A 56,365-nucleotide genomic window follows, 5' to 3' on the forward strand; every position below is an offset into this window, starting at 1 on the left:
GCCCACGCCGCCCACGCCGCCCACGCCGCCCGTCCCGCCCACGCCGCCCACGCCGCCCACGCCGCCCATGCCGCCGGCCTGCATCGAGCCTCCCGTGCCGCCGCTGCCGCCCGCGGAGGGCGTGCCCGACGAGGTGGACGTGCTCGTGTCGTCACAGCCGACGATCATGACGATCGCAACGGTGCTGCAAAGGCCGAACAAGACGTGCCGAGATAGAAACGGCTCACGCCTGGTGCGAAATGTCGTCGTATTCATGTGGGCGCGGCAGTTACCCGGCTCGCAGGCGAGCTGTCAACCCACTTACTTGCCGAGCGCTACGCACCCCCTCGGGGCTCCGCGCCTGTCATCCCCCGCTTGCAACGCGTGCAATCCGCTTTTTGCGCGTACCGGACCCCGCCTGCACGCGTTGCAACCCGCTCTCTGCACACGCAAAGACCCGTCTGCACGCGTTGCAACCGGTCTCTGCACACGCAAAGTGCCGTCTGCACGCGTTGCAAGCAGCTCTCTGCACACGCAAAGAGCCGCTTGCAAGCGTTGCAAGCGGCTCCCGGTACACGCAAAGAGCCGCTTGCAAGCGCTGCAAGCGGCTCCCTGTACGCACAAACGCTACTTTCCGAGCGCTTCCGCCCGATTGACGATGCGTGGCGTGATGAAAATCACGAGCTCGCTGCGGCTGTCGCTCGACCTCCGGCGCTGGAAGAGCACGCCGAGGATCGGGATGTCGCCGAGGACGGGGACCTGATCGAGGTTGCGGCCCGTGTTGCGCGTGAAGATGCCGCCGATGACCGCGGTGTGGCCGTCCATGATGAGCAGATCGGTCTCGGCCTCGCGCTTCAGGATCGTGGGATCGCCGCGCGCCGAGGTCTGGTTGAAGTCAGGCTCGTCGCGGTTGATCTTGACGTGCATCGAGACGCTGCCGTCGCTCGTGACGTGCGGCTTGACGAGGAGCTGGAGCTTCGCCTCCTGGAAGGTCGTCTGCACGCCCTGCGCGCTGATCTGCGAGAACGGGATGAGCGTGCCCTGGCTGATGCGCGCCTCGCGGTTGTCGAGCGTGAGGATGCGCGGGCTCGACACGATCCGCAAAAGGCCACTCGCCTCCGCCGCCGAGAGGCGCACGGCGAGGTTGACCGTGTTGTCGATCGAGCCGAGCGTCATGCCGATCGCGCCGCCGAGGCCCGTGCCCGTGGTGGCCGGCAAGTTGACCGCAAAGTTCGGGTTCTGGACGGTGTTCTGGAACGGCGAGAGGCCACCCGTGGGCGTGGCCTGATCACTCGCGCCGCCCGTGATGCCGATCTGCGAGGGGAAGACCAAGCCGGTGGGGTTGCCGGTCGCAGGGCTGACGGTGCCGTCGCCGCCCCACTGGATGCCGACGTCGCGCAGGTAGCGGCTCGTCGCCTCGACGATACGCGCCTCGATGAGGACCTGCGGCGTCTGCGTGTCGAGCGCGCGCACGAGCTCTTCGAGCTGGTCGAGGTTGCCCGCGACGTCACGCGCCACGAGGACGTTGGTGCGATCGTCGACGGCGAGCGAGCCACGCGGCGAGAGCAGATCCTTGCCACGTGCCTGGAGCTCCTTGGCGACGGCGTAGTTCACCGGGATGAGGCGTGTCTCCAGCGGCGCCAGCGCGAGCTCGTTCTTGCGGCGCGCGAGGTCGAGCTCGCGCTCCTTGTTGAGCTCGGCTTGGGGCGCGACGCGGATCATGTTGCCCTGGCGGACCATGCCGAGGCCCTTGGCCTGGAGGACCGTCTCGAGCGCCTGATCCCAAGGGACGTTGCGCATGCGGATGGTGACGGTGCCCTTCACGTCGTCGGACGTGACGATGTTGACGCGGCCGACGTCGGAGACGAGGCGCAGGACGTTGTGGATGTCGGCGTCCTTGAGGTCGAGGTCGATGCGCCGGCCCGTGAAGCGGCGTTGCTGCGCGAGCGTGGTCGGCAAGAAGCCCGCGGCCTCTTCGCCGTCCACCGTGGTCTCGGCCGCGCGCGACGGGCTCGGCGTCGCGGCGACGTCCTCTTCCCGCGCCACCGTGCGCACGCGGCGCGCGGCCCCGCCGTCGGCGCCGACGCCGCTGAGCATCGGGTGCGCGGCGTTGTCCGCGAACGTGAGGACGAGCGTGCTGCCCTCCCGCGCGACGACGCCGACGACGTCGCCCTTGGGCTCGACCTCGACGACGACACGCGACGCATCGCTCTTGCGCCGGTACGTGGAGATCGCGGTGATGGTGCCGCCGAAGGCGCTGACGTCGAGCTTGCGTTCGAGCGCGTCGGGAAGGCGCGCGCCTTCGAGCTCGAGGATCGAACGGCCATTCGCCGAGGTCACGTGCGAGAACTTCACGTTCTCGTTGAGCTCGACCGTGACGCGATCTTTGCCGGGTTGATGGTCGTACCGGACGTTCGTCACCGCCGCGCCGGAGGCGACATGCTCGGCCTTGCGCTCCTCGGTTTTCGGCGTCGCGGACGACGTGACGACGGGCGCAGGCGCGCGCATCGGCGCGGTCGCGTCCGCAGCCGCGAGGTCGACGACGAGGCCGGTGGGCGTGGCGCTGATGCGGTACTCCGCCGTGCGCGCGAGCTGCACGAGGACACGCGTGATCTTCTTGCCGTCGTGATCGAAGGTCTGCGTGAGGATGCCGGAGACGAGCGCGTTGCCTTGCGTGAGGGCCGCGGGCGCGCCCTTGATCTCGGCGCCCGAGACGTCGATCACGAGGCGCTTGCCGCCGCTGTCGACGCGCGCGAAGAAGCGCGGCTCCGCGCTCGTCGTGACGGAGATGCGAGCCTCGCCTTTCCCCGTCGAAGCGAGCTTGACGTCCCGTACCTCGAGCCGCGTGTTCCCGTCGGCGTAGGCCCTTGCGGAGGCGAAGGAGAGGAGCGCCCCGAGGAGCATCGCGGAGCGCGGTTTCGTCAGCATGCGCCCGATGCTACCCAAACCGCGCGAAGGGGGCCTAATTCGTCGCTACCGCCGGCCCTCGTTGCCCGCGTTTTCCTCGGGGAAGAGCGCGACGACCCGCGTGACCGGGGCAATTTCCGGATGTGCCGGGTCCTCGCGAACAAAAACGACGTCCCCGTCGCGGATGCGGTCGACGCGCCAGTTGATGGCCACGTCGATCCCCGCCGGACCACCCGTGCGCACGATCTCGGGCTTGCCCACGAAGTCACCGACCTTGATCACCCACCCCACGTTGGCGGGGTCGATGAAGAGCGCCCGGGGCTGCGAGCGCGTGACGAGGCCCGAGAGCTTGAGCTCGTCGAGCGCGTACCGCTCGATCACCACGGTCCGCTGCACCACGGTGCGGCCCTTGGCCTGCTGCGCGAAGACACTCGCGAAGCCGCGGAACGGGTCGCGGTTCTTCTCGGTCTCGGTGAAGTCAACCTCGCCGAACTCCCGCTGCGGCAGCTCGAGCTGCTCTTTCTTCGCGGCCAACACGCCGCCATCCGTGCCTACGCCGCCGTCGGGCCCGGCGCCGGGCGGCGGCGTCGCGCTCGGTGGGGGCACGTAGAACTCGTCCTCTTCGCAGCCGGCGGCGAGCGCGGTCGGCACGAGCGCGACGAGGAGGAGCGCGAGCTTCGGGCGCGGGCTCTTCATTTCCCGGTCCCCCTTCGCTTCGCGCCGTCCTTGCCGTCGAGCTTGAGCGCGCGGAAGGCGGTGCCGAGGCACTCGACGGTGACCTCCGGCTCGACAGGCTGATCAGGCCTCACCGTGCCGTTCTTCAGCGACAGCTTCATCTGGATGTCTTCCATGTTGATGATGCGGTCGATCTGTCCCACGCCGTGGAAGAACTTTGCGATCTGGTGGTAGCGACCGGTGAGCGTGAGCTTCATCGGCACCTTGGCGAAGAACTCTTGCGGCACCTCGTCGACGGGCGTCCAGCTCGTGAGGTTGACGCCGGCGATGGTGGCGGTCTGCTGGAGCGAGGCGAGGAACGCGGGCGTCTCGGGATCGTCGGGCAGGATCTTCTTCGTCTGCTCGGCGCGCGCTTCGCTGCGGATCTTCTCGTCGCGGTCCTTCTGGTAGGCCTCTTTCACGGCCTCGGCCGCGCGGAGCTCGCCGCGGAGCGTGCCTTCGCGTTGCTTGGCGGCGGCGAGGTCGTTCGAGAGGTCCTCGTAGACGAAGACGAAGAAGAGCGCGCCGACGAGCGTCAAGAAGAGCAAGCCAACGCCGATCTTGCCGGCGAGGGGCAGGCGATCGAGCGACGAGCTTCCCGCCGCGGGGGCTTTGGCGGCCATCAGTACCTCACCTTGAGCTGGAGGGCGAAGCTCACGAGATCGATCTTCGAGACCTGATCGGCGTCCTTCTTCCCGGGCAAGAGCGTGACCTCGTAGAAGTAAGGCGAGAGCTTGAGGCGCTGCGCGAGCTCGTAGACGTCGTTGCCGTCGCGCGCGAGGCCCTCGATGCGCACGGTGCGTTGTCCTTCGAGGTAGGCCGTGAGCCAGAGCCTGCGCGAGTCCCAGGCCGGGTTGAAGACGGCGAGGGGGTTGTCCTTGCGGAGCTGCGCGAGTTTGTCCGGATCGGCCGAGGGCCCTTTGCCGGTCGTCATGATCTGCGCGAGCTCGAGCAAGACCGCGGTGGGCCCGCTGCGGCCCGCCTGGAGCTTCGCGATGGCCTCTTCGCGCGCGCGGAGGACGGTGAGGGCCTTCTTGATCTCGTCGTGGTCGGCGACGATGCGCTTGATGTCGTCGATCTGGCTCTTGAGCTGCGCGTTCGTGCGGTTCTGCGCGTCGAGCTCCTCGCGCTTCGACTGGTAGAAGAGGAAGAGCCCCACGATCTCGAGCAGCACCACGGCGAGCACGACGAGCAGCCAGCGCTGGCTCGGGGCCCCCGTCGCCGCGCCGCGCTTGTGCGGCAGGAGGTTGATCCGGATCACGCGCGCTTCTCCTTGTCTTTGCGCATGGCGAGACCCAGGGCCACGCAGAGCTGCGAGCCGCGGGTGCGGAGCATGTCGGCGTTCACGTCCTTGCCCTCGACGGCCACGCGCTCGAGCGGCTGGAGCATCTCGACCTGCACGCGCGAGCGTCGCGAGATCGCCGCAGGCAGCGCGGGGAGGTTCGAGGTGCCGCCCGTGAGGTAGATCCGGTGCATCTCGGGCTCGCCGCTCGTGGCGAGGAAGAAGTCGAGCGAGCGCTGGATCTCGCCGGCGATCGTGTCGCAGACGGCGTCGACGATCGGCGGCACCTGGGCCGTGGGGCCGAAGGGCTGCGCGACGCTCTGGCACTTGAGCTCTTCGGCCTGTTCGAACGTGACGCCGAGCTGCTTCTGGATCTGCTCGGTGACGTAGTTGCCGGCGTTCGGGATGTCGCGCGTGAAGGAGCTCGCGCCGCGCGAGACGATGTTGATGGAGGTGAGCGAGGCGCCGACGTTGATGATCGCGAACGTCTGATCGGCGGGGATGCCGCGGCCGTACTCGAAGAGGTTCTGGACGGTGAAGGCGTCGATGTCGAGGACGAGGGGTTTGAGCTTGGCTTGGCGCGCGACCTCCAGGTAGTCGCTGACCTCTTCACGCTTCGCGGCGACGAGGAGGAGATCCATCTGCCCTGCTTCGGGGCGGCGGCGCAGGACCTCGTAGTCGACGTGCACGTCCTTGATGTCGAAGGGGATGTGCTGCTCCGCCTCCCACTGGATCTGCTCGTCGAGCTCGGTCTGGGTCATGAGCGGCACCGTGATCTTGCGGATGATCACGGCCTGGCCGCTGATGCTCAGCGCGACCTCGCGTTGCTTGATCTTGGCGTCCGCGAGCGCCCGGCCCACGGCCGCGACGATCGCCGAGGCGTTCATCACGTGGCCGTCGACGATGCTCTGCGGCGGCAGCGGGCAGTAGCCGGCCCGGACCAACGACAGCCCTTTGCGTCCTTCCTTGAGCTGGCACACCTTGATGGCGCTCGAGCCGATGTCGACGCCCACCAGGTTGTTTCCGTCCGCCATCGATCCGTCCTGGTCCTCGTTACTGCGGCGCGCGGAGGCTCCGCCGGCCAAACCCCGGGAGGGGGCTCCGAGCCAGCATCGCACCCCCGCCAATCCACGGCCAAAATAGTGCTTTACGCATCGATCGGTTCCGCGTACCGAAGGTAAGACAGCCTTGGGTGCGTGGCCGTATCGAACCCCCGAGCAACGTTGAATACATCACACATGGACGCGAACGCCTCGAAACCGGCTCGATCTTCGTTCCGGCTCCGCTGCGTGGCCTTGATGGCCGGCGCGGCGGTAGCGCTCCTCTCCGTATACGCCGAGGCAGGGGACGTCGTTCACGTCGTGGCCAAGGGTCAGGTCCTCGTCCAGATCGCCAAGCGGTATCGCACGACGGTGGACGCGATCCGAGCGGCAAATGGGCTCCGTCCCGGGCAGCTGCTCAAGCCGGGGCAGGAGCTCGTGATCCCCGAAAAGGGGAAAGAAGCGGAGGCCGCGAAGAAGGCGGCGGCGCAACGAGCGGCGAAGGACGGCAAGAAGGCAGACGCGAAGGAGAGCGCCGCCGCTGGCAAGGGGAAAAAGAAGGGCGACCCGAAGCCGGCGAAGCCCGAGCCGCTCGTGATGAAGCCGAAGCGGCCGGGGTTCGTGAAGATCGTACGGGGCAGCGAGCGTCTGGAGACGCAGCTCCTCACGAAGCACGGGCGGCTCGTGCCGTCGGCGCTCACGGGGCTCGGCAAGATGATGCGGCACGGGCCTTCGGGCGCGAAGACCGCGATCGATCCTCGCCTCGCCACGCTGCTCGGCATGGTCAGCGATCACTTCGGTGGGCGTACGATCCACATCACGAGTGGGTTCCGGCCCTACTCCCCCACCCAGTACACCAAGCACTCGAACCACAACCTGGGCAGGGCCATCGATTTCAGCATCGAGGGTGTTCCGAACACGATGCTGCGCGATTTCTGTCGGACCTTCCGCAATGCTGGTGTAGGTTACTATCCGAACAGCACATTCGTTCACCTCGACGTCCGGACCACGAAGGCCTTCTGGATCGACTACTCCAGACCCGGTGAGGCCCCCCGCTACGATTCCCCCGTGGCCCAGGCATCGGCAGACGAATCGACGGCGGACGTGGATCAAGCGCCTTCGGGCGCGACCCCTCCCCCCGCCGGGGTAGGAAAAGAAACGCAACCCACCCCCTCCGCGCAGGGAGGTGGGTCCGGGGAACCCCATCCCCCCCCTTCGCAAGTCGTTGATCCTTCAACTGGAAACTCCAGCACGCAGGATCCGACGCCTCGAAACTCGCCGAAGGCGGGTCAGGACTGACCCAGCTTCGGTCGGGAACCTGAGGGATTTTCCTGATAGTCTAAGGGAATTTCCTGGTGCAGAATGCGTGGTGTAGATTCGTTTGCGGTCCTTCTCTGGAGGACGGGACCAGTGTACGTTTGGGACGAGCCGCTCCTTGCCACCTCACAAGGATGTGCCACGAACGTTGCTTACATCACGAGGTCCCTGAACAGATGCAGCAGTCCTACTTCCACCGTCAGGATGTTCAGGAACGAGACGCGACCGTCATCGCCCAGGCGGATCTGAGCGGGTGCACGGCCATGGTGTCGCCCTGCGCCCCGCAAGAGCCCGCCAGCATGGTCGGTCGCCGCTCGCTTCCCGAGGCCCCGATGTCCGATGTGCGGCCTCGACGCGCGCGGACCGTCCCGGAGGGAAGCATGGCACCGGTGTGCCCGCAGACGCTCAAGAGCTACCTGCCGCTCGTGAACCAGATCGTCGCGCAGATCGCGCGGCGGCTGCCGGCGAACGTGCTGCGAGACGATCTGCTCGCCGCAGGTGTCTTCGGGCTGCTCGACTCGCTCCGCAGGAACGGCGGCAACGGGGGCGACACGTTCGAGTGGTACGCGCGCATGCGCATCCGCGGCGCGGTGGTGGACGAGCTGCGCGCGCAGGACTGGCTGAGCCGGCGCCGGCGCGCCGCCGTGACGGCCGCGCGCGAAGGCGAGTCGGGCGCCGCGCGGCCGACGTGCCTCGTGAGCCTGCACGACCTCACGCCGGTCGAGGAGCAGGTGCACCTCGTCGCCGAGGACGAGGACCCGGCGGCAGCCCTGGAGGCCCGCGAGTCGTACCGCGCGTTGTTCCGAGCGATGGAGCAGCTCCCCGAGCGCGAGCGGCAGATCGTCGGGATGCACTACTTCGACGGCGTGAAGCTGAAGGACATCGGCGCGCACCTCGGCGTGAGCGAGCCGCGCGTGTCGCAGCTCCACGCGCGCGCCCTCGGGCGGCTGAAGATCCTCATCCAGCGCGCCGCAGCCTAGCCACGCCCCCTCCCCTTTCCCGCGCGGAAGAGGGGCGACCTAGTTCGCTTTTGGAGGACCCACCAGCGCGGATGCGCGCCCCCGCATGGGACTCTCGAGCACGTAGAGCGTCGTCTGCTCGTACCGGGCTTCGGGCCCCGTATCGCCGCCGGCGCGGTGGACGAAGGCGTTCAAGTGCGCGCCACGATCGAGCGCCACGACGCGCGCGCAACCCACGTCCACGAGGGCCTCGGTCGTGGCCTCGTCGGTGTCGAAGGTCGTCGATGCGAGGAGGACCGCGCCGTCGCCGAGCGCGCACAAGGCCGCGCGCGGGCGCATCGAGCCGACGACACGCGCCTCGGGCAGGGGGCGGCCTTCGTCCGCGGTGAGTGGTAGCTCGCTCGCGTCGGCGTCGGGCGTAGGCGTGAAGGCCTCGCTCTTGTCGATGCGCACGGGGCCGTCACCGACGACGAGCACGCCCGCGCCGGGGCCGAACTTGAGGCCGATGGAGCCGTCGATCGCGAGCCCCCGCGGAGCCTTACGACGGCCCGTGCCGAGGCCTGCGGCGGCGAGGACGTGGGGGCGCTCGGCATCGGAGAGCGCGGCCGGGAAGGTGCCGCCGAAGCGGTGCGAGAGCTCCTTCTCGCCGGCGCGGATGTGGAAGGTGAAGCGCTCGGGGGCAAACCACGCGAGGCGCACCTGCGCGCCGAGCTTGGAGATCGTCGCCGTGTAGATGCCCGGTTGCCAGAGCGGCGTGGGCTGCGTGCCGGGATCCGGCTCCCACGCGACGCCCTCGGGCAGCGGCGCATCCGGGTTCGCCTTGCGCACGACGACGTAGACGAGCTCCGTGGGCGAGCCGGAGAGCGCGCGCTCGGGGAGGAGCGACATGCCGGCCACGTGCGTGCGCGCGCCGATCTCGTCACCCGTTCGCTGGAAGAAGCCGATGCCCGTGGGATCCGGGCTCGTCGCGAGCGGGAGGGCCTCGCGGCAACCGGCGAGCACGAGCGCGCGCGCGAGCAGCTCGGCGGGCAGAGCCTCGCCCCAGCCGTAGATCAGGTGGCCCGCCTCGGTCACGCAGAGCGCGGAGCGATCGGCGAGGACCGCGTCGGCTTCGGAGAGTTTTCCGACGTGGCCGGACGTGACCAGCGGCGCGCCGGTTTGCCGGAGGGAGCGGATCCCCGGCGGTACGTCCGCGCCGAAGGGCCAGGCGCCGATCGAGGGACGGCCGAAGCGATCCACGGCGAGCGTGGAGACGTCGGGACGCGGCGGCAGGAAGGCGCGGCGCTCGACGACGAGGCCGAGCGGAGGCGCGTTTGCCGGCGGCCCCCCCGCGAACACGGCGACGGCCGCGGGCACGTCGGCAGCCGGGATGCGGCCCTCGCCGCGCAGGCCCGTCGGCGTGCGCGGCGCGAGCGTGCCGGGCATGGGGCGCAGTTCGAGACGCCGGCCGTCCATCGCGACGAGGTGCACGACGGCGTGCGGGCGATCGGGATCCGGGCGGACGAGCGTCGTGAAGATCGCGGGCGGCACCTCGGGCTTGCTCATCGGCAAGGGCGCGGGCGCTGGGAGCCACAGGCCCTCGCCGGGCAGGGTCCGCTCGCGCTTCGTGGCCACGCGAGGCGGCGGGAAGCCTTCATCCGAGGGCACTTCGGTGGGCGGCGCGGCGGGCAGCTCGGGCGGCGGCGACGCGGTGCCCTCGCGCAGGTGGATCGCCGTGGTCCGGACGCTCGTGACGATCCGCTTCACGCGGCCGGCGGCGCCCTCGCCGACGGCCTCGCGCGTGGTCTCTTCGAGGAAACGCGACCACGGGGTCACGTCGTGTGGGAGGCGCTGCGCCGACAGCAGGTGCTCGTCGCGCGTGCCGGGGTTCACGGAGGCGTCGGCGAGCGTCACCGCGGCGGGGAGCGCGTTCTCGCCGAGGGCCATGACGAGCATGTCCTCCGTGAGCTCGAAGCGCGCTTCCTTGGGCGGCGCGCCGAAGAGGACCGCGATCTCCCCGATGCCACGCAGCGCGCCCTCGGAGAGCCAGTTCTCCACGGCGGCGCGCAAGCGCTCGCTCCGGGTGCGCGCGGCTTGCGAGGCTGCGTCGCCCGCGAGATCGAGGATCGTGATCCCCTGGACGACGCCGTCCGCGCTGGTGGCGTAGGCGGCCCAGCGACCGTGGGCCGCGAGGTCGTGCTCATGCCCGAGCGGCGTGTTCGTCAGGTTGACGACCCTGCGCACCTCGACCGGCCGACCGCCGCGCGAGATACGTACTTCCGCGCGGTAAAGATCGTTCGTCGGCGCCGCATCCGCGCCGCTCGGTCGCGCCGCCAGGAAGAGCACGCGGCGGCCGATCATGGCGTCGTGCACCAGACCGCCGCGCTCTTCCCACACGAAATCCTCGGGCCGCACGGAGCCGCCCACGGAGGCGCCGAGCATGGCCGCGATGGCCTCGACGCTGCGCGCGGGAGGCGCTGGGCTCGTCGCGACGCGGATCAGGAGCGCGACGAGCGCGATCCCGAGGACGAACGGTCCACGCGAGCGCGCATGCGCCGCGAGGGTATCGAGAAAGGTGCCTCGCGGCGACGTCATGGCTTCCGGGCGGGGAGGTGTTGGGATCGCAGCACGATCAAGCGGCGGTCGTGGGGATGCCGAGGAGCACGCGGGCGCGATCGGGGTCGACGATCTCGCGGCCGAGGCTCCGCGCGTAGGCGGCGGCGCGCGCGACGAGCGGCGCGCTGCCCTCGGAGAGCACGCCCTTCTCCAGGTAGATGTTGTCTTCGAGGCCGACACGCGCGTGGCCACCGAGCTTGATCGCGAGCTCGGTCATCGGCCGCTGGTAACGACCGACCGCGGCGACGGCCCAGCTCGCGCCGGCGGGGATCTGCGAGCGCATGAAGAGCACGACTTCCTCGCTCGGCATGATGGCACCGGGCACGCCGAGGACGAACTGGAAGTGCAGCGGCGCGCCGAGGAGACCCTCCTTCAGCAAGGAAAGCGCCTCGTGGATGTGGCCGACCTCGTAACACTCGAGCTCCGCGATGCTGCCGGCCTCGCGGATGCGGCGCGCGATCGCGCGGATGTCGGGCCGCGTGTTCACGAAGATGTCGTCGCCGAAGTTGATCGTGCCGCAGTTCAGCGTGGCCATCTCGGGCTTGCACGCGAGCGGGCCGAGCCGCTCCTCGACGCTCATGCCGACGGCGCCGCCGGTCGAGGTCTGGATGATGACGTCCGTCTTCTCACGGATGCGGCCGATCGCCTCGCCGAAGAGCTCGGTCGACTGCGAGGCCGTGCCGTCGGCGTTGCGCACGTGCAGGTGGATCACGGCGGCGCCCGCGTCGCGGCAACGAGCGGCCTCGTCGGCGAGCTCCTGCGCGGTGATCGGCAGGTAGGGCGTATGCGCGCGCGTCACCTCGGCGCCCACGATCGCGGCCGTGAGCACGAGCGGCGACTCGGGCGGCGTGACGATCACGTGCGGGGGCGGCGTGATGATCGGGCGGGGCTCGGGCAGCTTGGCCACGAGCTCGGGGCCGGGCGACGAGAGCGCGGGGAGCACGAGGCGCGGACGACGCTGCAGATCCTTCGGCACCACGCACGTGCCGATCGCGCGGCAGACCACGACGGGCTCGGCGAACGCGTCCGCCGCGGAGGGCGAGAGCGCTGGATCGCGCACGTTCGCGACGACCTTGCGTGCTTCGAAGGCCATCGTGCGCGACGTGTTGCCCACCTTCGTGATGACGCCGGTCGCCTCGATGTAGTCGCCAGCACGGACAGGCGCGAGGAACTCGACGGCCTCGTAGGCGCGGAAGAGGCCCTCGTCGCCGTCGAGGCGGATGAGCAGCTCCGTCGCGACATCACCGAAGAGGCCGAGGATCCGGGCCCCATCGACGAGCTCGCCCGCGTAGTGGGCGTCGTGGGCTCCGATACGGACGCGAAGCGTGACGGTCAAACCTAGGCCGATGCTCATGGCGGGAGACTCAACAGTCGACAGTCGGTAGTCAACAGGGGAAACTGCGCGGCGCCTCTCGGGCGTTCGAGACAGTGATGACGTACGTAGACGCGAGCAACCTGCCACACCACGTCGGGATCATCATGGACGGCAACGGCCGCTGGGCCGAATTGCGCGGCGAACCTCGTGAGGCTGGCCACAAGGCCGGCAGCGCGGCGGTGCGCAGGGTGGTCCGGGCGGCGCGGCGGCTCGGGCTGACCGCGCTGACGCTTTATGCGTTCAGCGAGCAGAACTGGGCGCGGCCGATCGGTGAAGTGGACGCGCTGATGGGGCTTTTGCGGGAGTTTCTGGTCACGGAGCGCAACGAGATCCTCGACAACGAGATCCGGCTCGTGGCGATCGGCGACCTCGAGCGGCTGCCGCCGTTCGTGCGGGAGGCGCTCGATCCGCTGCGCGTGGCCTCGGGGGACAACTGCAAGATGACGCTCGCGCTGGCGCTCTCGTATGGCGGGCAGGAGGAGATCGCGCGGGCGGCGCGGGACCTCGCGACCGAGGCGCGTGAGGGCAAACTCGATCCGTCGTCGATCGACACCCGCGCGATCGCCTCGCGCCTGCCGAGCCTCGGCGTCGGCGAGCCGGATCTCATCATCCGCACGGGCGGCGAGCATCGGATCTCGAACTTCCTGCTCTTCGGCGCGGCTTACGCCGAGCTCGCCTTCACCGACGTCCTCTGGCCCGACTTCAAGGAAGAAGACCTCTTCGAGGCGCTCGCCAGCTACCAGCGTCGCGAGAGGCGCTTCGGTCGTGTCCTTTCGCATGCTACGTCTCCGCGCACGGCTTCGCCCCTCGACGGCGGGGCGATGAGGGTTTGACCTTGGCTGCCCGTAGCAATCTCGCGACGCGCCTCCTCTCGGCGCTGGTCGGCATCCCCGCCATCCTTGCGCTGCTCTACCTCGGCCCCCCGTGGGGCTGGGCGCTCTTCCTCGCGGTCGCGCTCCTCGTCGGCGCGATCGAGTTCTTCGGCATGACGCATCCCGAGGACGCCGTATCGCGGTACCTCGGCATCGGCGTCACGCTCGGCGTGATGGCGGTGCTCTGGCTCTTCGGCACCGACGCGCGCGTGCTCGTGACGCTCGTCTTCCTGCTGCCGACGATCGCGCTCTTCATCACGCTCGCGCGGCTCGGCTCGATCGAGACGGCGGCGCTGCGCGCGGCGGCGATGGGGTTTGGCCCGCTCTGGCTCGGGGGTGGGCTCGGCTCGCTCGCGATGCTCCGGCGCGACGGCGGCGATTCTGGACCGGGATTCGTCGTGCTCGCGCTCGCGCTCTCGTGGTTCAGCGACACCGGCGCATATTTCGCGGGCCGGTTCCTGGGCAAACACAAGCTCTATGAGGCGGTCAGCCCCAAGAAGACGATCGAGGGCGCGGTCGGCGGGCTCGTGGCGGCCGTCGTCGGGGCCCTCGCGGGGCACTATCTCTACTTGAAGAGTTTGCCCTTGAACCATGCGATCGTGCTCGGCCTCGTGGCAGGCGCGCTCGGCCAGGCGGGAGATCTCGCGGAGTCGATGATCAAGCGATCGGCCGGGGTCAAGGACTCGGGCGGCATCGTCCCCGGCCATGGCGGCATCCTCGATCGTGTCGATGCGTTGATGGTGACCGGGACGTTTACATACATCTACGTCCTCTTCTTCTGGCCTCGACCTTGATCGATCGAGTGACCACCCAATGACGCGCGCCGTCGCCCGGGCGTGATGTTGCAGCGCACAAATGGCAATTTTTTCGCAAAAGACTCGATGACGCGCGTCATCGGCGAATGACGCGCGGCGCGCGCGCGGGACCGCGAAACAAAAAATGGATTTGGGCTTTGGCACGGACTAGAACGGCCACCCATGGATAACCAACAGACGGTGAGCACAGCCGGGTCCTTGAGCGTGCCGCCCGCCTCTGTCGAGAAGCACCACAAGTACGAGTTCTTCAAGGTCGTACAGGGCTATCTGGACGAGGCCGCCCGCGTCATCGATTTGCCCGAGTACATCCAGACGATCCTCAGCCAGCCGAAGAACGAGATCATCATCAACTTCCCCGTGAAGATGGATGATGGCTCGATCCGGCTCTTCAAAGGCTACCGGGTCCAGCACAATAACCTGCTCGGCCCGTACAAGGGCGGCATTCGTTATCACGAGGGCGTCTCGCTCGACGACGTGAAGGCGCTCGCGGCGATGATGACCTGGAAGTGCGCGCTGATGAACCTGCCGCTCGGCGGCGGCAAGGGCGGCGTCAAGTTCGACCCGAACAAGGTCTCGCGCGACGAACTCCAGCGGATCACGCGTCGGTTCTTCCACGCGCTCGGCTCGAACATCGGCCCGGATACGGACATCCCGGCGCCGGACGTCGGCACGGACGCGAAGGCCATGGCGTGGGCCATGGACACGTACATGAACACCGTCGGCAGCCTCTTCCGCCAGTCGGTCAAGGGCGTCGTGACGGGCAAGCCGGTCGCCGTCGGCGGCACGCTCGGCCGCGAGAAGGCCACGGGCCAGGGCCTCGTCTACACGATCCAGGAGTGGGCCGAGGAGCGCGACTTCCAGCTCGGCGGCGCGACGCTCATCGTGCAGGGCTTCGGCAACGTCGGCTCGTTCACCTCGCTCATCCTGTCGCGGCTCGGCGCCTCGACGATCGCGGTCGGTGATCACTCGGGGTACCTCTACAATCCCGAGGGCTTCAACCCCCACAAGCTCCAGGACTACGTCAAGAAGAACCGCTCGATCGCGGGGTATCCGGGCGGCAGGACCATCAGCCGCGAGGAGTTCTTCAAGATCAAGGCCGACATCTTCATCCCGGCCGCGCTGGAGAACCAGATCGGCATCGACGAGGCGAAGTCGCTCCAGGTGCGGCTCGTGGCCGAGGGCGCGAACGGCCCCTGCTCGCCCGAGGGCGAGCGGATCCTGATCGATCGCGGCATCGACATCCTGCCCGACGTGCTCGCGAACGCCGGCGGCGTGACCGTCAGCTACTACGAGTGGGTGCAGAACAAGCGCTCGGAGCACTGGACGCTCGAAGAGGTCGACGAGCGCCTGGAGAAGGCAATGCAGCGCGCCTACCGCGAGGTCGTCGAGCTCGCGCGGCAGAAGAAGTGCTCGATGCGCGTCGCGGCCTACGCCGTCGCGCTTCAGCGAATCGCCGCGGCCTACGGCGAGCGCGACATCTTCCCCTGATCCAATCCCGATAGGGCTGGCCGTCTTTGCGGCGCGCAGATCTCGATCCGCGCGCCGCTTTTTTTGGGCCGATCGCTCAGGAAACGACGGCCGGCCGCCCCGACACCGAGATCGCCGTGCCTTTCGTCGCGTGCTTGTACTTCACGTACCCGAGCGCGAGGACACGACCCGCCTCGGGCCCCTTCGCCACGCTCGTCACGGCGCCGATCACCTTGCCGGTGGCGTCCGTGATCTCCGCGGACGCGGGCACCTCGGCGTCGCCCTCGATCGAGATCGGCACGAGCTTCTTCTTCACGTGCCCGCGCATTTGCAGCATGAACACGGCCTCCTGCCCGAGGTAGCAGCCCTTCTGGAACGAGACCGCGAGCGGCTCCAGCGAGGCCTCCTGCGGGTAGTTCTCCTCGGAAAAGTCCTTGCCCCAGCGCCCGAGGCCGATCTCCACGCGGAGCGCCTCCCACGCCGCCTCCTCCGCGAGCCGCGCGGGCGCCGATCCTTTGCGCTCCAAGCGTTCGAGCGCGACATCCACCGCAGCCGGCTCGAACGCGAAGAGCGCCCCGCCCTTGCCCGACGAGTCCACGGAGGCCGCGGCGATCGCGCCGTAGGCGCGCGCGAGCGAGGCGAGATCCTTCGCCCCGGGGCCATGGGCGACGGCCCACGCGACCTCCGCGCTCACGTCTTCGAGCTCGACGTCCTCCATGATCACGTAGTGATCGAAGTGCTCGATCAGCGGCGCGATCCGATCCCGCGGCGCGCCCACGAGGAGGCGGTCGTCGTCGATCAGGATCCGCAGCTCCGCGAGGATCTTGCCGGTCTTGGCGACGGCGAACCCATAGGCGCCCTGGCCCGCCTTCAGCGGCGCGAGGTCGCAGGTGATCATGCCGTTCAGCCAGGTTTGCCGGTCCTTGCCGCGGATCGAGAGCGTCCCGAGCTCGGGGGCGCGGAGGAGGAGCGCGCCTTCGGCGAGGGCGCGGCGCAGGGGGTCGATGTCGGTTTCGCTCATGGGGCTCGGAGGAACATGGGGGTTCGGACGGGAGCGGGGCAAGGCCTCGGGGGCTCTCCGGGCTAGAGCGAGCGAGCGGACCCGTCAAGGACCCCGCGACGGGCGAGCACGGGTGTGATGCTCTTGGCGCGAGGAAGGTGCGTGCGCGATGGAGAGACCGTATCCGGATGGCTTTGACTGCGTCTGGCTGGCTACAGATCGTGATGGGCATGTCGGTGCATTTGTTACGGGAGGGACGGGTCCGATCCCCGTGCAGGCGCTCAATACCGACCCTATGCCCGTGGAGGACATCGAGGAGCAAGTTTGGAAATTGCCCCGTGTCTCCGGCGCCCGGCTCTTGATCACAGTCGTGCGACCTGATGACTTTGTCGCATTCGCAGAGCGGGGCCTGTTTGTCTACGATTGGAGCGATGTCCATCGTACTTCACGAGAGTCGATGCATGCGTACGAACTCATAGCGGCTCCCGGCCATCCCATCACGCTCGACGCATTGCCTGGCGAGCTCTTTGCCTCGTTGGGGGACATCGTCCGGCTGGATCGGGTTGCTTTTGCGGATAGCCCGTGGCTCGACGTTCGTGCGCATGCGAGCTGTCGGGATAGGGAATAGCAATCCGGTCTGACGAGGGTGTCGTCGCCCCCACGCGCTCCGCCCTCGAGCGAGCCAGCGAACCCGTCAAGGGCTTGCCGGAGGTCCCCCCGGCCTCCCCGTTTGCGGTATCTTCCACGATCGTCCCGCCCTCTGCGGACACCACCCCTGGCAAAGGAGCTTCCCCATGCGACGCAAACACGCCTTGATCTTCTTCCCCCTCGCGGCCGTTTCCCTGGCCGGCGCGATCGCCGTCGGCTGCGGAGGCGGCGAGTCCCCCGGCACGCCCGGCGGAACGGGGAGCGGCGGCGCGCCCGACGGTGGGAACGCCGGCGGCGGGGGCGAGGGCGGGGACGGGGGGTTTTTCGTTGGCTCCGGTGGCTCTGGCGGCGCGGGGGGCGTGGGCGGCGCGGGGGGCAGCGGGGGTGATTGTGACGGCGGGCCTTGTGGCCCGGTGTGCGGCAATGGGGTCATCGAGCCGGGGGAGGTCTGCGACGACGGCAACGTGGACGCGGGGGACGGCTGCTCGAACGATTGCACCGCGATCGAGAAGGATTACGCGTGCCCGATGCCGGGCATGGCTTGCGTGAGCACGGTCGTCTGCGGCGACGGCAAGGTCACGGGCGCCGAGACGTGCGACGACACGAACGCGGCGCCGGGCGACGGCTGCGACGCGCTTTGCCAGGTCGAGCTCGGCTGGCAATGCCCCTTCATCGGCGCGGCTTGCCAGGCGGCCGCGTGCGGCGACAGCATCATCGCGGGCCAGGAGGAGTGCGAGGACGGCAACGCCGTGGCCGGCGACGGCTGCGACGCGAATTGCCAGCTCGAAATCGGATGGGTTTGCCCGCCTGGCATGCCCTGCAAGGCCACCGTCTGCGGCGACGCCATCGTCGAGGGCAAGGAGCCCTGCGACGACGGCAACAACAACATGGGTGACGGCTGCACGCCGTTCTGCCAGCGCGAGCCCGACTGCACGATGGGCGCGTGCAAGTCGACCTGCGGCGACGGCCTCAAGCTCCCGGGCGACAACGAGCAATGCGAGGACGGCAATAGCGCGGACGGTGATGGCTGCTCCTCGACCTGCCAGATCGAGCCGGGTTTTTCCTGCCAGGACGTCGCGCAAAACGCGGGCAACACGCTGGAGATCCCGATCGTCCTGCGTGACTTCAAGATCGCGCACCCCGATTTCGAGAACTTCAGCGGCAACGACCTCGGGATCGTGCAGTCGATGCTCGGCCCGGACGGCAAGCCCGTCTACGCGGGCAACCCGACGACGCCGACCACCTCGGGCAAGGCGAACTTCGATCAATGGTACCGCGACGTCGCGGGCGTGAATTACACGGTCCTGCAGAAGCTCACGCTGACGCAATTGCCGTCGGGCGCGTACCGGTTCGACGACTCGACGTTCTTCCCGTTGAACGGCATCGCCTTCGGCAACGAGGGGAACGCGAACAACTTCCATTTCACGAGCGAGGTCCGGTACTGGTTCGAGTACAAGGGCAACGAGCAGCTCGATTTCACGGGCGACGACGACGTGTGGGTCTTCGTGAACAAGCGCCTCGCGGTGAACCTCGGCGGCGTGCACGGGGCGCAGACGGGCGGCGTCTTGCTCAACGCGGCGAAGGCGGCGGAGCTCGGCCTCGAGCTCGGCAAGATCTACGAGACCGTCGTGCTCCAGGCCGAGCGGCACACGTCGCAATCGAACTACCGTCTCACGCTCTCCAATTTCGTGAACACGAAATCGACCTGCCAGAGCGTCTGCGGCGACGGCGTCCTCACCCCGAACGAGGCCTGCGACGACGGCACGAACGACGGCAGCTACGGCTCGTGTACCCCCGATTGCAAGAAGGGCCCGTATTGTGGCGACGGCATCTTGCAGCCGGAGGGCAACGAGGAGTGCGATGACGGCGTCAATTTGACCCCGTACGGCAATGGGTGCGCGCCGGGCTGCAAGATGGGCGCGTCCTGCGGCGACGGCCAGATCGACAGCCTCTTCGGCGAGCTCTGTGACGACGGCACGAACGACGGCGGCTACGGCGAATGCGCCGCGGGCTGCACGCTCGGGCCGCGCTGCGGCGACGGCATCGTGCAGGCGGGCTTCGAGTCGTGCGACGACGGCAACAAGACGCCCGGCGACGGCTGCGATCAGAAATGCGTGATGGAATCGCCCAAGTGAAACCCGGCCCGCGGGCGCGGGCAATCGTGGCCGCGATCGTGCCCCACGGAACCGCGCCCGCTCGCATTCGTCGGTGACAGCAGGTCCCCGCCGCTCCCTCCTTCTTGAACCGCCGCGCGGGACCAGGGTACGATGGTGTTCGCGTGAACACCCTCTCACGAGCGGAGTTGCCGGAAGGCGCGATCTTCCACGGTCACTACCAGATCGTGCGTTCCGTCAACGCCGGGGCGATGGGCGCGGTGTACGAGGTCGTCGACCTCAAGACGCGGCGGCGGCGCGCGCTCAAGGTGATGCTGCCGAGCATCATCCAGAACGCCGAGATGCGCGAGCGGTTCAAGCTCGAAGCCACGATCACCGCGGACATCGTGAGCGAGCACCTCGTCGAGACCTTCGACGCCGGCGTGGATCCCGACACGGGCGCGCCGTTCCTCACGATGGAGCTGCTCCAGGGCGACGACCTCGCGACGCTCCTCCAGGAGCGCCGCCGGTTCGCGCCGGCGGAGATCGTGGCGCTGCTCTTTCAGGTCGCGCGCGCGCTCGACAAAACCCACGCGGCGGGCATCGTCCACCGCGATCTCAAGCCCGAGAACCTCTTCGTCACGCACCGCGACGACGGCTCGCCGCGCGTGAAGGTCCTCGATTTCGGGATCGCGAAGATCGTCGCGCAAAGCGAAGCCGCCGACCGACAAACCCGAAACCTCGGCACGCCGCCCTATATGTCGCCCGAGCAGATCACGGGGGACGGGACGATCGGCCCGCGCTCCGACCTGTATGCGCTCGGGCACATCGCGTATGCACTCCTCGTGGGGCAGCCTTACTGGGGGGAGGAGGCGAAGACCTGCGAGACCGTTTATTCGTTCCTGATGACCATGATGCAGGGCGCGAAGGAGCCGCCGACGCAGCGCGCGAAGCGATATGGCGTCACCTTGCCCGAGGCGTTCGACGCGTGGTTTGCCCGGGCCACCGACATCGTGCCCGCGGTGAGGTTCGAGAGCGCATCGGAGCAGATCGCCGCGCTCGCGGCGTCCCTCGGCGTGGCGCTGCCGGCGCCCGCGCCCTCCGAGGTGCTCCGTTCCCCGGCCCTCGTCGCGGCGCCCGGAATCCCGACCGGGCCCGCCTCGGACAAACAGACCTCGAAGGCCCCTTGGATGGCCATCGTGGTCGCATTCGTGGCCTTGCTCCTCGGCGCCTCGCTCGTCGTCCTCGTCGCGCGGCGTCCGGCGCAGGAGGAAACCAAAACCGCGAATGCAGCCCCGGCCGCGAGCGCGAACGTGGCGCCCCCCGAGCGTCCGCCGTCCCCGCAGGCGCCGCTGACGACCCCCGAGGCGGTCACGGCCGCGGTCACGGCCACGGCGTCGGCGCTCCCGACCCCGCCGGCTGCTAGCGCTCCGGCCTCGCCTCGCGGAAAAGCTCCGTCGCACAGCGCTCCGTCCAAGCCAGCCAGCAAGTCATCCCTTTATGATCAGCTCAAGACCCTCTAGCAGCCTGTGGACTTATCGTCGCGAGCGCCCCGAAGCTAGGGCGACGGAGCGAGGAATCCAGAAGGATTTCGAGCGATGTCGACCGACGATTCGGGGCGCGCAGCAGATAAGTCCACAGGCTGCTAGGCATACCCGGCGCGCCGCCTGGCTCGGCCTTTTCGTGGCGGCCGCGTGGCCGGCTTCCGCGGCCGCGGCCGAGACCGCCGTGCCGGATCCCGCGGCGCTGGCGCTCTTCGAGAGCGCGCGGGAGCTCGTGGAGAAGGGCGACTGGGCCGCCGGCTGCGCCAAATTCGAGGCGAGCTTGATGGTGTATGCGGCGCCGAGCACGATGCTCAACCTCGCGAAGTGTTACGAGCACGAGGGCAAGCTCGCCAAGGCGTGGTCGGCCTACAAGCGGTCGCTCGTGCTCAACCAGGAGACGCCGGGCGCCGAGCGGAAAAGCGCGCTCGAGACGATCGCGAAGGAAGGCATCACCCAGATCGAGCCGAAGCTGCCCCGCGTAAAACTCACCGTCGTGAACCCGCCCCCCGGCCTTTACATCACGCGCAATGGCCAGGAGGTGCCCGCGGCCATGCTCGGGAGCGTCATCCCCGTGGATCCGGGCCCGCAGACGATCGCCGTGCAGGCGCCGGGCTTCCGTGCGATCCGAACCTCGTTCACCGCGGCCGAGGGCAGGACGGAGCAGCTCTCCATCAAGCTCGAACCAGAACGCAGCGATGGGGCCTCCCAGGGCGGCGGGCGCATCCCGGTCTGGGCGTGGGTCGCGGCGGGCGGGGGCGTCGCGCTCGGCGTCGCGGCGGCCGGGTTCCGTATCGATCAGGCGCGCGTCGAGGGGAAACAGGAGGCGCTCTGCGAGGGCGACCTGGAGAACGGTTGTCCGCCGCTCTCGCAATACAATCCGGCGGAGGACAATGCTCGCAAGAAGCGGGATTTCGCGCTCTTCGTGGGCCTCGGCGCCGGGGGCGTGGTCGCGCTCGGCGCGGCGGTGACGGGGTTCGTCCTCGGGCAGAAGTCACCCTCGCGGGGAGCTTCGGCAGGCCCCGTGGTCGTCCCGTGGATCGGACCGAACATCGCAGGTGCTGCCATCGGGAGTCGATTTCAATGAAACCTTTCGTCGTTCTGAGCGCGTCGACCCTCTTCCTCGCGGCTTGCCTCACGCCCGACGCCCGTCCGTCGCCCGAGCGCGACGCGGGCGCGGGCGGCATGGGTGGGCAGGGCGGCACGTCGAGCGCGGGCGGCGGCGGAGCCGGCGGAGCCGGCGGGACCGGCGGCGCGGCGAAGGGGGATTACCTCTGGGGGCAGGCGTTCGGGGCGCTCTTTTTGCAGCGCGCCGTGGCGATGGCCCTCGATCCGATGGACGACTCCATCTTCGTCACGGGGAACTACGAGTACGGCTTTTCGTTCACGGGCATGACAGACATCCCGCACGGGGGAGCCACCGACATCTTCCTCGCCAAATTCAAGCCAGAGGACGGCACGTACGTATCGCGGGTGGATTTCCAGGGCGATTATGCTCATCAATACGTGACGGGCATCGCGGTGGGCGCCGACCGACACGTTCACCTGACCGGATATTTCGATGGGGACCTCTTCCCGGGCGCCTACAAGCTCCAGAACGGGGGCCAGAGCGACGTGTTCGTCGCGAAGCTCGACCCCGACGGCATGTTCGCCTGGACCCGGAAATACGGGGACGGCACCACGCAGCCCAAGCTCGGGACCACGATCGCCGTCAATTCGAAGGGCGAGACCATCATCGCCGGGTATTTCGAGGGCTCGCTCGAATTCGTTCCGAACCAGCCGGTGATCGCGACGAACCGGGACATCTTCCTCGCCAAGCTCGACAAGGACGGCACGCCGGTCTGGAGCAAGCGCCTCGGAAATGGAAACCCGGGGGGCGTGCCGAACCACCTCCTCTGCCGTATCGTGGTCGATCACCTGGACAACATCGTCCTGGCGACGGCGTTCTCGGGCTCGATGAGCCTCGGCATGCCGCTGACCGACGTGGGGAGCGTGGGCAACCGCGCCATTCTCCTCGCCAAGCTCGACCCGGAGGGCACGCCGATCTGGCAGCATGTCTTCGGCGCCGCGAACGCCGAGCAACGCAGCCGCGCCCTCGCCATCGATGCCCAGAACAACATCCTGCTCACCGGCGACATGACCGGCACCGTCAACTTCGGCGGCGAGCCGCTCTCGACCCTGGCGAACGACGACGCCGACCTCTTCGTCGCGAAATTCGATCCTGAGGGCAAGCACCTCTGGAGCCTCCGCGCCGGCAGCACGCACACGCAGGAGGGGAGGGCCATCGCCGTCGACGAACACGACAACGTGATCGTCACCGGCAGCTATCAAGGATTCCTCCAGTTCACCGGGGACGACGCGCTCGGCAACAGCGAGCTCGGCGCCGGGAATTACGACCTCTTCGCGCTCAAGCTCGATCCGAACGGCAAATACCTTTGGGCCAAACGATTCGGGAACACCTCCCACCAGATCGCCGAGAGCATGGCCATCGACCGCGAGGGCAACACGATCTTCGCGGGCTTTTTCGACGGGTCGATGAACCTGCCCGATAAGGTCATCACCTCGAAGGGATCCGACGATATCTTCGTCCTGAAGCTCTCGCCGTAGGTCCCCAGACCGCTCCCCACGCCCTCGCTCCCCGCGTCGAGGTCCCCGCGTCGAGGTCCCCCCTCCCCCCACGTCCCTCCCCTCCTCCGGAAACCGATCCCCCGCGGGGGATCACGTTCCGGACCGGGGGGCTGTACGATCGGACACGGGGGATCACTTGCCGGACCGGGGGGATCACTTGCCGGACCGGGGGGATCACTTCTCCGGACCGGGGGATTGTACGATCGGATACGGGGATCAAGTCCCGGGAGGGGGGGATCGACGTCCGGGAGCAGGGGACCCACGGCCGGGCCCTCCTTCCGCCCTCATTCCGGGACATCCACCCCGATCGGATCCCCCTCTCCCACCTTCATCCACACCGCGCTCTGCTCGCCCTCGTAACACACGTCACCTTCGTGCCGGAACTCGAAGGCATAACGCACGAAATGCTTCGTCGCGCCCCGCCGCGCGCGCACCTCGCGGCACGTCGCCAGGATCGGCGCGCCCGGCGGCACGAGCTTGCGGAAGACCACCTGGTAGAGGTGCGTCCCGTATCCAATCCAGCCCGCGGCGTGGCGCATTCCGTGGAGGTAATACGAATGGATGAACCCCAGCATCCCCGAGGCGTGCACCATCGTCGCGCCCGCCACGTGCCGCGGGTGGCGCACCGGGTGCACGCGCTGCGAGGTCGTGAACGGCAGCGGCTTGTCCGTGGGCATCTGGCAGACGACGCGTTTCCCGTCGGGGTCGAGCTCGACGATCGCGTCGAAGAGCAGGACCTCCGGGTCGTAGGGCAGGTCGGCGAGGAACGCGTCGTCGAAGGGCTGAAGGGGCATGCCGCGTGGTAGCAAGGCCCCTCCCCGCGCGTCAACGCGGCTCGCGCCCCGGGCCCTCGGGCCGCATCCGCTCCCGCATCCGCCGCTCGAGCTCGGGGCTCATCGGCTGCGCCCGCCCTGCCGCCGCGGGCACGAGCGACACCCAGTTGCCGAGCAGCGTCGTCGCGGCCTGCGCCTCGTCCGGGGAGAGCTCCCCGTCCTCGTTCGCGTCCGCGGCCGCGAACGCCGCGCGCGCCGGCACCAGCACGGCGGCCTCGAACTCGCGCACGTCGAGCGTGCCGTTCCCGTCCCTGTCGGCCTTCTCGAACGCGGACGTCGCCATCCGCGCGGCGAACGCGGCGGCCCCCTCGTGGAGCTCGCGGCGCGAGATCGTCCCGTCGCCGTCCGCATCCACGGCGCCGAAGAGAGCGTCGACCGCACGCTCGGTCGCCTCGTGCGCCTGCGCGGCCGAGATCGACGCGCCCCAGGTCACCCCGATCCGGGCCTCCAGCGCGTCGATCGACTCGCCGGACATCTGCCCCGTCAGCGCGCCGAGCACCCGCGACAGCGCGGGCATCGACGCCGACGCCTCTCGCGCCTCGTCGGCCGACACCACGCCGTCGCCGTCCGCGTCGGCCCGGAAAAACACGGCGCCGACGAGCATGTTGAGCTGCGCCGTCGCCTCTTGCCGCTCGATCCTCCCATTCTGATCCGCGTCGAGCCCGAAAAAGGCGCGATCGAGGAGGACGCTGCCCTCCTCGCCGGGCCCCTGGGCGCCTGCCACGCTCGCCGCCGTGATCGTCGCGAGCGCGACGATCCCTTGCGTGATCCTCCGTGCTGCCATGGTTCCCTCTCTGGTCGATTCGTCGAATGATTCGACGGGACAAACAGGCGGGGGAGCCGACGCGAGGCGCGCCGCTCCCCCGGGTTCGAACGGAAACACTGCGGAGCCACGGGCCCTTGCCCTATTGCTTCTGTTGCGGATGCTCCTGCTTCGGCTGCGGCGCCGGTTGTTGTTGCTGGGCCGGCCGGATCACGACATCGAGCCGTACCTGATCCCCTTCTTTGTAGTTCTGGAGGGACGCGGGCGGGAAGTTGAACTCGAGCTGGCCTCGCTCGGTCTCCACCTTGAGTTCGCCCTTTTCCTTGTTGATGTCGACGATGCGGCCCGTCATCTGATGGCGCCCGATCCCGGCCTCCGCCATCTTCTGGGCGGCCTGCTGCTTGGCTTGCTCCTTGCGCTGCTGCATCTGCTGATGCTGCGGCTGCTGCGGCTGCTGCGCGGCGCCTTGTTGCGGCTGTTGCTGCGCGCCTTCCTCGGCCATCACGGCGCCGGCGCTCACCACGAGCGCGGCCGCGGCCATCAGACCAAAGAGCTTCTTCATGGCTTTTGTCTCCTCCGACCCATGGATGCTCGGGAAGCCGGGGCATGACGAGCCTGGTTCCCCCCCGAGGTCCTGGTGGGCCTCCGCCCTCACCGCCTCGCAACGGTGGTGCCGTCCGGAACCGAGACGGATCGCGGACGCTCGCTTCTTCTCCGGTATGCCCGTCTGCGCAGACTGGGAACGCTCCTTTCCACCTCCGCCCGTTCGGTGCGCCACCCTAGAGACCGTTTGACGGGCCGGGGTTGTCGGCGTAAGCCCACGACATGTCCGGCGCACCTCGTCGCTGGCCCTCGGCCCTCGCGCTCGTCGCATCGCTGATCGGGCTCGTCTTTGGCGGCCTCTCGACGCTCGATTACTCGAAGCACCTCGACCGCCAGGTCCACGATATCCACTGCTCGTTCGTCCCCGGGCTCGCCGCAGGCGGGGCGGGTGAGAACGCGTGCCGCGCGGCCATGTACAGCCCGTACTCCGCGCTCTTCCGCGACCGGTACTGGGGCGGCATCCCGATCTCGCTCTTCGCCGTCGGGGCCTTCGCGTTCTTCGCGTCCTACGCGCTCTACCTCCTGCTCGCCGGGCCCCGGGCCCCGCGCCGCGCCGCCCAGTTCTTCGGCGCCGTGAGCCTCACGCCCCTGCTCGTCTCGGCGCTGATGTTCGCGATCTCGGCGCTCAAGCTCGGGCAGTACTGCAAGACGTGCGTCGGGATTTACATCTCGTCCGTCCTGCTCGCCGTGAGCGGAATCTTCCTCCTGCTCGACGCGCGGTCGAAGGGCGCGCCCGCTCCGGCGGCGGACAAACCGGAGGGCGCTGCGGAAGGCGCGGGCGCCGGGCGGCCCGTGGGCTCGCTCTGGCTCGTGCCCGGCTGGCTCCTCGCGCTCGGGATCTTCACGATCACGCCGACCTTGATCTACCTGAGCGCGCTGCCGAGCTACGCGTCGTACATCACGGGCTGCGGCAAGCTCGCGAAGCCCACCGAGCCGAACAACGCGCTGCTCCGGCACACGCCGGCCGGCGCGAAGCAGCCGGCGACGCTCTTCGTCGATCCGCTCTGCCCGACGTGCAAGGCGTTCCACAAGCGCCTGGAGGCCGACGGGATCTTCGAGCGCCTCGACACGACGCTCGTGTTGTTCCCGCTCGACAACGAGTGCAACTGGATGCTCGACCGCCCGCTGCACCCAGGCGCCTGCCTGGTCTCGAAGGCCGTGCTCTGCGGGGAGAACCGCGCGGTCGACGTGCTCGAATGGGCCTACGACAACCAGGAGCGGCTGCTCGAAGGCGCGAAGTCGCCGGCGGGGCTCGCCACCGTGCGCTCGGCGATCCGGGAAAAATGGTCGAACCTCGACGCGTGCATCGATTCAAAAGACACGAAGCTTCGGCTCGATCGAATGCTCCGCCACATCGTGAACAACCAGCTGCAGGTCAGCACGCCGCAGCTCTTCCTCGGCGATACGCGGCTCTGTGACGAGGACAGCGACATCGGCCTCGCCTACAGCATCCGCAAGCTCGCGCCGGACTTGAGGTTGCCATGAAATACGCAGGAATCGTCGGAATCGTGGCCGGGTGCACGCTGCTCGCGGGGTCCGCCTTTGCGGTGCACGCGGAGGTGAAGTCCTCGGCGGAGCGGCTGAAGACGGGAATCGCGGAGTCGGTGAAGCCCGCGGTGGCGATCGCGAACGACGCGGAGGCCCCCTATTGCACGCCGAAATTCAAGGAAGTGCTGGCGCGCGTGATTCACGCATGCGGGCTCGAAGGCGGGGCCGCGCGACGCGGCTGCCAGCCGGCCGACGTGAAGACGCTGGCCTCGATCAGCGACGACGATTTCAACGCGCTCTTCACGCCGCTGAAGGATCGCGGGGGCGTCGTGATGTACGACGACGGCTCGGAGAAGCTCGACGACGACGGCAAGAAGATGCTGGAGGAGCTCTGGGTCGAGCGGAAGGGCGCGCGATATTTCTTCATCGTGGCCCGCGCCTCGAAGACGGGCACGCCGGACTTCAACCGGTCGCTCTCGCACAAGCGCGCGAACAGCGCGTTTTTCCACGTCGGCGACAAGTTCAAGGAGCCCGATCTCGACAAGCAGGTGGGCCTGCTCTGGCTCGGCAACGAGTTCGCCCAGCTCGGCAAGGAATACTGCGAATGGAATGTCTCGCGGAAAGGCAAGCCCTGCGCCGCGGAGGCGATCAACCGGAGCGCGTTCGTATCATGGGTCGACTGTCAATTGTGATGGGGGCTCCGGCCAGCCCTGCGGGCCGCCCTCTGCCCCCAAACCCCCGCGCCTTGCTCGCTGCGTGCGTATGCTCGCTGGCCCTCGCGGCTTGCGAAAACGGCGGGACGGTCAAGCCGGAGCCGCCGGTGACAGGCCGCAGCAATGCGGTCACGGCCGGCAGCAACGCAGCCGCGACGACCCCCGCCTCGGCGACGCCCTCCGCGAAGCCGAGCGCCGCGCCCGCCGCGCCCCGCAAGCTCTGCGCCGATACGACGGCGCGCCAGGCGCCCAAGGGCGCCCTGAAGACCGCCGCGGCCCCGGGCGCGACAGCCCTGCCCGCGAGCATTTCGTTCGGCGTGGGCAAATGGGTCTGGGTGAACCTGTGGGCGGCCTGGTGTGGGCCGTGCAAAGAAGAAATGCCCCGGCTCCAGAACTTCCAGAGCCGCCTGCGCAACGCCGGGGTGATGATCGACCTCGCGTTCGTCTCGCTCGACGACGACGAACGGCAGCTCTCGCGGTTCCTCGAAGCCCAACCCGAGGCCGGGGTGCGCGCGTCCTACTGGCTTCCCGAGGGCGGCGGGCGCGACACCTGGATCGGGACCCTCGGGGTCAAGGACGCGGGCAACCTCCCCGTCCACGCCCTCATCGCGCCCAGCGGGCAGCTCGCCTGCCTCATCCAGGGGGCCGTCGAGGAGACGGACTACCAAGCGATCGCCGACATCGTCAGCGCGAAGCGATGACGCGCGGCGCCCTTCGCGGTAGAAGCTAGCCCGCCCATGTCGGAGCCCGAAAAGAACCGCGATCCCTTCCAGCTCTGCGGAATCACCATCGAGGGCAAGTACCGCGTCACCCAGGTGATCGGCGACGGCGGCTTCGGCGTCGTCTACCGCGGCGAGCACATCGGCTTCGGCGAGAGCATCGCGATCAAGTGCTTGAAGCTGCCCGCAGAGCTCGGCGAGAAGCAACGCGCCCAGTTCCTCGAACAGCTCCGCGAAGAAGGGCGGCTGCTCCACCGGCTCTCGCGCGTCACCTCGGGGATCGTGCAGGCGCTCGACGTCGGCGCGTTCGTCACGCAAAACGGCACGTGGGTGCCGTACCTCGTGCTCGAGTGGCTCGAAGGCGAGACGCTCGGCGAGCTCATCAAGAACCAGAGCAGCCGCGGCGGCATGAGCACGGCCGACGCCGTGGCCCTGCTCGAACCCGCGGCGCGCGCGCTCGCCGTGGCGCACGCGCAGAAGATCGCGCACCGCGACGTCAAGCCCGCGAACCTCTTCGTCACGGACGTCGGCGGCAAGCGCACCGTGAAGGTGCTCGACTTCGGCATCGCGAAGGTGCTCACCGAGCACGCGAGCTTCACCGAGGCGCTCGCCGCGACGCGGCAAGGGCCGACCGCGTTCACGCCGCGCTACGGCGCGCCCGAGCAGTTCAACAAGCAGCGCGGCGCGACGGGCCCGTGGACCGACGTGTTCGCCCTGGCGCTGATCTTCGTGGAGCTCGTGAGCGCGCGCAAAGCGCTCGAAGGCGACGATCCGACGGAGCTCTACATCATCGCGGCGGACCCGAGCCTGCGGCCGACGCCACGCGCGCGCGGCGCGAACGTGAGCGAGGCCGTCGAGCGCGTGATCGAGCGCGCGCTCAGCGTGGAGCCGAAGCACCGCTTCCCCGACGCAGGCGCGTTCTGGGACGCGCTCGTCGCCGCCGCGGCCGAGGGCGGGGCCCGCGTCTCGACGGACAAACACGCGGCGTCGATCCCGCCGACGATCCAGGAGTCTGCCGCGGATGGCCTGCTCTCGACGGCCGAGTTCGCCGAGAAGAAGCAGCTCGGCGTGGCCACGGAGCAGAACCGCGCGACGGGGAACCTCCGCGACAGCGCGGCGTTCGGCGTGACCGAGGCGGCGCCGACGATCGCGCAGCCGGGCGCGAGGCCGGCGGGCCCCGTGACGACGCGGGATCGGGATCCGATGGCGGAGACGCCGCTCGGCGAGCGCCTGCCGCAGCCCTCGCAGACGGGGCCGAAGCAGCCGCCCGCGAACGCGACCCCGCTGCCGCAGCCGAAGGACAGCATCGAGAAGACCGGGCTCGAATCGACGGCGACAGCCGAGGGGAAAGGCAAGCCGGTCTGGCCGTGGCTGCTCGGCGCGTTGCTCGTGGGCGGCGGGGCGCTCGGCTACACGCTGCTCACGATGGGCTCGCCCAAGGGCAAACCCCCGCAAAAGCCCGTGGCGAGCGCGACGGCGTCCGTGAAGGGCTCGCCCTCGGGCGGACCCAGCACCACGCTGCCGACGGCCCTCGCGAGCGCCAGCACGAGCGCGAGCGCGTCGGCGATGCCCTCGGCGTCCGCGGCCGCGCCGTTCGTGCCGCCGCGGGACATGGTCCTCGTCGCGCCAGGCTCGGCCAAGCTCGGCGAGGGCCCGGATCAGCGGCAGGTGACGCTCTCAAAGGGGTTTTACCTCGACGCGATGGAGGTCACGACGGGGCAGTACCGCGCTTGCGTCACGGCCGGGAAATGCCCGTCGGCCAAGCAGGTCGTCCTGCCGGCGGAGAGCGCCGCGAAGCTCATGGCGTCGGCCGACGCGGAAGAAGATCCCGAGGCGAAGGCCTCGCCCGAGGAGTTCGCCCAGGCGTGGACGCCGAAGTGCAACGACACGCGTGACGCCATGGATCACCCGATCAACTGCGTCACGCACGCGGCCGCGGAGACCTATTGCGCGTTCCGCGGCCGCCGTTTGCCCACGGAGGCCGAGTGGGAGCTCGCCGCGCGGGGCACGGCCGGGCGCGCCTTCCCCTGGGGCGACAATGCGCCCACGTGCAACCGCGCCTGTTTCGATCGCAACGGCAAGTGCGTCGAGGGCAGCGAGGGCGTGGGGACGTGCCCGTCGGGCGGGAGGCCCCTCGATCGCACGCCCGACGCGCTCTTCGATCTCGGCGGCAACGTGGCCGAGTGGGTCGCGGACGGCTACGCCGCGCCCCCGCCTTCGGGCACCGATCCCAAGGGCCCGACGAGCGTGCCTTTGCGGGTCGTCCGCGGCGGGAGCTTCCTCGACCCGGCGAGCCGCGTCCGCGCGAGCTTCCGCCTCGGCATCGTCCCGAGCGCGGCGCACGTGACGATCGGCTTCCGCTGCGCGCTCGACGCGCCGGACGAGCCTGCGCCGACGCCCTGATCCGCCCACGCCGCGGGTCGTTTCGTCCGTCTGTGGAAGCTCGTTTGCCCGGTGCGTCCGCGTGCTCCGTACCCGCCCGCGCGTGGGGTAAAACGTTGACATAGACGTAAAATTTGGCGAGGTTGTACGCGCGGCGGGGGGCCACACGAGGGCTCCGCGCGAGATCACAGGAGCTTGGTGCAGATGAGCAAATGGCTACTCAGCGCGAGCGCCTTCGTGCTGCTGTCGGGCGCCTTCGGATGTACGCCGCCGAAGGTCGTCACACAGATCACGAGCGCTCGTGACCAGATGAAATTCCTGGTCGTCCAGGGCAACTCGCAGCAGGTCGTCAAGTGCCAGGTGGGCGCGGACGGCGCGCTTTCCGGATGCAAACCGATGCAGCTCGTCCTTCAGGACGAGGATTGAGAGGAGTCACCATGTCCCGCATCCCGATGGCGCTCGCCTCTCTCGCGCTCGTGGCGCTCTCGACGGGTTGTGTCTCGCGCACGATCACCCGCTTCGAGGACAACCAGAAGAGCCCCGTGACCGCGCTCGAGGTCAGCAAGTTCGAGAATTACCTCTTCTTCGCGAAGAAGACGCACCAGTTCTACCTGTGCCAGGACACGGGGGACAAACTGATCTGCAAGCTGTCGTGTGACGGCCAGAACGACGTCGTCTGCCCGCAGGCGGGCGGCACGTATTCTGGCGCGACGACGAACGTCCGCTGAGAAAGGAGACGCACGATGAAATCGATTCGTATCGCGCTCGTCGCGCTGCTCGCGCTCGCCGGCGTCGCGTGTGGACCGCCCCCGAAGATCCTGACCTCGCAGACGTTCCTGGGCCCCGAGAAGGTGTACCAAGAGCGCATCCAGAACACGGGCCAGGTCGATCCCTCGACGAAGAAGCAGCTCTTCAACTTCTCCGTCACCGTGTGTGACGTCACCGACACCGGCTCCGCGAATTGCAAGGAGACCAAGGTGCTCGACAACGTCCTTCCCGAGAGCATTTACTGACAGGAGGAGCGACTGCCATGAAGAAACTTCTTTGGGCCTGCGCGGCGCTCTGCCTGCTGACTGGCGTCGGGTGTTCGAACCAGGTCCGTTACCGCACGGCCGGTCACTGGATGTCGACGGCGGACGGCAAGCCCGTCCTCTACCAGACGTTCCTCGAGGGCACGTGCTCCAGCGGCTTCGCCGGCTTCGGCAAGGGCTGCTCGGACACGAACTCGAAGCTCAAGCGCTGCACGCTGAACCCCGACAACACGCTCACCTGCGTGGACGACACGACCGCGAACGCGATGCTCAACAAGGACCTCCCCGAGCGTTGATTCAGGGCCCTCGCAAAAGAGGGCCCCGATCAAATGCTTCGAGGATCTCGTCCCACGCCGCTCCATCCCGGAGCCCGAGCGTCTCCCGCCTCGCCGAAAGACACGCCTCGCTGCCGGCCACGAAGGCCCGGCAGTCCCCGGGGCGAATCTCGTAAATCGTGCACCGTTTGTCCGAGCCGAGCAATTGGCACCGGCCCTCCGCCAAACGAAGCGTGACCCGCCCGTCCCGCGACCGCTTCACGTACGCCCGGCCCGTGAGGTCCCTGCGGCCCGCGGCGCGGAACCGCGCGAGGTCGTGCTCGTCGAGCCGCACGTCCGCGTCGTGGCAGCAGGCCGCGCAGGTCGTGCAATCGAGCGGCATCTCGCGCGTGGGCCCCTCGTGCAGCGCATCACGCGCGCACCAGTCGAGCACGGCGGGCCGGAAGCGGGGCCGGATCCGCACGCGGGCGAGGCCGGCCGCCGGGCCGGTCTTCACGCGCTGGAATCGCCGCTGCTCCAGGGTGAGCAGGGCGCAGAGGCCGAGCTCGGTGAGCTTTCCCTGCTCGGTCAGGCCGAGGAGGATCTGCACCGAATCCCGGTCGTCCACGATCGCCGCGTGCCCGCCCGCGCGCACGTGGGCCGCGGCGCGCGCGAGAAAGCGCGGCCGGAACCTGCGCCAGACGGGGCGCTCCACGGGCGGCGCGGACATGTCGCCCCTATAACGTGCGCGGCGCCGGGAGGGGGACCTTTTCCGGCAACATGATTATGATCGGAGGGATGGCTGCCGAGCGCTCGGATCGATCCCACCGGAAAATCTTCATCATGAAGACGGGCGAGCCCGTCCCCAAGGTGCGCGAGCGCCGCGGCGAGTTCGCGGATCTCATCACCTCCGTGATCGGCGACGCCTGGAGCGGAGGTTTCGAGACCTTCGACGCCCGCGAGGGCGGGCCGCCGGACCTGCGCGACGCCGCCGCCCTCGTGATCACCGGCTCGGCGGCGAACGTGCCCACCCGCGAGCCCTGGATGCTCGCCACCGAGGGCTATTTGCGGGAGGTCGTGGGCCTCGGCGTGCCCACGTTCGGGATTTGCTTTGGGCACCAAATTCTCGCCCAGGCGCTCGGGGGCGAGGTGCAGCGGAACCCGCGCGGCCGGGAGATCGGCTCGCGGGCGATCCACAGGCTCGCGGACGACCCGATCTTCGACGGCCTGCCCCAGGTCTTCACGGCGAACGTGACGCACGTGGACACGGTCGTGCGGCTGCCGCGCGGGGCGACGGCGCTCGCGAAGAACGACCTCGAAGACCACCACGCGATCCGCTTCACCGAGACCTGCTACGGCGTGCAGTTCCACCCCGAGCTCGATGCCGACGTGATGCGCGGCTACATCGAGCACCGCTGGGAGGTCCTCGCCGGCGAGGGATTTTCCGTGGAGACGCTGCACGCCGCGATCGAAGAGGGCGACTTCGGGCGGCGCACGCTCGTGAACTTCATCCGCCACATCCTCCCGCGCGACGCGCGCTGACGTTTCGCGTGATGCTCGCGCGACGTTACGTCAGCATCGTAAAAAACTGACTCGTGGGTCAGGTCCGGACGAACCCCTCTGGAGGGATGGAATGACCGGCCGGTCTGCGGCGCGTTATGCGCTCTTTTTGCGGGTCTTGCGGGGCGCCGGGGGGACCGAGACGGGCGGATCGAGGGCGCGATCGATGCGCAGGTAGCCGCGCTGCAGGAGGCGAAAGATCTGCTCGACGAGCTGCTCGCGGGGCCACGCCTGGCCGCGATCGGTGCTCTCGGTGAAAATTTCTTTGAGCGCGCCGACGGTGAACGTCGCGTACATCGAGGTGTCGCCTTCGGCCACGATTCCGAGGCGCTGGCCCTCGTCGAGGCTCATGCGGAGGAGCGTCTTCACGCCGTCGTAGAAGGAGCGGATTTTCGCGGCGAAGGCGGGATCGAGGCCCGGCGCGAAGGAGAGCAGGAGCTGCGTGAGCGCGGGGTCGTCGAGCAGGACGGCCACGATGCCGCGGATGTTGTGCTTGATCTGCGCCTCGATGTCGCCCTGCGTGTCGACCGTGAGGATCGCGGCCCCGAGGCGCGAGAAGAGCCCGTCGACGAGCTCCACGAAGACCGAACGCTTGTCGGGGAAGTAGAGATAAAACGTGCCCTTGGCGACGCTCGCCCGGGCCACGATGTCGTCGACCTTCGCCGCGTGATAGCCCTTCGTCGCGAAGACGTCGCGAGCCGCGCGGAGGAGCTCGAGACGGCGCTCGGCCTTGTCCATGAAGGGCCTTGTACCACCTCACCCGCGTGACGCGCACAACGGATGCGCCCCAGGCGAGCGGGCTCTTCCTTGCCCCGATCCGGACCCCATGATACCCCATTCTGACTGACTGGACAGTCAGTCGGGGGCAAACGGGACGGGAGTGAGACCGCATGGAGAGTCGTGATCCGGTGGTGGTCGGGATCGACGTGGGCTCGACGACGGTGAAGGCCGTCGTGCTCGATCCGGGGACGCTCGAGATTCTCTGGAGCGATTACCAGCGCCATCAGACGAAGCAGCCCGAGAAGGTGCTGGAGATGCTCCAGCAGATCGAGCAGGCGTTTCCGGACTCGCCCCGCGCCGCGTGGCGCGTGTTCATGACGGGCTCGGGCGCGGCGCCGCTTTGCCCCTCGCTCGGCGCGAAGTTCGTCCAGGAAGTCAACGCCGTGACGCTCGCCGTGGAGAAGCTCCACCCGGACGTGGGGAGCGTGATCGAGCTCGGCGGTCAGGACGCGAAGATCATCATCTTCAAGAAGGACGAGAAGACCGGCGACAAGACCGCGGCGCCGTCGATGAACGACAAGTGCGCCTCGGGCACGGGCGCGACGATCGACAAGTGCATGATCAAGGTGGGTTTGCCCCCCGAGGTCGTGCGCGAGATCCACTTCGACGACTCGAAGCTGCACCACGTCGCGGCGAAATGCGGCGTGTTCGCCGAGACGGACATCGTGAACCTCGTGAAGAGCGGGATCCCGTCGACGGAGATCCTGTGCTCGCTCGCGGACGCGATCGTCCTGCAGAACCTGTCCGTACTGACGCGCGGGTCAACCTTGAAACACAGGGTGATCCTGCTCGGCGGGCCGAACACGTACCTGCCATTTTTGCAGGAGTGCTGGCGCAAGCGCATCCCCGAGACGTGGGACGAGCGCGGCTACGCGTGGCCGAAGGACCGGCCGATCGAGGAGACGATCTTCGTCCCGGAGAACGCGCAGTACTACGCGGCCTACGGCGCGTGCGTGTACGGGCTGCGTGAGGCGGCCGAGGTGGGTCTGTACGTGGGGACGGACGGGCTCGTCGACTACATGAAGAACGGGCGCAAGGCGCGGCTCGGCGAGAGCGCGGGGCCGCCGCTCGTCCGGACGAGCGACGAGATCGACGACTTCCGCAAGCTCTACGCGATCCCGCGCTTCAAGCCGATGCAGCTCGAAGCTGGGAAGGTCGTGCGCGGGGTCATCGGCGTGGACGGCGGGTCGACGTCGTCGAAGGCGGTGCTCGTCGACGAGGACGGCGAGATCGTCTGCAAGGCCTACCAGCTCTCGAAGGGCAACCCCATCCAGGACACGAAGGAGCTGCTCGCGCAGCTCCGCGCGTACGTGCAGGGGCAAGGCGCGACGCTCGAGGTGCTCGGCTTCGGGGCCACGGGCTACGCGGCGGACGTGCTGCAAGAGACGATGCGCGCGGACGTGAACATCGTCGAGACCGTGGCGCACATGATGAGCGCAGTGCGGTACTTCGGCGACGTCGACGTGATCTGCGACATCGGCGGGCAGGACATCAAGGTCCTGTTCATGAAGAACGGCGACATCGCGAACTTCCGCCTCTCGAACTCGTGCTCGGCCGGCAACGGGATGCTGCTGCAGGCGATGGCCGATCAGTTTGGCCTCAAAGTGACGGAGTACGCGGACACGGCGTTCCAGGCCGAGCTCGCGCCGAAGTTCAGCTACGGCTGCGCGGTCTTCCTCGACACGGATCGGGTGAACTTCCAGAAGGAAGGGTTCTCGAAGGAGGAGCTCTTGGCCGGGTTGGCCCAGGTCCTCCCGAAGAACGTCTGGCAGTACGTCGTGCAGATCCCGCGGCTCGCGTCGCTCGGGCGGAGGTTCGTCCTGCAGGGCGGCACGCAGTACAACCTCGCCGCGGTCAAGGCGCAGGTCGACTACATCAAGGAGCGCGTGCCGGACGCGGAGGTGTTCGTCCACCCGCACACGGGTGAGGCGGGCGCGATCGGCGCGGCGTTCGAGACGCTGCGCGTGATCAAGCGACGCGGGACGAGCACGTTCATCGGGCTCGATGCCGCGATCGACCTCAAGTACCACACGAAGAACGACGACGAGACCGTCTGCCACTTCTGCCCGAACGAGTGCAAGCGGACGTTCATCGACGCAGAGCGGCCCGACGGATCAACGGCTCGGTACATCTCGGGCTTCTCCTGCGAGAAGGGCACGGTCGAGAGCGAGGACGCGATGCTCGCGCTCGTGGCCGATCGGAAGAAGATCGCGAAGCAGTTCCCGAACTGCGTCGACTACGAGTCGAAGCTCGCGTTCCGGAGCTTCCACAAGGGCAACGCGATGCCCGCGGACGGGACGCCGATCAAGGACTTCGTCGTGAAGAAGGGTCTGTTCAGCGTGCGTCGCGTGGAGACGACGCGGCCGTTCCGGCGGAGCGGGACCGCGGTGCAGGAGCGGCTGCGCCGGACGCGCATCGGCATCCCGCGCGTCTTGAACCTCTACTCGACGGGCCCGTATTTCCGGGCCTACTTCGAGGCGCTCGGGATCCTGAAGCAGAACGTGATCTTCAGCGACGAGACGACCGAAGAGATGTGGGTCGAGGGCGGGAAGTACGGCTCGGTCGATCCGTGCTTCCCGTCGAAGGTGACGCAGGCGCACATCCACAACCTGCTGTTTCACCATCACTCCGCGGACAAACCGCTGAAGTACATCTTCTTCCCGATCCTCACGCACGTGCCGAGCTTCGGGAAGAACGTGATGGACAACGCGAGTTGCCCGATCGTCGCGGGCGTGCCCGACGTGATGAAGGCGGCGTTCACGAAGGAGGTCGACTTCTTCGCGACGCGCGGGATCGAGTACCTGGATCCGCCGCTCACGTTCGCCGAGCCGATGCTTACAGCGCGGCGCATGTACGAGTGCTGGGGGCCGCGGCTCGGGATCACGGAGGACGAGAGTGATCACGCGCATCGCGAGGCGATGGCGGCGCTCGCGGGCTTCGAGCGAGAGCTGCAGGAGAAGGGGCGCGCGATCCTGGAGACGGTCGAGGCGGAGAACCGCGTGGCGATCCTGATGATCGGCCGGCCGTACCACTCGGATCCGGGGCTGAACCACGGGATCCCGGAGGAGTTCCAGGTGCTCGGCTACCCGATCCTCAGCGTGCGCTCGATCCCGCGGGACGACGACTACCTGCGTCGTTACTTCCGGGAGGAGTACGCGCGTGGGCAACACCCGCTCGACATCAACGACGTGTGGCCGGAGAACTACTCGGCGAACAGCGCCCAGAAGGTGTGGGCCGTGAAGTTCGCCGCGCGGCACCCGAACGTCGTCTTGCTCGATCTGTCGAGCTTCAAGTGCGGCCACGACGCGCCGACGTACGGCATCGTGGACGGGATCGTGTCGTCGAGCGCGACGCCCTACGCGGCGCTGCACGACATCGACGCGAACAAGCCCGGCGGCTCGATCAAGATCCGCGTGAAGACGTACGCGCACAGCCTGAAGCTCTACCAGGAGTCGCTGGAAGACCTCGCGAAGAAGAAGGCGGAGCTCTCGCACAACATCGACAAGAAGCGGCTGGAGCTCTTGCAGCTCAAACAAACGCAGCTCGCGGAGCGACGGGCGTCGGATCCGGAGCTGGAGAAGCAGATCATGGATCTCTCGGCGAAGGTGCGGGCGTACGAGGCGCCCCCGCCGGCCCCGCCCGAGCCGCCGAAGGGCCTCGTTCAGCTCAAGAAGAAGCGCGCCGACGGCAGCGTCGTGTCGGTTTGACGTCGAAGGAGTCACGGAGGAATCGATGGAAACTGCGGTCCAGAAGACGCGGCTGCCGATCATGGGCAGCGCCAAGCAGTCGAAGGTCGACGAGGCTCTCGAAGCCGAGCTTCGCGCATTCGAGGAGGCGGAGCGCGAGCGCCTCGGCATCAAGGCCGAGCGCAAGCAGTGGGTCGACACGATGCTCAACCCGCAGGTGAAGCGGAATGAGCGCGAGAACGTGACGCTCCTGATCTCGGGCCTCACGGCGGCGCAGGACTTCCTCGTGGAAGGCGCGCTCGGCGGCCTCGGCTACAAGATCAAGAACATCGGCTGCCCGGATCAGGAAGGCCTGCAGGTCGGCAAGGAGTTCGGCAACCGCGGGCAGTGCAACCCGACGTACTTCACCGTGGGCAACCTGGTGAACTACCTGATCAAGCTGCGCGACGAGCAGGGTTTGACCAGCGAGGAGGTCATCAAGAACTACGTGTTCCTGACGGCCGGCGCGTGTGGTCCCTGCCGCTTCGGGATGTACGTGACGGAGTACCGGAAGGCGCTGCGCGACGCGGGCTTCGACGGCTTCCGGGTGATGCTGTTCCAGCAGACCGGCGGCCTGTCGCAGGCGACGGGCGACGACGTGGGCATCGACATGAACCCCGCGTTCTTCGTGGGGATCGTGAAGGGCATCGTGTGCGGCGACGTGCTGAACGCGCTCGGCTACCGCATCCGGCCCTACGAGGTGGTGCCCGGCGCGACGAACAAGGCGCTCGAAGAGGCCAAGCGCATCATCTACAAGTCGCTGCACGACCAGACGAACGTGTTCGTGGCGCTCTACAAGTGCCGCAAGCTCTTCGAGGCGATCGAGGTCGACCGGCTGCGGGTGCGCGCGAAGACGTCGATCATCGGCGAGTTCTGGGCGATGACGACGGAGGGCGACGGCAACTACCAGCTCCAGAAGTTCCTCGAGAGCGAGGGCGCCGAGAACGACATTCAGCTCACGACGGCGTGGCTGCTCTACAACGTGTGGGAGGTCCGGCACGACACGCAGGATCGCGAGGTGCTGCGCGGCGTGGACGAGGGGACGAACAGCCTGAAGGACCATCAGGGCGAGTTCGACGTGGCGAAGCGGATCGCGACGATGCGCCTCGCGGAAGGCGCGCTGAAGCTCGGCTTCCAGGCGTTCGCGCAGCCGATCGGCCTGCACGACTACCACCTGCCGGACATGGACCTCGTCGCGAAGGTGGCCGAGGACTACTACTCGAACGACCTGCGCGGCGGCGAAGGGCACATGGAGGTCGGCAAGCTGATCGTGAACACGGTGCGCGCAAAGGCGCACATCACGGTGAGCGTGAAGCCGTTCGGATGCATGCCGTCGTCGGGCGTCTCCGACGGCGTGCAGTCGCTGATCACCGGCAAGTACCCGGGCACGATCTTCTGCGCGGTCGAGACGAGCGGCGACGGCGCGACGAACTTTTACTCGCGCATCCAGATGTACATGTTCAAGGCGCGGATCGCGGCCGAGCAGGAGCTCGAGCGCGTGCTCGCCGAGCAGGGCGTGACGATCGACGAGGTGCGCGCGTTCCTCGACGCGAACCCGAAGTACAAGAGCGCGCTCTACTATCCGCCCCACCGCGTCGCGGGGACGGCGGCAAACCTGGTCTACGTGGTGGCGCCGCTCATCAAGAAGTCGGCCGCAGAGCGCGCGATCGACAAGGCGAAGCACACCGCCGAGGCGCTGCGCGAGGCGGCCGTGAGCGCGCCCGGGGCGATCGCCGAGGTCTACCGGAAGGCGACGGATCCCGAGACGATCGCGAAGGTCCGCGAGGACGCGCTCGTCCTCCGGGACATCGTGCGCGGCAAGGCGATGGACCGGTTCCGTCCACTCTTGCAGCAGCTCATGGGCAAGGCCGTGTTCGAGAACAACCCCGAGATCCGGACGACGACCTACGAGCCGATCGCCGCGGAGTGATCGGCCCCTCGCGCCTCCTGTCTTGACCACCGCGTGACCCCCTGCGACCGTGGGGCATGGCTCCGGAAGAAGAGAAGACGACCCTGACCGTGGGCGTCGTGCTCACGTCGGATCCAGAGGGGTCACGCGCGTCGCTCGCATCGTTCTGCAAAGCGCTCTCGGACGCGACGGGCTTCGAGGTGAACGGCCTCGGAGGCTGGAACTACAACACGCTGCTCGAAGCCCTGGAGACGGGCGAGGTCGATCTCGCCTGGTTGCCGCCGCTCGTGGCGATGCGCGCGACGAGCCGCGCGCGCGTGATGCCGATCGTGCTGCCCGTGCGGAACGGGGCGTCGTCGTACAGGACGGCGCTGTATGCGCCGCAGAGCTCGCCGATCCGCGAGATCAGCGATCTCCAGGGGCTCCGCGCGGCGTGGGTCGATCGGCAGAGCGCCGCCGGGTACATCGTGCTCCGGGCGCACCTTCGCTCGCTCGGGGTGGACCTCGATCGCGCCTTCCGCGAGAACCTCTTCTTCGGCTCGCACGGCGAGGTGGCGCGCGCGGTGCTCCAGGGCTCCGCGGACGTGGGCGCGACGTTCGTGCACGTGGAGCCGGATCCGAGCCATCCACGCGGCGAGCGCGTGGTGCGCGCTGGATGGGAAGCCGCAGACGTGCACGTGATCACGTGCGCAGGGCCGATCCCGGCGGACGTGATGGCCGCGAGCGTGCGCGTGCCGGTGGCGACGATGCGCAAGGTGCAGCGGGCGCTCGTGGGCAGCGGAGACGACGAGCTCGGTCGGGCCGCGCGAACGCTGTTCGGCGCGGAGGGGTTCGTCGTGGCGTTGAGCGAGCACCTGGATCCGCTCGCGAAGCTCATCGCGAAGCAGGAGTCCGAGGGCTAACGCGCGTTCGTCTGCGGCGCCTTTCCTCGTTCGAGGTCACGCAGGGCCGCGTCGAGGGCGTCGGCCGACGCGAGGCCGAAGTTGCGGAAGACCTCGCGGCCCTGGGGATCGAGGATGACGAGGCTCGGGACGTGGTGAAGCCCCTGGAACGGCCCCGCGCCCGCGATCGTGGCCTCGTCGGCCATGGCGACCGGATACGGCGGATCGACGACCTTCGCGAAGGACTCGACGAGCAGCTTGTGGTGCGGCGGTTCGAGGACAACGAGGCCGGCGTTGATGCGCGGGACGTGCCGCCGCACGAGGGTCGAGAGGAAACGCGCCTGCGCGTGGGACGAGTCGTCGTAGGTCGCGACGAACGCGATCACAGAGAAGCGGCCCGCGACGGTGTCGGTGGACAAGGTGCCGCCGTCGAGCGTCTCGTAGGAGAAGAAGACGCGCGGGCCGCGCGCGAGAGGCTGCGTGGGCGCGTCGGGCGAAGGCGTGGACGAGCACGCGATCGGCGCCGCGAGGAGGGCGAGGAGCAGCGCGTACCTAGCGCGGATCATCGATCGCCTCGAAGTCGGCGTCGAAGAGGTCGGCGAACTCGCGCAGCGACGCAGGCAGCTCGCGACCGCGACGGCGATGGGCGAGGATCGCATGCGCGAGCTCCTCGACGACGGGGGTGAGCGGCGTGGTTTCGAGCAAGATGCCGTCGACGACGGCGCCGCTGCGAGGCGCGTCACCCTCGCTGAGGAGGCAGTCGTGCCGGGCCCAGAAAAAGCCTTCGTCGGGCAGGTAGCGGCACCAGAGGACACGAACGAAGCGGAGGTAGACAGGCTGGACGAGCGCGACGACACGCGCGCCACCGCGCGCCATGCCCGAGAGCGCGCGAATGGGCCTGTCGCGCCACGCGGAGGTGTCGCCGAGGACGATGGCCTCCTCCATGCGCGCGCGGCGGTCGGGATCGGCCTCGACGGCGAGGAGCGGGGCATAGAGGGCGACGAGGGGAACGGACAAACCGGGCGCGTCTTCGGCGAGCGCGTCGAGCCAAGCATCGCGGGCTTCGGGCGCGAGGCCGGCATAAACGTCAGCCGCGGCGAGGGCCGCGTCAGCGTCGTTGGCGAGGGCGCCGAGCCACTCGCGCCAAGCCGCGAGGATACGAGGCTCGGGGTTTCCAGGCTCCTGCGGCTCGGTCATCGATCCCTCTCCGCTTCGACCTCGGGATGGACGCGCGCGTCGATCTCCCGCACGAGATCGTCGAGCAGCTCGACGAGATCCTTTTCGCGATCGGGCGGCACAGCCACGACGAGCTCGCCGCCTCGCTCGGCGAAGAGGGTACCGAGGCCCTCGCTCGCTTCGAGGATGCCCTTCAAAAAAACGACATCCGCGGGGCGAACGTCGACACGACGCACGAGCATGCCCGCCGAGACCTCGGAAATCGGGAGCGCGCGTCGCCGCCTTTCTGGACCGCCGTGGCCAGGGCTTCGCGCTGCGGAAGGCGCTTGGTCGGCGTGCGGCGTGCAGGCGCCATGGGAGGGAGGCGCCGTGTCGGGCGAGGGCATGGGACGGAACAGGTAAGCACCGCCCGAGGCCGGGATCCAGCACGGGCACCACCCGCCGCGCGTGATGCGCCGGGGCGGCCTCTCCAGCAGAGGAAGCGTCGCTCCCGCCGTGCTCGTCGAGGCAAAGGCGCTAGATTCGTGCCGCCATGTCGTACGGGAAAGACGATCGGGTTGCCGAAGTCGCTTGCGATCCGCGGAGCCGGGACGGGAAGCCCGGGTGGGAGGACGAACCCAGGCGCGTGCACGCGTTCGGCGCCCCCGCCCGCGTGCCCCGGAAAACCGAGGAAGAAGAGGACGACGACATGGATCTGCCGCCGCTCGACACGGACCCCGACGGCGGGGACGACGAGGCCACAGGCGGCGATTTCGACGACGCGCTGCCGGATCTACGCGACGACGGGGGAGATCCGCTCGACGACGCGAATGCCCAGGATCTCGACGTGGGACTCGACGTCGAGGACGACGCGGACGCGGCAGCGGGCGACGACGCGGAGGAAGGCGTCGACGTCGGCGCGCTCGACGAGGACCTGGCGACGCTCGACAGCGAGGAGAGCGCGGTCGGTGATGATCGGGACGAAGGCGCGTACGGCGACGACGACGCGGCGGATCTGGAGCTCGACGCGACCCAGGACGACGGCGGCGCGGAAGGGACGGGCGAGAGCGCGGAGAACGACATCGACGAGTCGGCGCTGCCGGAGCTCGACGAGAGCGCAAACGACGAGGCCGACGACGACGCGCTCGCCGACGAGCTGCTCGAAGAAGCGGCGCGTGAGAAGTTGCCGCCGTGGGCGCCGAGCCGGTTCGTGGTGCTCGAAGGCGCCGGCGCGCCCGTGCCATGCACCGCGGTGACAGTGTGCGGGGGGCGCGTGCTCGCCGCAGGGGACGTGGTGCTCGTGGTGGACGAGGGCGCGCACGCGGCGCGGCAAACGGGGCTCGATACGCCGAGCACGGCTGTCGTCGCGACGGACGAAGTGACGGTGGTGGCATCGGCGCGCGGCGGGCTGCTCGTGAGCCGCGATGGATGCGCGTCGGCGACGCCGGTCGCAGGGTTCCGATCGGGGAAGGGCCCCGTGGAGCTCGCGGCGACGCCGGGGCGGATCTGGGCCCTGCACGAGGGATCGCTCTGGTCGATGACGGGTCGCGAAGGGACGCCGGTGCTCGCGCGGGAGGGCGGAGTGCGGGCGATCAAGGCCGCGGGCGGTACACTCGTGGTGTTGGCGACGCGGCCCGACGGCGCGGCGATCGAGCGGCTGCGCGGCGATGACGAGGCCTGGCAAAGGGCGCCGCTCGAAGGCGCGGCGGCCGATCTCGCGGCGCGGGCTCCGAGGCCTGACCTGGCCGTCGCGACGGCGGGGAAGCTCGTGGCGATCGTGTCGCCGCGCGGGCTGCTCCTATCGAACGACGGTGGGCATTCGTTCGAGTCGATCGATCTGCACGACGTGCTCGGCGCGTGCTTCGCAGGCGACGAGGAGGATGCGCCGCTCTACGCGCTGGTGGCGCCGAGGGGCGCCGCGACGTCATACGTGGTGCGCGTGGGCGAAGACGGCGACGTGTCGCGTGTCGCGGAGCTACGCGGGCAAGACGGCACGGGCCTCGGCGAGGCGTCGATCGCTTGGGACGGCGCGCGCGAGCTCGTCTGGATCGCGAGCCGCCTCGGGCTCGTCGCGCTCGGCCCGGCGCGGCCGCACTGACAGCGGGGATCAGCTCTCGACGAAGGCGTGGTGCAGTGTGCGCTGCGCCTCGGCGAGGGCGCTCGCGGGGACGACGGCGCTGAGCCGGAGCGGCGTCGCAGTGAGGGCGCTCGGGGTCGCGGAGACGCCGCGGAGCGCGGCGAGGAAACGCACGAGGGGCTCGGTCGTCGCGGCCAGGCCATCCCCCACGACGCTGACCACGGCCACGTCCTCGACGAGCGCGAGCGACGGCAAGGCGCCCGTGAGCCGCTGCTTGGCGCCGCGCCAATCGGGCACGTTGAGCAGCGACACCACGAAGCTCGCGCCGCGCTCGTTCACCGCGAGGTCCTTCAAAGGCACCTTCGCTTCGCCGGCGACACGCAGGAGATCGTCGAGCCGCGCCACGTCGGCCAGGCTCCCAAGCGCGACGTTGCCTTCGCCGACGACGGCGCGGGCGCGGAGGTCCTCGCGCGGACCGAACTTGCGCACCACGGTCTGCCGCGCCCCCTCGTCCTCCGCGTCGAACGTCGAGCGCGCGTAGATCGCGATGTTCGCGCGGCGCGCCCACTCGACGGCCTGCGCGCAGAGGACCTTCGCGCCGCTCTCGGCCATCTCCTGCAGCATGGCGTGGTCCAGCTCGGGCAGGTGCTTCGCGTCGGGCACGACGCGCGGATCGGCCGAGTAGACGCCGTCGACGTCGCTGTAGATCTCGCACCGCTCGGCTTCGAGCGCGGCGGCGAGCGCGACGGCGGTGGTGTCAGAGCCGCCGCGGCCGAGGGTCGTGATCTCGCGCCGGTAGCTCATGCCCTGGTAGCCGGCGATGATCACGATCTGCCCGCGCGCGAGCTCGTCTTCGATGCGGTGCGGCCGGACCTCGATGATGCGCGCGTCGAAGTGGCGGTCGTTCGTGAGGATGCCGGACTGCGAGCCGGTGAAGGAGATCGCGGCCTCGCCACGCGCCTGGATCGCGATCGAGAGCAGCGCCATGGAGACGCGCTCGCCGGTGGAGAGGAGCATGTCGAGCTCGCGGCGCGGCGGATCGGCGGCGCCTCCGGCCTGGCTCGCGACCTGCCGCGCGAGCGAGAGCAGGCCGTCGGTCGTCTTGCCCATCGCGCTCACGACGACGACGACGTCGTTGCCCGCGCGCTTCGCGGCGACGACCCGATCAGCCACGCGCCCGAGCTTCTCGACGTCGGCCACCGAGGAGCCGCCGTACTTCTGGACGATGATCGGACGCCGCCTTCCGTTGGGCTCACTGCCTTGCACGCGGTACCTCGGAGAGAAAGGGGCACGCGAGCGCGCCTTCGTCGACCGCTAGCACGAGTCCAACGGAAGGGGCAAACACGCGGCGAGGCTAGTCTTCCTCGCTCGCCGCCATCATTTCGTAAAGCTCCGCCTCCGAGGGCCGGCCCTCGGCCCGCGCCGTCGACGCGAGCCGCTCGAGCACCGCGCGCTTTCGCGGCCAGAGCTCACGCCGAACCTCGTCGCCGCCCTCCTCGATGCGCGCCGAGAGGAGCGCGAAGAGCTCGAGATCGCGGCCGAGCCGCGCGAGCGCGTCGGCGAGGCGAAGCGCGACATCGTGATCGTGCGGGTTCGCGCGGAGCTTGTCGGTGAGGCGCTCGACGAGGATCTCGTCGCCCTCGTCGTCTTCCTCGTTCGTGGGCGCTTCCTCCATCGAACGAGCGGCCTCGACGGAGGGCGCGGGAGGCGTGAAGGAAGGCGCGCGCTCGGACGGCGCGATCTCTTCGACGGGGACGGGCGGAGGCGCGGCCTGGGGCGGAGGTGCGACGCGGCCAAGCTCGGTCGAGATACGGCGGAAGGCGGCGCCGATCTGGCGATCTCGCGGGCGCAGCCGGATCGCGACGCCGAGGTGGCGCTGCGCGGCTCGCAGATCCCCGCGGGCGTTCTCTTCGATGTCCGCAGCCTCGACGAGCATCGCGGCCACGGCCGCGGCACGATCGGGGTCGTCCGGAGAAACCGCCTCCGCCGCCTCACGCAGGCGAGCGAGCGCGAGCGAACCGCCCGCGAGATCCCCGAGCTCGGCGCGCCAACGACCTTCGAGAGCGCGCGCCTCCGCGGTCTGCACGAGCCCCGGTGGGATCGCACGAACACGCGCGATCGCGGCCGGACGATCGGACGCGTGCTCGACGAGCGCCCGCGCGAGCTCGATCTCGACCGAAGGCAAGGTGCGCCCCGCGCGCGCCGCGAGCGAGGCCGCACGCGCGAGCAGATCCAGGGCGCGCCGTCCTTCACCCGCAGCGCGGAGCGAGAGCGCGAGCCCGAGCGCAGCCTCGGGGCTGTCGGGCGCGTACCGGAGCGACCGCTCGAACAGCACGCGCGCCTCGGCCACATATCCGCGTGACAGGAATGCCTCGGCCGCGCGGCTCCAGATGCGATGGCGCGCCTCAGGGCCGCGGGCCGCGGCTTCGAGGTGCTCGGCGTCGGTCCGCGCGCCCTGTGCATCTCCCACGTCGAGCCGGGCCTCGATCCGCGCCCAGCGCGCATCCTCCAGCATCGGCGAGCGAACGACGGCTTGATCCAGCGCATCGAGCCGTGTCGCGAGCTCCGACGAGATCCGCGCGACCTCGAGCCATACGAGCGCCGCGAGCGGCCCGAACGCCTCGGCGTGCGCGGCGCGCGCGTACGCCGCGACCGCCCCGCCTTCGTCGCCGATCGCCGCGAGCAGCGCGCCCCCGAGCAGGCCCGCGTCGATCGCCGGGATCGCGTCGACCAGCGTCGAGAGCGCGGCCTCGGCCCGCTCTCCTTCAGCGACGTCGATCCACGCGATCCGCGAGGAAATCTCGGGGTGCCGCGGCGCGCGCTCCAGCGCGAGCAGGTACCGCCGCCGCGCCTCTTCGAGGTCCCCCGAGGCCGCGATCGCATCCGCATCCGCCGTGAGCTCGGCTTGCTCGATCGCGCGGATCGCCGCGGCCGCGAGCGCAGGCGGCGACGCGGTGGCATCCGCGCGCAGGGACAAACTCCCCTCCTCCACGGCCGGCGCTTCCCACCGCGCGCCGTGCACCGAAGGCGCGCGCGCGCCGGCCGCCGGCATCACGTGCCTGACGAGCGAGGCCACGGCGTCGGGCAGGATCACCGCGCTGCCTGCGAGGCGCCCGAAGGGCCGACAAACCTCGGCGAGCACGCGCAAAGCGAGCACATGCGGAGGCGCGCCGAGGCCCACGCCGCGCGCCCGCTCGGGCACGAGACGCACGTCTCGCTCGTTCGGCGCGATCACCAGGTCGAACGCGAGCGCCGCGCGCCCGAGCCGCATCCCGACGCGCAGCCCCAGCTCCGCCGCGACGATCCCGATCTCGGGCGTCCCTTCCCCGAGCACGCCCCGCGCGCGTGGCGCGACGAACGCCGCGAGATCCTCGGTCCTCGTCGACACGGCGAGCCGCCCGAGCACGCCACGTCGATGCCGGAACCGCGTCACGCCGCCCGTGAGATCCACCGGAAAACGCACGCTCGACAGCGCGATCGCGAGCTCGTCGACGACGAGCGGCCCTACGGCGAACGGCGCGTCGAGCTCGATCGAGAGTGTCCCGCGCTGCACCGAGAGCAGCAGGATCGGCCGATCCGTCGGGCGAGGCTTCGCCTCCGCGCTGCTGCTCCCCGTCGTCGTGGGGACGCGGAGCGGCTCAGCGCGTCCGAAGGGGCGCACCCGCCCTCCCGGCCCGACACCAAAAGCCACGCCCCGTAGCCTACCAAAGAGGCGCGTCCCACCGCGAATTTCCCGAGCGGAGAGCGACGACGACCGTTCGAAACGCAAACGGCCCCCGGGCTCGTTCGCCCGAGGGCCGCTGTTCATGGGGGCGGAAGGCGCTTCAGACGTCGCCCTTCGCGAGCTTGTCCTTCATCTTCTTGATGAGCGCCGGGAAGCCGTCTTTCTTGACGATCTTGGTGAACTGGGAGCGGTAGCTCGACACCAGGCTCACGTCGTCCGTGATGATGTCCTTCACCCGCCACGCGCCGTTTTTCTCGGCCATCACGTAGGCGATCTCGACAGGCTCGCTCCGCGCGTCCTTCTTCGACACGGCGCGCGTCTTCACCACGATCGCGTCGCCCTTCTTCTCCTCGGCCGTGTATTCGATGTTGAAATCGAGCGTCTTCTTGAGGTTTCGCTCGTACGACTTGCGGACGAGCTGCTTCAGAAGGTCGCTGAACTCGGCCTTTTCCGCGTCGGAGCGGGCCGCCCACTCCGAGCCGAGCGAGGCCTCCGCGAGCGCCTGGTAATCGAGCAGCTCGTCGAACATCGCGCTGACCTTCGCGTCGTTCGAGGGCTTCTTGAGGAGATCGAACAAGGCCGTCTGCTTGGCCTTCACCACATCCGTCGCCGCTCCGGCATGTGCGAGGCCCGCAGCGCCCGCGAGCGACACGGCGAACGACAAGACCAACGCGCCGACAAAGTTCGTTCGTTTCACGTTCCAGCTCCTCCTGCCTCCACCGCCGTTCGCCGCCTGGGCGCCGCGGAACAGAGGGCAGACGTCCATGCCCCCCGTTTATTCACCTTCCGTGCCACGCGCCGGATCTAGCTGATTCCAACCCCCGATGTCAGGCCCTGTGAACGGGCGGCCACGACACGCGTGGCGCCTCTGTCGCTCGCAAGGCACCATCGGGCCATGAAGCGCCGCCCGATCCTCCTCGCAGCGGGGCTCGCCGGCGCGATCGGCTTCTTCGGCCTCGGCTGGCTCGCGTCGCGCGGGTGTTCGCCCCCGGAGGCGCCGCCCGCGCCCCGCGCCCAGGGAGCCTCCGAAACACCCGACGCCGGCCCGCACGAGCCGATCCTGCTCCTCGACGCGTCCTCCATCGTGCTGCTCCCGGACGCCTCGCTCCGGATCGATCCGCCGGTCGCGCCCTTCGAAGAGCCCTGATCCCTCAGCTCGGCGCGAGCGCGAGCTCCTTCGAGTGCGGGATCCGCACGCAGAACGTCGTGCCCTTCCCAGACTCGCTCTCGACCTCGATCCCGAACCCGTGGTCGTCGAGGATCCGCTTCACCACCGCGAGGCCGATGCCCATGCCCTGCGATCGCGTCGTGAAAAACGCGTCGAAGAGCCGCTCGCGCGCCTCCGGCGGGATCCCCACGCCCCGATCCTCCACAGCGAGCACGACCGCGCCGCCCGCGTCCGCCTCGACGCGTACGATCACCTCCGCGCCCGCGGAACTCGCCTGAATCGCGTTGCGCAGGAGGTTCCACACGACCTGCCGCATCTGCGCCGTGTCGGCCTCGATCTCGAGCGAATCCGGCCCCACGTAGCGCAAGGGTACGTCACGGCCGCGGCCCGATTTCCCGGCGAGCATCACCACGTCGCGCGCGGTCGCAGCGAAATCCATCGGCGCCTTCGAGGGCGCGCGTGGGCGTGAGACGTCGAGCATGTCGGTCACGAGCTCGTTCAGCCGCGTCGTCTCCCGCTCGATGATCGCGCAGAGCGCTTCATCCTCGGCGCCGAGGGATCCACCCGTCCGCAAGAGCTCGATGGAAGCGACAATCGATCCGAGCGGGTTTCGGATCTCGTGCGCGAGCCCCGCCGCGAGTCGGCCGAGCGCCGCGAGCCGCTCCGCTTGCTCGGCGCGCGCTGTCGCCACCACGAGCCGACCGCCCGTGATACGGAGCCGCTCGGCCAGGTAACTGCCGAGCAGCGCCACAACGCTCATCGCCAGCAGGTTCAGCACGAGCGGGAACGCGGCCTCCGACCAGCTCGTCGCGTACGCTTCGAGCGGCTGATCCGGCGGCGGAAGCAGGTAGCCCTGCACGAGCAGCGTGCAGAGCAACGCGTACGACGAGGCCCCTGCGATCAGGCCGATGAGCGCGCCGCGCAGGCCGAGCAAGATCGCGCCGCAGAGACACGTGAAGCCATAGAGCGAGGTCGCACCGCTCGCCGCGCCGCCGGAGACGTAGACGATCATCGACCACGCGATCTGGTCGATGAACATCTGCCCGTACGCGAGCAGCGGCAGACCCTTGCCGAGCCGGAGCACCGCGGCGTAGATGCCCGTGAGCGCGAACGCGACCGCGAACGTGAGCATCGCGATCCGGCTCGAATCTGCGCGCGTGCCGATGCCGCCGAGGTAGATCGTCGTCATGACGATCAGCACGATCGTGAGGACGATCAGGCGCAGCCCCGTGAGCCACGCGAAGCGGACCGCGAACGAGCTCTCGGCGCCGTCGCGGAGGCCGAGCCTCATCACTCGCCCTTGATGTTGCCTGCGAGGCTGAAGATCGGGAGGTACATCGAGATGAGCACCACCCCGACGACCGCGCCGACGACGACCATGAGCAGAGGTTCGAGCAGCGAGGTCAACGCCGAGACCGCCACGTCGACCTCCTCCTCGTAGAAGTCGGCGATCTTGTTCAGCATCGTGTCGAGCGCGCCGGTCTGCTCGCCGACGGCCACCATCTGCACGACCATGCCGGGGAAGACTTTGATCTCCTCCAGCGGCTCAGCCATGTTCTTGCCCTCGGAGATCTTGGCCCGCGCGTAGACGAGGCCCTCCTCGACGATCACGTTGCCCGCGGTCTTCGCCACGATGTCGAGGGCGTCGAGGATCGGCACGCCGGAGCCGAGCAAGGTGCCGAGCGTCCGCGTGAACCGCGCGACCGCGATCTTTTGCATCACCGGCCCGAAGATCGGCAGCTTCAGCATGAGCTTGTGCGCCATGCGTTTGCCCTTCGGGTTCTGGTAGAACTTGATCGCGCCGTACACGAGACCGATGCTGCCGACGATCGTGAACGGCAAGGCGCTGACGAACGCGCGCGACGTCGCGATGACCGCCTTCGTCAGCCCCGGCAGCGCATCCTTCGCGCCGAACTCGGCGAACATGCCTTCGAAGGCCGGGATCACGAAGGTCATCAGCACGATGATGACCACGATCATGATGATGATGACCGCCGTCGGATACGCCATCGCGCCGCGCACCTGACGCGCGAGCTTCGCGCGCTTCTCGATGTAGCCCGCGAGGCGGTTCATGATCGTGTCGAGGATGCCGCCGACCTCGCCGGCCTGGACGAGGTTCACGAAGAGCTCGTCGAAGATCTTCGGGTGCCGCCGCAGCGAGTCGCTGAACGTCGCGCCCTGCTCGACGCTGTTCTTGATGTCGCGCAGCGCGACCTGGAAGCGCGGGTTCGGCTCCTGGTTCGAGAGGATGTCGAGGCACTGCACGAGCGGGAGGCCCGCGTCGATCATCGTCGCGAACTGGCGCGTGAACTTGACGAGGTCCTGCGAGCTGACGCCCGAGCCGATCGTGACGTTCTTGAGATCGAGGCCCTTGCGCTTCTGCGTGATCTTCGTCGGGTTGAGCTGCAAGCCGCGCAGGCGGGTCTGCACGGCGGCCTCGTTCTCCGCATCCATCACGCCCTTGCGGACCTCTCCGGTCCTGGCACGGGCCTCCCATGCAAACTCGGCCATGGTTTCTTGCTCGACTCCCCGGTCTACCAGGATAAGGGGCGAGCGCGCTCGGGGTCAAAGACGCGGCACGTTTGATCGAATCGCGAGATCGTTGACACCCCCTCCCGCTCTCAACGCTTGGGGGCTACGCTCGGACAAGCCGAGCTACGCCCCCAAACCCCTCGGGCTCAATCCTCACTGCCGTGAAGAACGCCGCCCCCGCCATCGACCTCACGGCCGCCGCGCGCGTCGTCGTGGACGATCACCAGGCCGCGCCGTGCGCCGTGGTCGCCGCCGCACTGCGAACGCGCGCAGGCTGGATCCACGGCGCAGGCGCGGCAGGCGTCCTCTCGTTCGAGGAAGGCGCGCCACGCGCGGACCTCGATACGCCCTTCGATCTGGCCTCGGTCACGAAGCCCGTCACCGCGCTCGTGATGGCCCGGCTCGCTCGCCAAGGGGCGCTCGCCCGCTCGGAGCCGCTCGCCGATCTCGTGCCGATGCTCGCGAAGACACGCTCGGCGCGCGTCTCGCTCGACCTCCTCGCGGCCCATCGCGCGGGCCTCGACGCGCATGGCTCCCTTTACGGGCCGCTCGTGCGAGGCGAAGCCGTCGACGTCGAGGCCGCGCTCGTCATGGCCGGCGACGCGCGGCGCGACGGCTGCACGGGAGATCCGCCGCCGGAAGGGTTTCCGCCGGTGTACAGTGACCTCGGATACGTCCTCCTCGGCGCGGCGCTCGCGCAGAGGAGCGGGCTCGAGCTCGACGCGCTCGTGACGCGGGAAGTCACGGGACCGCTGGATCTCGACATCGGATCCTCGCGCACCCTCCGCGCGCAAAAGCCTTCGTTTGATGCGCGAGTCGCGCCAACCGAGATCGTCCCGTTTCGCGACGGCCTCGTGCGGGGCGCCGTGCATGACGAGAACGCCTGGGCGCTCGTGGGTCATGCGTCCGCGGGGCACGCGGGCCTCTTCGGGGACGCGCGCTCGGTCGCGCGGCTCGGCATCGCCGTGCTCGAAGCGCTCGCGGGTGAACGCCGCGATTTCCTCGACCCCGACGACCTCGCGCCGCTCGTCCGACCTCGCCCCGGCGGCTCGCTGCTCGCAGGCTTCGATCAGCGCAGCGGCAACGAGCCGAGCTCCGGCGCGCGCCTCGGGCCGCGGACCTTCGGCCACCTCGGCTTCACGGGCACGAGCCTCTGGATCGATCCGGACGCTGATTTCGTCGGCGTTTTGCTCACGAACCGGGTCCACCCGACGCGCACTGCGCTCGCGATCCGGCAGGCGCGACCGGCCGCCTACGACGCCATGTTCGACGCGATGGTGGAGGCGCAACGAGCCGCGAGATAAGCTCGCCCCGTGTCGCAAGGCGCCCCGGACCTCCAGGAACAGCCGCGCGTGCGTCTCATCGCGCCCGCGGCGAAGGCGCCTTCGAAACCGGCCAAGCGAGGCGCTGGGCCGCGCGGCATCCGGCCGAAGGGACGGCAGAGCTACCGCTTCATCCGCGCCTACACGACGACGTTCGTCGTCCTCGGCAGCTACCTCTGGTTCTTCTTCCTCGGGCGCTGGTTCGGGCAGGCGTGGCTCGATGCGCGCATGGCCGACGTGCACGGGCGCAACGCGCGCCGCGTGCTCTCCACGATCGTCGAGCTCCAGGGCCTGTTCATCAAGGTCGGGCAGCTCCTCAGCATCATGGCGAACTTCCTGCCCGCGCAGTTCCGCTCGGGCCTGGAGGCGCTGCAGGATCAGGTCCCGCCACGGCCGTACCGCGAGATCGCCGAGCGCATCGAACGCGAGCTCGGCAAGCCCGTCGGCGCGATCTTCGATCGCTTCTGCGAGGAGCCGATCGCGAGCGCCTCGCTCGGTCAGGTGCACGAGGCGTGGCTCAAGAACGGCGCGCACGTCGCAGTCAAGGTCCAGCACCGCGACATCGACGAGATCGTGCGGCTCGATCTCACCACGATCCGCCGCATCATGCAGATCGTCAGCATCTTCGTCCCCGTGCAGGGCCTGGACGCTTACTACCACCAGGTCCGCTCGATGATCCTGGAGGAGCTCGATTTCCAGAGCGAGGCGCGGAACATCACGCGCATCGCCGACAACTTCCTCCGTGATCCCACGGTGCGCTTCCCGCGCCCGATCGACGGTTATTGCACGAGCCGCGTGATGACCACGGACTTCGTGCCCGGCGTGAAGATCGGCGACATCACCGCGCTCGACGCGCGCGGCGTCGATCGCAAAGCGCTCGCCCGCAAGGTCGTGCAGGTCTTCTGCCAGCAGATCTTCGTCGACGGCATCTACCACGCCGATCCGCACCCCGGGAACATGCTGGTCGGCGACGACGGCGCGCTCGTCCTGCTCGATTTCGGCGCCGTCGCGGAGCTCTCGCCGCAGATGCGCGAGGGCATCCCCGAGTTCCTGGAGGGCGTGATCCGCCGCGACACCGATCAGCTCATCAAGGCCATGCGCAAGATGGGCTTCCTCTCGCGCACGGACTCGCCCGACGTGAGCGAGAAGGTCATCGAGTTCTTCCACCAGCGCTTCCAGGACGAGGTGAAGATCGACACCTTCAACCTCAAGGACATCAAGCTCGATCCGCAGAAGGGCATCGAGAGCCTCGTCGATCTGCGCAAGATGAACATCGGCCTGAAGGAGCTCTCGGGCGCCTTCCACATCCCGCGCGACTGGGTCCTGCTCGAACGAACGATCCTCCTGCTCACGGGGCTCTGCACGCAGCTCGATCCCGAGCTCTCGCCGATGGAGGTCATCCGGCCCTACCTGCAGGACTTCGTGCTCGGCAACCGCGACTGGGCACAGATCGCAGTCGACGCGGCGAAGGACATGGCCCTCAAGGCCATCACGATCCCCGAGGACCTCCGCAAGTACCTGAACCGCGCGAACCGCGGCGAGTTCGAGCTCCGCGTGAAGGGCCTGCCGAGCGCGGCGCGGCTCGTCTACGCCGGGATCCGCCAGCTCATCTACGCGGCGATCGGCATCGCGTCGGGCTTCGCCGCCTTGCAGCTCCACCTCGCCGGCCAGGCGCACCTCGCCCGGTATTGCCTCTACGGCGCCGCGGCCGCGGGCGTGCTCCTCCTCGGGAGCCTCCTGCTCACGCGGACGAAGTAGAGACCTCGCGCTTTCCCCCGTTGACGGTGGCCCGGGACGAACGTCAACGTTCGCCCATGAGCAGCGAAGTGCAAGACAGGCTCGAGGCCGCCCGGAAGGCAGCGGAGGCCGAGGTCGAGCGTCTGAAGGCGGAACACGACAAACTCGCGGAGAAGATCGCGAGCCTCGGCGACGACTCGCCGGATCGACGAGCCGAGCTCCGCCGCCGCAGGGCCATGATCGTCGACGCGCGCGAGGCCCTGAAGGACACGGAGGCCGCGCTCCGTTTGTTCGAAAAAACTGGCAAGGAGCACGCGATCATCGTGGAGGGGACGCGGGTCTTCGGCTCGGTCGCCGTCCGCGTCCCGCCGGGCACGTCGCACGAGGCGCGCGGCCGCGCCATCGACGACGAGCTCTCGGGATCCCTCGCCGACGTCGCGGCCGAGCTCGGCGTCATCCTCGCGGCCGCGCCTTCGCGGTACACGCGCGAGCGCCCTGGCCGCGACGCCGAGGGCCGCACGGTGCTCGACGTCTTCGGCCGCGTCGAGGGCGACACGCTCGTGCCCGCGATCAGCAGCGCCTCGCGCAACCTCCGCGTTTAGTCCCGAGGGGGACGCCTCGTGTCCCCCTCTCGGCCAGGCAAAGCCCCGGCCGATTCACCCCCTGGAGGGAGATCCCCTTGCGATCTCCTGGTTTACTTGCCGGCGCGCATCCGCTCGCGGATCGCCTTCGCGCGTTCCTCGCTGTCCGGGTGCGTCGAGAGCAGCTCCGGCACGGGCATGGCTTCGAGGCTCTCGAGGAAGCGCGCCAGCCCCTCGGGGCTCTTGTTGCTGCGCGCGAGCAGATCCACCCCGAACGCGTCGGCCTCTTCCTCCATCGAGCGGCTGTAGCGCAGCGTATCGAGCTGCGAGGCGCCCGCGATCACCGTGGCCGTGATGTCGTTCAGGTCGCCCACGACGAACGCGATCGTCAGCCCGAACAGCGCGTTTCGCGCGAGCGATCGCACGCCGTGTCGCTTCACCGCGTGCCCGATCTCGTGCGCGAGCACGCCGCGCAGCTCCTCGTCGTCGTCCTTCGACCGATCGAGCAGCCCCGTCAGCACAAAAACCTCACCGCCGGGGAGCGCGAATGCGTTCACCTGATCGTCCTTCAGCACCGTGATCCGCGGCGCCACGAGGACACGTCTTTCCTCGTCCGTGAGGCTCGATCGCAGCTCCTCGAAGATCCGATCCACGCGCGCCTTTTGGTCCTCGGTCGGCGCGCCGGAGAGCCCATGCTGCGCGCGCATCGCTTCGCCGGCCGTCTTTCCGATCGCCGCGTCGGCGTCGGGCGGGATCACCGCGACGATGGCCGTGGACGCGTATCCGGCGCACCCACGCGCGGCGAAGATCAGCCCCACGATGGCGAGGAGCAGGATCCCGAGCTCGGCGACCAGGCGCTTGGGGCTGTGCCCGAATCCCGTACCGGACGCACCTTTCCCACTTCCCGCTTCCGCTCCCGACATGTCTCCGTTATACCCTGCCCGCCTCTCGGCCGCCCGTGGGGGGAGCGCGTCGACACGCACGCCGTCCCGGCCGAAAGACCTCCTCCCGAACGAATGGGGAAGGATTCGGATGCAACACATCGTCAAGTACGAGCCGACGTTCTCGATGCTCCAGGTGAGCCTCGCCCCGGGCGAGACGATCATCGCGGAGGCTGGGTCCATGGTCGCCCGTTCGAGCAGCCTCACGATGGAGGTCAAGCTCAACGCGGGGAAAAACGCCGGTTTCTTCGGCAA

The 56,365-nt window shown here is 69.0% G+C and carries 50 protein-coding genes (1 of these 50 cut by a window edge); 27 read left to right on the forward strand and 23 right to left on the reverse strand.

What is annotated here, in order from left to right; translation table 11 throughout:
- The 6 genes from QHF89_RS26365 to pilM all read right to left on the reverse strand — a co-directional run.
- A partial coding sequence (locus tag QHF89_RS26365; protein WP_284720956.1) for a hypothetical protein occupies positions 1-201 on the reverse strand: 201 nt, incomplete at its 3' end.
- A 405-nt stretch (positions 202-606) separates the two neighbouring features.
- On the reverse strand, positions 607-2,907 hold the full coding sequence (locus tag QHF89_RS26370; protein WP_136967768.1) for a type IV pilus secretin PilQ: 2,301 nt from the start codon (positions 2,905-2,907) through the stop codon (positions 607-609).
- A 45-nt stretch (positions 2,908-2,952) separates the two neighbouring features.
- A complete protein-coding gene (locus tag QHF89_RS26375; protein WP_136967767.1) occupies positions 2,953-3,582 on the reverse strand; it encodes a pilus assembly protein PilP in 630 nt (209 codons plus the stop codon).
- Positions 3,579-4,223 carry a type IV pilus inner membrane component PilO gene (locus QHF89_RS26380; protein ID WP_136932450.1) on the reverse strand — a complete coding sequence of 215 codons (645 nt, stop codon included), beginning with the start codon at positions 4,221-4,223 and terminating at the stop codon, positions 3,579-3,581. Before QHF89_RS26380 ends, QHF89_RS26375 begins: the two co-directional genes overlap by 4 nt.
- Entirely contained in the window at positions 4,223-4,861 is a 639-nt protein-coding gene (locus tag QHF89_RS26385) for a PilN domain-containing protein (protein ID WP_136967766.1), read from the reverse strand. Before QHF89_RS26385 ends, QHF89_RS26380 begins: the two co-directional genes overlap by 1 nt.
- A complete protein-coding gene (gene pilM, locus QHF89_RS26390) occupies positions 4,858-5,916 on the reverse strand; it encodes a type IV pilus assembly protein PilM (RefSeq protein ID WP_136932452.1) in 1,059 nt (352 codons plus the stop codon). Before pilM ends, QHF89_RS26385 begins: the two co-directional genes overlap by 4 nt.
- A gap of 204 nt (positions 5,917-6,120) precedes the next feature.
- On the opposite strand from pilM, the gene QHF89_RS26395 reads away from it, so the two are divergent.
- Positions 6,121-7,221 carry a peptidoglycan L,D-endopeptidase MepK gene (locus tag QHF89_RS26395; protein WP_136967765.1) on the forward strand — a complete coding sequence of 367 codons (1,101 nt, stop codon included), beginning with the start codon at positions 6,121-6,123 and terminating at the stop codon, positions 7,219-7,221.
- Between the two features lie 398 nt (positions 7,222-7,619).
- Positions 7,620-8,219, forward strand: a complete 600-nt coding sequence (locus QHF89_RS26400; RefSeq protein WP_284720957.1) for a sigma-70 family RNA polymerase sigma factor — start codon at positions 7,620-7,622, stop codon at positions 8,217-8,219.
- Between the two features lie 39 nt (positions 8,220-8,258).
- Here QHF89_RS26400 and QHF89_RS26405 read toward each other — a convergent pair whose 3' ends face one another.
- Both QHF89_RS26405 and kal/cle read right to left on the reverse strand, forming a co-directional pair.
- Positions 8,259-10,772, reverse strand: a complete 2,514-nt coding sequence (locus tag QHF89_RS26405) for a hypothetical protein (RefSeq protein ID WP_136967763.1) — start codon at positions 10,770-10,772, stop codon at positions 8,259-8,261.
- A gap of 37 nt (positions 10,773-10,809) precedes the next feature.
- Positions 10,810-12,147 (reverse strand): bifunctional 3-aminobutyryl-CoA ammonia lyase/3-keto-5-aminohexanoate cleavage enzyme, encoded by a 1,338-nt coding sequence (gene kal/cle / locus QHF89_RS26410; protein WP_136967762.1) that lies wholly within the window; start codon positions 12,145-12,147, stop codon positions 10,810-10,812.
- Positions 12,148-12,224: 77 nt separating this feature from the next.
- On the opposite strand from kal/cle, the gene uppS reads away from it, so the two are divergent.
- From uppS to QHF89_RS26425, 3 genes are all read left to right on the forward strand, one after another.
- A complete protein-coding gene (uppS, locus tag QHF89_RS26415; protein WP_136967761.1) occupies positions 12,225-13,001 on the forward strand; it encodes a polyprenyl diphosphate synthase in 777 nt (258 codons plus the stop codon).
- Positions 13,002-13,003: 2 nt separating this feature from the next.
- The gene (locus QHF89_RS26420; protein ID WP_136932458.1) at positions 13,004-13,834 is read left to right on the forward strand and encodes a phosphatidate cytidylyltransferase; all 831 of its coding nucleotides are present in this window, start codon (positions 13,004-13,006) and stop codon (positions 13,832-13,834) included.
- Positions 13,835-14,017: 183 nt separating this feature from the next.
- Positions 14,018-15,343 (forward strand): Glu/Leu/Phe/Val family dehydrogenase, encoded by a 1,326-nt coding sequence (locus tag QHF89_RS26425; protein WP_136967760.1) that lies wholly within the window; start codon positions 14,018-14,020, stop codon positions 15,341-15,343.
- 76 nt (positions 15,344-15,419) lie between these two features.
- Here the strand turns inward: QHF89_RS26425 and ygfZ are convergent, their stop codons facing one another.
- The gene (gene ygfZ, locus QHF89_RS26430) at positions 15,420-16,343 is read right to left on the reverse strand and encodes a CAF17-like 4Fe-4S cluster assembly/insertion protein YgfZ (RefSeq protein ID WP_136932460.1); all 924 of its coding nucleotides are present in this window, start codon (positions 16,341-16,343) and stop codon (positions 15,420-15,422) included.
- A gap of 773 nt (positions 16,344-17,116) precedes the next feature.
- On the opposite strand from ygfZ, the gene QHF89_RS26435 reads away from it, so the two are divergent.
- From QHF89_RS26435 to QHF89_RS26450, 4 genes are all read left to right on the forward strand, one after another.
- Entirely contained in the window at positions 17,117-19,105 is a 1,989-nt protein-coding gene (locus QHF89_RS26435) for a DUF4215 domain-containing protein (RefSeq protein WP_284720958.1), read from the forward strand.
- Between the two features lie 143 nt (positions 19,106-19,248).
- Complete coding sequence (locus tag QHF89_RS26440; RefSeq protein WP_136967759.1) at positions 19,249-20,586, forward strand: serine/threonine protein kinase; 1,338 nt, start codon at positions 19,249-19,251, stop codon at positions 20,584-20,586.
- Between the two features lie 160 nt (positions 20,587-20,746).
- A complete protein-coding gene (locus QHF89_RS26445) occupies positions 20,747-21,691 on the forward strand; it encodes a hypothetical protein (protein WP_136967758.1) in 945 nt (314 codons plus the stop codon).
- Positions 21,688-23,211 carry an NHL repeat-containing protein gene (locus tag QHF89_RS26450; protein ID WP_136967757.1) on the forward strand — a complete coding sequence of 508 codons (1,524 nt, stop codon included), beginning with the start codon at positions 21,688-21,690 and terminating at the stop codon, positions 23,209-23,211. The genes QHF89_RS26445 and QHF89_RS26450 overlap by 4 nt, the downstream gene beginning before the upstream one ends.
- Positions 23,212-23,516: 305 nt before the next feature.
- Here QHF89_RS26450 and QHF89_RS26455 read toward each other — a convergent pair whose 3' ends face one another.
- From QHF89_RS26455 to QHF89_RS26465, 3 genes are all read right to left on the reverse strand, one after another.
- Positions 23,517-24,026: a hypothetical protein gene (locus QHF89_RS26455; RefSeq protein ID WP_136967756.1), complete on the reverse strand. Its 510-nt coding sequence runs from the start codon at positions 24,024-24,026 to the stop codon at positions 23,517-23,519.
- Between the two features lie 31 nt (positions 24,027-24,057).
- Positions 24,058-24,849 (reverse strand): EF-hand domain-containing protein, encoded by a 792-nt coding sequence (locus QHF89_RS26460; RefSeq protein WP_136967755.1) that lies wholly within the window; start codon positions 24,847-24,849, stop codon positions 24,058-24,060.
- A gap of 121 nt (positions 24,850-24,970) precedes the next feature.
- Complete coding sequence (locus QHF89_RS26465) at positions 24,971-25,390, reverse strand: hypothetical protein (RefSeq protein ID WP_136967754.1); 420 nt, start codon at positions 25,388-25,390, stop codon at positions 24,971-24,973.
- 263 nt (positions 25,391-25,653) lie between these two features.
- Between QHF89_RS26465 and QHF89_RS26470 the strand changes: the two genes are divergently transcribed.
- The 8 genes from QHF89_RS26470 (at position 25,654) to QHF89_RS26505 (ending at position 32,060) form a co-directional block, all read left to right on the forward strand.
- The gene (locus tag QHF89_RS26470) at positions 25,654-26,916 is read left to right on the forward strand and encodes a vitamin K epoxide reductase/DsbA family protein (RefSeq protein WP_136967753.1); all 1,263 of its coding nucleotides are present in this window, start codon (positions 25,654-25,656) and stop codon (positions 26,914-26,916) included.
- Positions 26,913-27,611, forward strand: a complete 699-nt coding sequence (locus tag QHF89_RS26475) for an OmpA family protein (protein WP_136932469.1) — start codon at positions 26,913-26,915, stop codon at positions 27,609-27,611. The genes QHF89_RS26470 and QHF89_RS26475 overlap by 4 nt, the downstream gene beginning before the upstream one ends.
- A 53-nt stretch (positions 27,612-27,664) precedes the next feature.
- Positions 27,665-28,333 carry a TlpA family protein disulfide reductase gene (locus QHF89_RS26480; RefSeq protein ID WP_232379799.1) on the forward strand — a complete coding sequence of 223 codons (669 nt, stop codon included), beginning with the start codon at positions 27,665-27,667 and terminating at the stop codon, positions 28,331-28,333.
- A gap of 36 nt (positions 28,334-28,369) precedes the next feature.
- On the forward strand, positions 28,370-30,754 hold the full coding sequence (locus QHF89_RS26485; protein WP_136967751.1) for an SUMF1/EgtB/PvdO family nonheme iron enzyme: 2,385 nt from the start codon (positions 28,370-28,372) through the stop codon (positions 30,752-30,754).
- 183 nt (positions 30,755-30,937) lie between these two features.
- Complete coding sequence (locus tag QHF89_RS26490) at positions 30,938-31,159, forward strand: hypothetical protein (RefSeq protein ID WP_136932472.1); 222 nt, start codon at positions 30,938-30,940, stop codon at positions 31,157-31,159.
- Positions 31,160-31,170: 11 nt separating this feature from the next.
- On the forward strand, positions 31,171-31,461 hold the full coding sequence (locus tag QHF89_RS26495) for a hypothetical protein (RefSeq protein WP_136932473.1): 291 nt from the start codon (positions 31,171-31,173) through the stop codon (positions 31,459-31,461).
- Between the two features lie 15 nt (positions 31,462-31,476).
- Positions 31,477-31,746 (forward strand): hypothetical protein, encoded by a 270-nt coding sequence (locus QHF89_RS26500; RefSeq protein WP_136932474.1) that lies wholly within the window; start codon positions 31,477-31,479, stop codon positions 31,744-31,746.
- 17 nt (positions 31,747-31,763) lie between these two features.
- Complete coding sequence (locus QHF89_RS26505) at positions 31,764-32,060, forward strand: hypothetical protein (RefSeq protein ID WP_136967750.1); 297 nt, start codon at positions 31,764-31,766, stop codon at positions 32,058-32,060.
- 1 nt (position 32,061) lies between these two features.
- On the opposite strand, the gene QHF89_RS26510 is transcribed toward QHF89_RS26505, so the two are convergent.
- On the reverse strand, positions 32,062-32,748 hold the full coding sequence (locus QHF89_RS26510) for a YkgJ family cysteine cluster protein (protein WP_136967749.1): 687 nt from the start codon (positions 32,746-32,748) through the stop codon (positions 32,062-32,064).
- Positions 32,749-32,816: 68 nt separating this feature from the next.
- Between QHF89_RS26510 and QHF89_RS26515 the strand changes: the two genes are divergently transcribed.
- Positions 32,817-33,560: a glutamine amidotransferase gene (locus QHF89_RS26515; RefSeq protein WP_136967748.1), complete on the forward strand. Its 744-nt coding sequence runs from the start codon at positions 32,817-32,819 to the stop codon at positions 33,558-33,560.
- Positions 33,561-33,674: 114 nt separating this feature from the next.
- Here the strand turns inward: QHF89_RS26515 and QHF89_RS26520 are convergent, their stop codons facing one another.
- A complete protein-coding gene (locus QHF89_RS26520) occupies positions 33,675-34,316 on the reverse strand; it encodes a TetR/AcrR family transcriptional regulator (protein ID WP_136932478.1) in 642 nt (213 codons plus the stop codon).
- A gap of 152 nt (positions 34,317-34,468) precedes the next feature.
- On the opposite strand from QHF89_RS26520, the gene QHF89_RS26525 reads away from it, so the two are divergent.
- The 3 genes from QHF89_RS26525 to QHF89_RS26535 are packed head-to-tail and all read left to right on the forward strand — an operon-like array spanning position 34,469 to position 40,894.
- Positions 34,469-38,065: a BadF/BadG/BcrA/BcrD ATPase family protein gene (locus QHF89_RS26525; protein ID WP_136967747.1), complete on the forward strand. Its 3,597-nt coding sequence runs from the start codon at positions 34,469-34,471 to the stop codon at positions 38,063-38,065.
- A 25-nt stretch (positions 38,066-38,090) separates the two neighbouring features.
- Positions 38,091-40,013, forward strand: coding sequence for a 2-hydroxyglutaryl-CoA dehydratase (locus QHF89_RS26530; RefSeq protein ID WP_136967746.1), 1,923 nt, complete (start codon positions 38,091-38,093; stop codon positions 40,011-40,013).
- A 56-nt stretch (positions 40,014-40,069) separates the two neighbouring features.
- Positions 40,070-40,894 (forward strand): phosphate/phosphite/phosphonate ABC transporter substrate-binding protein, encoded by an 825-nt coding sequence (locus QHF89_RS26535; protein WP_136932481.1) that lies wholly within the window; start codon positions 40,070-40,072, stop codon positions 40,892-40,894.
- Here the strand turns inward: QHF89_RS26535 and QHF89_RS26540 are convergent.
- Genes QHF89_RS26540 through QHF89_RS26550 form a run of 3 tightly spaced genes read right to left on the reverse strand, consistent with a single transcriptional unit; the run spans position 40,891 to position 42,291 of the window.
- Positions 40,891-41,439: a thioredoxin domain-containing protein gene (locus QHF89_RS26540; RefSeq protein ID WP_136967745.1), complete on the reverse strand. Its 549-nt coding sequence runs from the start codon at positions 41,437-41,439 to the stop codon at positions 40,891-40,893. The two genes, QHF89_RS26535 and QHF89_RS26540, sit on opposite strands and share 4 nt — an antisense overlap.
- Positions 41,426-42,070, reverse strand: coding sequence for a hypothetical protein (locus QHF89_RS26545; RefSeq protein WP_136932483.1), 645 nt, complete (start codon positions 42,068-42,070; stop codon positions 41,426-41,428). The genes QHF89_RS26540 and QHF89_RS26545 overlap by 14 nt, the downstream gene beginning before the upstream one ends.
- The gene (locus QHF89_RS26550; protein ID WP_284720959.1) at positions 42,067-42,291 is read right to left on the reverse strand and encodes a DUF4911 domain-containing protein; all 225 of its coding nucleotides are present in this window, start codon (positions 42,289-42,291) and stop codon (positions 42,067-42,069) included. The genes QHF89_RS26545 and QHF89_RS26550 overlap by 4 nt, the downstream gene beginning before the upstream one ends.
- Before the next feature lie 290 nt (positions 42,292-42,581).
- On the opposite strand from QHF89_RS26550, the gene QHF89_RS26555 reads away from it, so the two are divergent.
- The gene (locus QHF89_RS26555) at positions 42,582-44,126 is read left to right on the forward strand and encodes a hypothetical protein (RefSeq protein WP_136967743.1); all 1,545 of its coding nucleotides are present in this window, start codon (positions 42,582-42,584) and stop codon (positions 44,124-44,126) included.
- Between the two features lie 9 nt (positions 44,127-44,135).
- Here the strand turns inward: QHF89_RS26555 and QHF89_RS26560 are convergent, their stop codons facing one another.
- The 3 genes from QHF89_RS26560 to QHF89_RS26570 all read right to left on the reverse strand — a co-directional run bounded on the left by QHF89_RS26560 (position 44,136) and on the right by QHF89_RS26570 (position 48,526).
- A complete protein-coding gene (locus tag QHF89_RS26560) occupies positions 44,136-45,371 on the reverse strand; it encodes an aspartate kinase (protein WP_136967742.1) in 1,236 nt (411 codons plus the stop codon).
- An 88-nt stretch (positions 45,372-45,459) separates the two neighbouring features.
- Positions 45,460-47,796: a hypothetical protein gene (locus QHF89_RS26565; RefSeq protein WP_136967741.1), complete on the reverse strand. Its 2,337-nt coding sequence runs from the start codon at positions 47,794-47,796 to the stop codon at positions 45,460-45,462.
- Positions 47,797-47,929: 133 nt separating this feature from the next.
- Positions 47,930-48,526, reverse strand: a complete 597-nt coding sequence (locus tag QHF89_RS26570) for an MlaC/ttg2D family ABC transporter substrate-binding protein (RefSeq protein WP_232379801.1) — start codon at positions 48,524-48,526, stop codon at positions 47,930-47,932.
- A gap of 198 nt (positions 48,527-48,724) precedes the next feature.
- Between QHF89_RS26570 and QHF89_RS26575 the strand changes: the two genes are divergently transcribed.
- Positions 48,725-48,976 carry a hypothetical protein gene (locus QHF89_RS26575; RefSeq protein WP_136967740.1) on the forward strand — a complete coding sequence of 84 codons (252 nt, stop codon included), beginning with the start codon at positions 48,725-48,727 and terminating at the stop codon, positions 48,974-48,976.
- 4 nt (positions 48,977-48,980) lie between these two features.
- On the opposite strand, the gene QHF89_RS26580 is transcribed toward QHF89_RS26575, so the two are convergent.
- Positions 48,981-50,288: a sensor histidine kinase gene (locus tag QHF89_RS26580; protein WP_136967739.1), complete on the reverse strand. Its 1,308-nt coding sequence runs from the start codon at positions 50,286-50,288 to the stop codon at positions 48,981-48,983.
- Positions 50,288-51,508 carry a type II secretion system F family protein gene (locus QHF89_RS26585; protein ID WP_136932491.1) on the reverse strand — a complete coding sequence of 407 codons (1,221 nt, stop codon included), beginning with the start codon at positions 51,506-51,508 and terminating at the stop codon, positions 50,288-50,290. Before QHF89_RS26585 ends, QHF89_RS26580 begins: the two co-directional genes overlap by 1 nt.
- 182 nt (positions 51,509-51,690) lie before the next feature.
- Here QHF89_RS26585 and QHF89_RS26590 point away from each other — a divergent pair, with 182 nt between their 5' ends.
- From QHF89_RS26590 to QHF89_RS26600, 3 genes are read left to right on the forward strand one after another with little or no spacing between them, the layout of a single operon-like run.
- A complete protein-coding gene (locus tag QHF89_RS26590; RefSeq protein WP_284720960.1) occupies positions 51,691-52,833 on the forward strand; it encodes a serine hydrolase domain-containing protein in 1,143 nt (380 codons plus the stop codon).
- A gap of 9 nt (positions 52,834-52,842) precedes the next feature.
- A complete protein-coding gene (locus QHF89_RS26595; protein ID WP_136967738.1) occupies positions 52,843-54,609 on the forward strand; it encodes an ABC1 kinase family protein in 1,767 nt (588 codons plus the stop codon).
- 56 nt (positions 54,610-54,665) lie between these two features.
- Positions 54,666-55,190, forward strand: a complete 525-nt coding sequence (locus tag QHF89_RS26600) for a hypothetical protein (RefSeq protein WP_136967737.1) — start codon at positions 54,666-54,668, stop codon at positions 55,188-55,190.
- 92 nt (positions 55,191-55,282) lie between these two features.
- Here QHF89_RS26600 and QHF89_RS26605 read toward each other — a convergent pair whose 3' ends face one another.
- The gene (locus QHF89_RS26605; protein ID WP_136932494.1) at positions 55,283-56,092 is read right to left on the reverse strand and encodes a M48 family metallopeptidase; all 810 of its coding nucleotides are present in this window, start codon (positions 56,090-56,092) and stop codon (positions 55,283-55,285) included.
- Between the two features lie 109 nt (positions 56,093-56,201).
- Between QHF89_RS26605 and QHF89_RS26610 the strand changes: the two genes are divergently transcribed.
- Positions 56,202-56,365: the 5' portion of a TIGR00266 family protein gene (locus tag QHF89_RS26610; protein WP_136932495.1), read on the forward strand. The gene runs 532 nt beyond the window's last position; 164 of the gene's 696 nt are visible here — the first part of the coding sequence; it begins with the start codon at positions 56,202-56,204; the stop codon falls past the right edge of the window.

It is taken from the genome of Polyangium sorediatum (genome assembly GCF_029946465.1).
Lineage (GTDB): Bacteria > Myxococcota_A > Polyangia > Polyangiales > Polyangiaceae > Polyangium > Polyangium fumosum.

Excerpts from the sequence above, each read along its gene's own strand:
- QHF89_RS26600 (WP_136967737.1), top strand. The coding sequence starts at position 54,666 with ATGAGCAGCGAAGTGCAAGACAGGCTCGAGGCCGCCCGGAAGGCAGCG.
- QHF89_RS26495 (WP_136932473.1), top strand. The coding sequence starts at position 31,171 with ATGTCCCGCATCCCGATGGCGCTCGCCTCTCTCGCGCTCGTGGCGCTC.
- QHF89_RS26380 (WP_136932450.1), bottom strand. The coding sequence starts at position 4,223 with ATGGCCGCCAAAGCCCCCGCGGCGGGAAGCTCGTCGCTCGATCGCCTG.
- QHF89_RS26530 (WP_136967746.1), top strand. The coding sequence starts at position 38,091 with ATGGAAACTGCGGTCCAGAAGACGCGGCTGCCGATCATGGGCAGCGCC.
- uppS (WP_136967761.1), top strand. The coding sequence starts at position 12,225 with ATGACGTACGTAGACGCGAGCAACCTGCCACACCACGTCGGGATCATC.
- QHF89_RS26435 (WP_284720958.1), top strand. The coding sequence starts at position 17,117 with ATGCGACGCAAACACGCCTTGATCTTCTTCCCCCTCGCGGCCGTTTCC.
- QHF89_RS26455 (WP_136967756.1), bottom strand. The coding sequence starts at position 24,026 with ATGCCCCTTCAGCCCTTCGACGACGCGTTCCTCGCCGACCTGCCCTAC.
- QHF89_RS26490 (WP_136932472.1), top strand. The coding sequence starts at position 30,938 with ATGAGCAAATGGCTACTCAGCGCGAGCGCCTTCGTGCTGCTGTCGGGC.
- ygfZ (WP_136932460.1), bottom strand. The coding sequence starts at position 16,343 with ATGAGCGAAACCGACATCGACCCCCTGCGCCGCGCCCTCGCCGAAGGC.
- QHF89_RS26375 (WP_136967767.1), bottom strand. The coding sequence starts at position 3,582 with ATGAAGAGCCCGCGCCCGAAGCTCGCGCTCCTCCTCGTCGCGCTCGTG.
- QHF89_RS26450 (WP_136967757.1), top strand. The coding sequence starts at position 21,688 with ATGAAACCTTTCGTCGTTCTGAGCGCGTCGACCCTCTTCCTCGCGGCT.
- QHF89_RS26485 (WP_136967751.1), top strand. The coding sequence starts at position 28,370 with ATGTCGGAGCCCGAAAAGAACCGCGATCCCTTCCAGCTCTGCGGAATC.
- QHF89_RS26395 (WP_136967765.1), top strand. The coding sequence starts at position 6,121 with ATGGACGCGAACGCCTCGAAACCGGCTCGATCTTCGTTCCGGCTCCGC.
- QHF89_RS26465 (WP_136967754.1), bottom strand. The coding sequence starts at position 25,390 with ATGAAGAAGCTCTTTGGTCTGATGGCCGCGGCCGCGCTCGTGGTGAGC.
- QHF89_RS26510 (WP_136967749.1), bottom strand. The coding sequence starts at position 32,748 with ATGTCCGCGCCGCCCGTGGAGCGCCCCGTCTGGCGCAGGTTCCGGCCG.
- QHF89_RS26425 (WP_136967760.1), top strand. The coding sequence starts at position 14,018 with ATGGATAACCAACAGACGGTGAGCACAGCCGGGTCCTTGAGCGTGCCG.
- QHF89_RS26370 (WP_136967768.1), bottom strand. The coding sequence starts at position 2,907 with ATGCTGACGAAACCGCGCTCCGCGATGCTCCTCGGGGCGCTCCTCTCC.
- QHF89_RS26525 (WP_136967747.1), top strand. The coding sequence starts at position 34,469 with ATGGAGAGTCGTGATCCGGTGGTGGTCGGGATCGACGTGGGCTCGACG.
- QHF89_RS26540 (WP_136967745.1), bottom strand. The coding sequence starts at position 41,439 with ATGATCCGCGCTAGGTACGCGCTGCTCCTCGCCCTCCTCGCGGCGCCG.
- QHF89_RS26500 (WP_136932474.1), top strand. The coding sequence starts at position 31,477 with ATGAAATCGATTCGTATCGCGCTCGTCGCGCTGCTCGCGCTCGCCGGC.
- QHF89_RS26555 (WP_136967743.1), top strand. The coding sequence starts at position 42,582 with ATGTCGTACGGGAAAGACGATCGGGTTGCCGAAGTCGCTTGCGATCCG.
- QHF89_RS26575 (WP_136967740.1), top strand. The coding sequence starts at position 48,725 with ATGAAGCGCCGCCCGATCCTCCTCGCAGCGGGGCTCGCCGGCGCGATC.
- pilM (WP_136932452.1), bottom strand. The coding sequence starts at position 5,916 with ATGGCGGACGGAAACAACCTGGTGGGCGTCGACATCGGCTCGAGCGCC.
- kal/cle (WP_136967762.1), bottom strand. The coding sequence starts at position 12,147 with ATGAGCATCGGCCTAGGTTTGACCGTCACGCTTCGCGTCCGTATCGGA.
- QHF89_RS26475 (WP_136932469.1), top strand. The coding sequence starts at position 26,913 with ATGAAATACGCAGGAATCGTCGGAATCGTGGCCGGGTGCACGCTGCTC.
- QHF89_RS26535 (WP_136932481.1), top strand. The coding sequence starts at position 40,070 with ATGGCTCCGGAAGAAGAGAAGACGACCCTGACCGTGGGCGTCGTGCTC.
- QHF89_RS26520 (WP_136932478.1), bottom strand. The coding sequence starts at position 34,316 with ATGGACAAGGCCGAGCGCCGTCTCGAGCTCCTCCGCGCGGCTCGCGAC.
- QHF89_RS26515 (WP_136967748.1), top strand. The coding sequence starts at position 32,817 with ATGGCTGCCGAGCGCTCGGATCGATCCCACCGGAAAATCTTCATCATG.
- QHF89_RS26585 (WP_136932491.1), bottom strand. The coding sequence starts at position 51,508 with ATGGCCGAGTTTGCATGGGAGGCCCGTGCCAGGACCGGAGAGGTCCGC.
- QHF89_RS26580 (WP_136967739.1), bottom strand. The coding sequence starts at position 50,288 with ATGAGGCTCGGCCTCCGCGACGGCGCCGAGAGCTCGTTCGCGGTCCGC.
- QHF89_RS26505 (WP_136967750.1), top strand. The coding sequence starts at position 31,764 with ATGAAGAAACTTCTTTGGGCCTGCGCGGCGCTCTGCCTGCTGACTGGC.
- QHF89_RS26550 (WP_284720959.1), bottom strand. The coding sequence starts at position 42,291 with ATGCTCGTGCGTCGTGTCGACGTTCGCCCCGCGGATGTCGTTTTTTTG.
- QHF89_RS26400 (WP_284720957.1), top strand. The coding sequence starts at position 7,620 with ATGGCACCGGTGTGCCCGCAGACGCTCAAGAGCTACCTGCCGCTCGTG.
- QHF89_RS26605 (WP_136932494.1), bottom strand. The coding sequence starts at position 56,092 with ATGTCGGGAGCGGAAGCGGGAAGTGGGAAAGGTGCGTCCGGTACGGGA.
- QHF89_RS26470 (WP_136967753.1), top strand. The coding sequence starts at position 25,654 with ATGTCCGGCGCACCTCGTCGCTGGCCCTCGGCCCTCGCGCTCGTCGCA.
- QHF89_RS26405 (WP_136967763.1), bottom strand. The coding sequence starts at position 10,772 with ATGACGTCGCCGCGAGGCACCTTTCTCGATACCCTCGCGGCGCATGCG.
- QHF89_RS26460 (WP_136967755.1), bottom strand. The coding sequence starts at position 24,849 with ATGGCAGCACGGAGGATCACGCAAGGGATCGTCGCGCTCGCGACGATC.
- QHF89_RS26545 (WP_136932483.1), bottom strand. The coding sequence starts at position 42,070 with ATGACCGAGCCGCAGGAGCCTGGAAACCCCGAGCCTCGTATCCTCGCG.